Below are 57,671 nucleotides of genomic sequence, written 5' to 3'. Positions count from 1 at the left end.
GGAATAGTAGTGAATATCCAGCACATCCAGCAGACGGGTACCGGCTGCATCGGATGCCTGCTTCATCTGATCCAGGTAGCAGTCCAGATACCAGTGATAGCCTTTCTCTGCCTGGATGGTTTCCCATTCGGTGGAGCTGTCGCCATCCGCCAGGTGATCGTAGGCGGTGTAGCCATACAGGGCAGGACCGAAGATCTCCGCATCGGGATCCAGTGCCTTCACCGCCTTTGCCATTTCCACGGATTTTTCGTGCAGCTCCGCAATGGTCACCGGATTCGGATGCAGCCGGCTGTGACTGGTATGCCACAAAGCAGGCTCATTGTCCAGGCTGTAGCCCTGGATGCCGGAAGCGCTTTGAGAATTTCCCAGCTTTTCGATGATGTAATGCACATACTCATCCATATATACGTTTCCGTCCGTCAGATCCGGCGTATCCGCAAAGGCACTGCCCTTGGTCAGCACAACCTGATTCCACCGGTCGGAGGGAGCAGTCTCCGCTTCGGATACGGAACCGTTCTTGTCCGCTGCCACATAGCCTGCCAGCTGCAAAGTCGCCAGCTTATAGCCAATGCCGTTGGCCGCCGCCTCCCTGGACAGGGTCTGCACACAGTCCGCCGGATCACTGGAATCGGACAAATAATTGTCCGAACAGTGCTGCCAGTCCGCCCCGGCATTGGATGCGTTGGTCTCCCAGTTGTAGCCGGTAAACCGGTTGCCGCCCTGCCGGATGGCGTTGACCGTGAATTTGTTGTAGTTTTCCTGGTTTCCGCTTTGGTTGATGCCGTAGATATAGGGGCTGATCGCCTTGCCTTCGCCGCCAAGGTCAATTGCCACCTGCATCTGATAGCTGGTGTCTGCGCCGCCGGCACCCGGCAGAGCCGCAGACAGGGCAGCAATGGTAAACAGCAGGGCTGCCCCAAAGGATTTGTACCTGTTCATGATAAATTCCCCCTTAAAGTCAGCATGTGCGTACAGGTTGCCCCTGTACAATCCATCTAATTCTCGCATGCTGCTGTATATTATATTGGTATTATAGCACAATACCCGTCCATTTGCAAGGCGTTTGCCCTCTTTTCCCGGCGCACACATGCTGTACAGATTTTATAGGGATTGACAAGACAGGAATTGTCTGATATAATCAGATTGTATTTAAGGAAACGTGCAACAGGGAGGATATGCCCATGAAATCCATGGCTCTTATAGCAGCAAGCGTATTGCTGCTGGGCTGCACCGGATGCAGTCTGTCTTCGGGTGCTTCCCAGGCATCCGGACAGGCAGAATCCATACACTCCCAGGTCAATCCTCCACCGGAGGATTCATCCATCACTCTGGTAAACCGCATGACCAAGGCGGAACGGGAACGCACCGCCCTCACCGTCTTTATCGCCGAGGAATGGGATCATGCCGCCCAGTTCCTGCTGGAGCGCTCCCTGCGGCTGCTTAGGATTTACGATGAAGAACTGGGAATGGAGTTTACAGCCAGAATCATCCTGCCGCCCGGATATGATCCCAGAAAAAAATACCCGGTGATGCTGGATACGGACGGCATCTGGCGAACGGGACTGGTGCCCCAGGCGCCCTTGCAGGAGCATGCACCGACGATCCTCCGGGACGACGGCTCAAACGGGGTCTACTACCATATGGATGACCTGTGGCAATTGACCAGTGCCCTGTCCCTCCGGGAGCTGATGGATGGAACAAACTATGAGCCGGTGATCCTGGTGAGTCTGGGATTTTCCAGGTATCCGGTGGAATGGCAGACGGAACGTGCCAAAATGCAGACCATCCTGGAGAAACGGGAAGCCCTGCTGCATTTCATTACCGACAATCTGATGCCCCGGCTGGGACAGGAATTCCCCCTGTGCTACGAACGCTCCACCCTATGCGGTTACGGCACCGGCGCATTGTTCAGTCACTACGCCCTGTTCCAGGCGGATCAGTACGAAAACCAGCCCTTCGGGGGCTATCTGATCGCAGACCCTACCTTCCAGGTCTATTCCCAGCTAAAGCATGATCCGGCACCGGATGCCTGGAAAAGCGACTTCGGCTGCGCTCAATCCCATATGGACAAATTCGTAATGCTCCGGTACAGTACCCGAATGCCGGAGGATCTTGCTTCCAGTCAGAATGCGGATTCCGATCCCGACCCTATACAGCAGTTGACCCAGCGGCTCGTGGAACTGTCCGCTCCCGGCTCGTTTGAACCCATAGAGGGGCATTACGGCAGCGATGTGTCCGGCGTTCTGCTGGAATTTCTGAAAGAATATTACGCTATATAAACGAAAGCGCACGCAGAACGCATGCGCTTTTTTGTTCAGGTGGCGAGGAGCAGCTTTTCAGACAAAAGAAAAGCGCACCGCAGATGCAGCTACGGTACGCCTGAAACAGGGGTGGAAACATGCGGTAATAGGGAGGATGAATCCATCACAGAGGAATAACAAGGGTTATTCCCCAAAAAATCCACCATGCAACGTGAACCAAACGCTGCCTGCATGTCTCACAAGCTTATTGTATCATATTTTCTTGAATAGTCAATGCACAATTATGCTATGATTCGTGCACATTCTTGCTGCCTTTTTGTTTCGGTATTGCATCCGTTAATCTCCGCAGTGGAAAGGGCTTTGCCGCTTCTGCATCAGCTGTGCCATTCGTTTCAGCATGCAATCCTTGTAGTATATTGCTTATGCCTTTTTAAAGAGCGTAATATCCGACAGGGTGATGTTATAATAATCCGTCCCTCCCAGATTAAATACAATTGCCGCATCCTCCACAGGCTCGGTAATGGTGAAGGTCTTGGCTGCATGCTGCTTGGTGCCGGTGGCATCGATGCTGCCGGAAACGCAGCTTTGCTCCGGATCATCCAGCTGCTGCACCCCATAGGTTACGGTCACATCCACAGTGGAGGTATAGTCAAACGCCAGCTCATAGGTGCCCGGCGTCAGGGTCAGTCCCCCCACATATGCCTGAATATCCTCCGGCTTCGTGCCGCCGCCCACCATATTGATCCAGAAGGACTTGTCGTAGCCCACATAATGGGCGGCATTGGCGCCGGCTTCTGTGTTGATCTTCACATCGTAGATACCGTCCGATGCAGCATCCAGCCCGATCTTGCTCCACTCCCTGCCGATGGCGGTGCAGATCTGATCCGCCAGCACATAGGCGCTCAGCTCATGGGTCAGGGCGGAGGGGTGCCAGTCGGAGCCAAGCCCGTTGGCAGGCTTCTGGGTAGCGGACTGGTAGCTGCGCACCTGGCTGTCCCCGGTTTCCGCCGTGTAATCCGTGATAGCCTGCTGGATCAGAGGATACAAATCCTCGCCCCCCATGGTGCCCATGGTGCAGATGATGACTGCTGCCGGGTTCTTCTCCCGCACCTGCTTGAGAAATGCAGTGTAGGCTGCGGTAAATTCATCCTTGCGCCCATCAAAATCCTGGCTCAGATAGGAGGAATCATTGGTACCCAGGTTGATGACCACCACATCGTTGGTATGGCTGTCGAAATCCCATGCTTCTGCATAATCCGGCAGCTTGCCCACCAGGTCATAGCAATCCGGCACCAGGGACTCCGTATTCCGCTCCCCGGTGGTGTAGCCGGAAACCACCCCGTATCCGCTGTAGGATACGGCGCTGTAGTCTGCGTCCAGCAGCTGGGCAGTGAGATACGCATAGGATTTCATGAAATTCTCCGTATCCGTCCGGAAGGCTTCATACTGATCCTTGCCCTCCACCCCGTAAGCACAGGTGATGGAATCCCCGATAAACTCGATGGACAGGGGTTTTTTCGCCGTAGGAGCGCAGGGGTATGCCAAAGAATCCGGAGCGGCGACATGGAGATTCCTTACACCGATGGCACCGTTGTTCGCCTCCGACAGGTGGATCACCTTCACCGTTGCGTGGCGAACCGTATCACCGGAAAACAGCTGGAGCTTTGTTTCCGTTTCACTCATCAGGCTATCGCAAAGCAGTTCTCCATCCACATATACCGCATACCGGGGACGGTATTTCTCATCTCCTGCTGCGCAGCCGTCCCCTGCCAGCGTCAGCTCCGCCGATGTACCGGTCACGGTAAATTCCGCAGCGGCACCGCTCTGCACCAGCCAGGTGGTGTCCCCCTTCCGCAGGGTCCTGCCCACCAGCTTGGCGGTCTGCTCCGTAATGGCAACGTCCGTTTCCCGGATCTCGCCGGACTGGGATGCCTCCAGCACCTGTCGGCGCAGCCGCACCAGGTCAAAGCCATTGACTGCCCCGTCTTCGTTCAGATCCTGTCCCTGGGCAAGGGCATCCTTCTGAATCAATGCCTTTTGCAGAGTTCGCACATCGGCTGCATCCGATGCAAATCCGGTGATGCCTGCCAAAGGCAGCAGCAATGCGCCTGCCACTCCAAGCGCAGTCCATTTCTGTTTGCGGTTGTTCATGTTTTCATCCTCCCTGTTTTTTAGCAGCGTCTATACCATGTTATCTTAAGGCAACACCGCACAAAGATTGTGTGGTAGATGCTACGCAAAGCCGACAGGCGGGCTTTGTGCGGTATTGCCTTAATTATAGTATAGCAAATGCGTGTGTAACTGTCAACCAGCAATAGCCAAAAGGCTATACCAATTCTGGTACAGCCCCTATGCCCTGTTGTCTATGCATCCGCCCCGGAGACAAAAAGGAGGACGCTGCCGTTCGGCAGCGTCCTCACCAAATGGTAGATGCTATTTTTTCGGGGGCTTCGAGTGGCACATGCCGCTGTTGGGGCAGCAACCACAGTTGCAGCCGCAGGAGGATTTGCCTTTGCGTCGGTCACGGATCATTTTCCGCACCACCAATGCCACCAAAGCACACACGATCAGCAAAACCAGGATCGTTCCGATGTTTGCACTGAACCATTCCATAAAAGCCACTTCCTTTGGATATTTGCCTGTAAATTATACCCGAACCTTTGTACGCAGAGTATTGCTTTCCTTGTAGGGTCGAACCAGCATGTAGATCATGAAGGCTACCAGGGCGAATGCCGCGATGGTGCCCAGAATGTTTGCATTGCCGCTGAACAGCGCACCAAGCTGATATACCACCAGAGATACGGCATACGCAAAGCCGCACTCGTAGCCGACGGCGAACCAGAACCACTTAGCGTTGTTCATCTCACGCTTGATAGCACCCATTGCTGCGAAGCAAGGCGCACACAGCAGGTTGAAGATCAGGAAGGACATGCCTGCAACGCCGGTGAATGCAGCAGCCAGGTTTGCGTAAACCCCGTTGTCACCGCCGTACAGAATACCCATGGTTGCAACGATGTTTTCCTTTGCCACCAGACCGGTAACGGCTGCAACCGTTGCCTGCCAGTTGCCCCAGCCAAGAGGAGCGAACAGCCAGCAGATGCCCTTGCCGATGTATGCCAGGATACTGCAGGACATCTGATCCTCGGTCAGCATGCCAAAGGAACCGTCCACCCAACCGAAGAAGGAAGTGAACCAAACGAAGATGGTGGACAGGGTGATGATGGTGCCTGCCTTCTTGATAAAGGACCAGCCACGCTCCCACATGGAGCGGAGCACATTGCCCACGGTGGGCATATGGTAGGGAGGCAACTCCATAACGAAGGGAGCAGGATCCCCGGCGAACATCTTGGTTTTCTTCAGGATGATACCGGAAATAACGATGGCTGCCATGCCAAGGAAGTATGCGCCGGTGGCGATCCATGCAGAACCGCCGAAGATTGCGCCTGCCATCATGGCGATGAAGGGCTGCTTTGCGCCGCAGGGGATGAAGGTGGTGGTCATGATGGTCATACGACGGTCACGTTCATTCTCAATGGTTCTGGATGCCATGATGCCGGGAATGCCGCAGCCGGTACCGATCAGAATCGGGATGAAGGACTTACCGGACAATCCGAACTTCCGGAAAATACGATCCATGACGAAGGCGATACGAGCCATATAGCCGCAAGCCTCCAGGATTGCCAGCAGAATGAACAGAACCAGCATCTGGGGTACAAAGCCCAGTACTGCGCCCACACCGGCAACCAGACCATCCAGGATCAGTCCCTTCAGCCAGTCCGCACAATTGAGTGCATCCAGTCCCTGTTCGATGAGAACCGGAATACCCGGTACCCACACGCCATACTCAGCCGGATCCGGCTCGCCGCCTGCAAAGGCATCTGCAGCAGTAGTCAGATCCCCCATGGTAGCGGTTTTCGTGGTAACCTCCAGGGTTTCCTCATCCTCAACGTCGTAGGAGAAATCTGCACTGTACTGCTTCTCAAATTCCAGAATTGCATGCTTGGCTGCTTCCCCGTCAAAGGTGTCAGCCTCCGGATCTATGTAGCCCTCCAGTGCAGCAGTGTCTGCGCCCTGTTCACCCAGGTAAGCCACATAGCCGTCAATGATGGCATTGGTGTCGCCGTATTCCTCGGCAGCTTCCTCATAGGCACCGGAGCCGATGCCCAGCAGATGCCAGCCGTCACCGAACAGACCATCGTTTGCCCAGTCTGTTGCGGCACTGCCCACAGTGACCATGGAAATGTAGTAAACCAGGAACATAACCACAGCAAAGATGGGCAGACCCAGCCACCGGTTGGTAACCACCCGGTCAATCTTATCGGAGGTGGTCATGCCGCCCTTGTTTTTTTTCTTGTAGCAGTGCTTGATGACGTTGGCAATGTACACATACCGCTCATTGGTAATCATGCTCTCTGCGTCATCGTCCATTTCCTTTTCCGCTGCGGCAATATCCTGTTCGATATGCTCTATATCACTCTTGGAAATGGACAGTGCCTCCAGAACCTTTTCGTCACGCTCGAAGATCTTGATGGCGTACCAGCGCTGCTGTTCCTCTGGGATATTATGCAGCACCGCTTCTTCAATATGCGCAATGGCATGCTCCACACAGCCGCCGAACTGGTGCTGGGGGATCATGGGAGTACCCTGCTTTGCTGCCTGGATGGCAGCCTCAGCCGCTTCCTTGATGCCGGTACCCTTCAGTGCGGAGATCTCCACTACCTGGCAGCCCAGCTCCTTGGCAAGCTCCTCTGTATTGATCTTGTCCCCGTTCTTCCGGACTACGTCCATCATATTGATGGCTGCCACCACCGGGATGCCCAGCTCTACCAGCTGGGTGGTCAGATACAGGTTCCGCTCCAGGTTGGTGCCGTCGATGATGTTCAGAATCGCATCCGGCCGCTCCTGGATCAGATAATTCCGGGCAACCACTTCCTCCAGGGTGTAGGGGGACAGGGAGTAAATACCCGGCAGGTCTGTGATGGTCACATCGCTGTGGCCCTTCAGCTTACCCTCTTTCTTTTCAACCGTTACGCCGGGCCAGTTACCCACAAACTGGTTGGATCCGGTCAGCGCATTAAACAGGGTGGTTTTGCCTGCGTTCGGATTTCCCGCAAGCGCTATTTTGATTCCCATATCAGCAATCCTTTCTCCTCATTTTAGTTAGCTTCAACTAATTAGTTCCCGCTAACCAGTGTGCAAAACATTATTCCGTTTCGATCATTTCAGCGTCCGCTTTTCTCAGGGACAGCTCATAACCCCGAACTGTAATCTCGATCGGATCCCCCAGGGGTGCTACCTTCCGGATATAAACCTCCGTACCCTTGGTAATGCCCATATCCATGATCCGGCGCTTGACTGCACCCTCCCCGTTGAGCTTCTTGACCCGAACGGTCTGACCGATGCGTGCTTCCTTTAGTGTTGCCATCTTCTCTGCCTCCTTAAACCATGATCTTGCTTGCCATTTCCTTGGAAACAGCCACTCTGGATTCCTTTACGTTCACGATCACATTCCCGCCGATCTGGCTGATAACAGTCACGGCTGCGCCTGCCACGAACCCCAGATTCTCCAGGAACTTCCTTGTTTCTGCTTTGCCGCCGACTTTTTTGATCATGTTTTCCTCGCCGACAGCCGCAAATGTCAGAGGCATCATGCTCACTCCCTCTTTCGTTTATGTTAGCTTTTGCTAACTTCCTTAGTATCATCATAGCGCATTCCCCCTGGATTGTCAAGGGGATTTTCCCCTTCCGGCGTGGTTTTTCAGAAAAATTGGATGTTTATGCATCTTGCAGTTAGCATAAAGCAACCACAATGTGCAACCTGCACAAAAACAAATACCGCCCGGGTATGCCCCGAACGGTATCCTGTTCTATGCTTCTCCGTGATACGCCACCCGGATGATATCGTCAATGTCCGCCTCCTCCAGGCTGATATCCTTGATGGCTGCCTGCTGTCCGATCTCATCAATCAGCTTTGCCGCCGTAATCTCCCGCTTCAGAAACCGGTACACGGTGCGTGCACCCTCCTGCCGGACAATCTGCGCTCTGGGATGCTCCACATGCTGCTCCGTGTAAAAGTCAATGATGAGTTCCCGGTAAGGGGCAATCCGTTCCACCAGTTCATCCAGGGAGCCGTCCTCGATGATGACCCCGTGATTGATGATAATCAGCCGCTTGCACAGCTCCTGGATATCCCCCAGGTCATGGGTGGTGAGAATGACGGTGGTGCCCCGGGTCTGGTTGATCTGCCGGATAAACTTCCGGATGGCATGCTTTGCATCCACGTCCAGCCCGATGGTAGGCTCATCCAGGAACAGCACCCTGGGGGAATGGAGCATGGCTGCTGCCAGGTCTCCCCGCATCCGCTGTCCCAGGGACAACTGCCGCACCGGGGTGTCAATGATGCTGTCGATGTCCAGAATCTCGTTCATCATGTCCATGTTTTCCCGGAACGTCCGGTCATCCACGTCATAGACCCGGCGCAGCAGCTCAAAGCTCTCTCCCAGTCGCAGATCCCAGTACAATTGGGTACGTTGCCCGAATACCACTCCCAACTGCTGCACCACCCGCTTCCGGTCCTTCACCGGAGAAATGCCGTTGATGCGCACCTCCCCCGAGGTAGGAGTCAGAATCCCGGACATCATTTTCACGGTGGTGCTTTTGCCGGCTCCGTTGGGGCCGATATACCCGACGATCTCTCCCGGCTCAATGGAAAAGCTGATATCCTTTACCGCTGTTATGGTACGACGCTCCGGTTTAAACAATGCTTTCACCGAGCCCTTCAGTCCCTTTTCCTTTTTCACGGACTGGAACTGCTTGACCAGGTGCTCCACTTCGATCACTGCCATATGCAAACCTCCTTACGATCCGGCGCTTTCATATTGCTTGAATCCTGCCCGGAATACGGCGCATGCCACAGCGAACAGGGCGATACCCAGCGCCAGGGTCACAAACGCCATGCCATGGGGCAGGGTCAGCATGGATGCTTTGCCCATGAATGCGGACGCCGGATAAAAACAGATCCATCCCATGGGCAGAATAAAGGTGAATATGAACTGTACCGCCCGGGGATACATGGACAGGGGGTACATATTGGTGCGGTTGAACAGCTCCTGAAAAAAGCTGGATACATGGAAGGGGCTTTTTGTCCAGAAGGTCAGAGAGCCAAATCCCAGGTAAAATGCGCCTCGCAGCAGGGTGCCTCCCACCACGGCGCAGAGCATTGCCGCCGTATTGTGCAGCGTCCACTGAAACTGCACGGAAATGCATCCGTACACAAAGAGGATCACGCCAGGCACCAGGTCTGTCAGCCCCACAAAGTTCATTTCCCCGAACAGGAACTGGAACAGGGTGTTCATGGGCCGCAGCCGGAGCATATCCATTTCTCCCCGGAGGATCGTCCAGCCCATGTACCAGGTCTTGGTGAAGAAAATCACGGACAGGCCATGACTCAGCACGGACATGCCGTACAAAAACGCCAGCTCTTTGAAGTTCCAGTCCGCCAGGGCGTCGAACTCCATGACCACAAATTTGATGGTCGCAAAGCCCACCAGAAACTGCATGGGGTTGGAGATGAGCCAGCCCACAAATGCCAGGGGATACTCAAAGCAGGACTGGATGGAAAGCCGGATGGACATGGCTGCCACCGACCAGTAATGTTTTAAGGTTTTCATGCATGCACTCCTTTCTCAGCCGCCCTGTACCAGCACCCGGCGCGTAGCACGGCGCTGGGCGTAATAGAACAAAACTCCCAGTGCCAGCAGCCACAGTGTCTGGATACCCACCATTTCCAGGCAGGTACCCATGTCATACTTTCCGATGTAGATGCTCAGAGGTGTCTGGAAGATATGTACAAAGGGAAGCCATTGCAGAGTCACCTGTAACCAATGGGGGAAGAACCAGATGGGAATGATGGCGCCGGACAGCAGATTTACAAAGTGATATTTTACGGAAAATGCAGGGCCCAGGCTGATGGCAGAGAATGCCAGCATAGCAAAGGTGGCGGAAAACGCCCAGTTGATGCCATAGCCCAGCACAAAGCTCAGCAGGAACAGCCCGAAATGCCCCCCGGATGCGGGAACCGGCAGTCCGAACAGCAGGGCTCCCACCGCAAGGATGGGCAGGGCAGAGCGGAACAGACTGATGACCAGGCTGCCCATATCCTCCGCCAGATACAGGGAAAACAAATTGATGGGTTTGATCATATCCGTTGCAATACTGCCGGATTTCACCGCCTCTGTGATCCGATCCTCCACCCCCATGTAGGACAGGGAGGACACCAGCGCAGAGATCACCGTGTAGGTAGTCATACCCTGTACGGATACATCGTGGCTGATGTCCACGCCGGCATAGACTGCCCTCCAGAAATAACCGATGGCGATCATCATCAGAATCTGTAATACCAGATAAGACCAGACCTCAAACCGGTATGCCAGCATGGTCTGCATCCGCAGACGGGCAATGTACAAATATGTTTTGATACGACTCACTCCTTTCAACTGTGAAAAAGCGCAAAAAGGCGCCGCCGGAATCCATCCGGCGGCGCCTTAGGGTATCCTGCGTCAGAACGCAGGAACCCCTCCGTAAAAGGCAGGCTCCGATGGTTTCCGTATACAATGCATCATGGTATTGCTGCGGCGCAGATGTACAAACATAGTCAGAACCTCCTTTCACAAAATGATGAGTCAATTATATCATATATCTTTCTCACTGTCAACCCATTTTTCAGAAGTTTTTCTGCAAAATAAAAACAGACCGCAAAACTGCGGTCTGTGAGGAGGGGAAACGAACCAAGCTTACTTCAGATCCGACCACTGGGTGGTTTCTCCGGTGTAGATCTTCCGGATCTGGTCGGAGGTCAGCTCCGAGCAGCTGTTGTCCTTGTTGACGATGACGGCAATGCCATCCATGGCGATCTTCGTAGCAGTAACACCCTTGGCGGTCTCACTGTCCTTCAGTTCCCGGGACGCCATGCCGATCTGGCATACTCCCTCAACGGCGGAGGTGATGCCGGCGCTGGAGCCGCTCTGCTGGATCTCGATCTTCACGCCGGAATTCAGCGCCATGTACTTATCCGCCAACACTTCCATCAGCGGTGCCACAGAGGTGGATCCGGCAATGGTCAGGGTACCGGTCTGACCGGATGCCTTGTACGTCTCGCCCTGGGTGATGCTGATGTAGCCCTTTTCATCTACCACTGCCTGCCCGTCCGTGCTGAGGATGTAGCTGATGAAATCCTGTGCCAGAGGGGTCAGATCCTTGCCGGTCACGATGTTGAAGGGACGGGATACTGCGTATTTGCCCGCCTTCACATTTTCTGCGGTGGCTTCTACTCCGTCCACCTTGACCGCCTTTACAGTGTCATTGAGCGAACCCAGGGACACATAGCCAATGGCAGCCTTGTTGCCTGCCACGGTGGTCAGCATAACGGAGGTGCTGTTTGTGACCTCTGCGGTATCCGTGGTGTTGTCCTTGTCATCCTTGACTACGCCCATCAGCTCGCTGAATGCGGAACGGGTACCGGAGCCGTCCTCACGGGACACCACTGTGATTTTTTCGTTCTGACTGCCGCAGCCCACTGCGGTAGCTGCCATCAATACGGCACAGCTTAACAATGCAAGAAACTTTTTCATATGCATACTCCTTCTTCATGTTTATTTGTGTTTTTTGCTGTGACCTTATTCTAGCATGGAGCCTGTAAAATGCACAATCTGTTCCGGTTTAAATCCATGTAAAGCTTTTGCACTGAAATCTTTAGTTTTGTTAAAACCCCGGAAGCGGACGAGCCGCCTCCGGGGCATATTCCATATATGGATCAGGACTGGGCACCGATCACAAAGCTGCGGGTCTGGGGCGCACGGAACAGGGCGAATGCCCCCAGCATGGTGAACGCCATTTCCGGCAGCATATAGGAGCCGTTGTAGCAGATGGAGTACAGCACCACATTCCAGCCATCCGGGCAAAAGACTGCGAAAAAGATGGTACCGGAAATAAAGTGGCTGATAAACCGCAGCACCATGGCAAGCCCGATGCCGGCAGTGATCCCGCCGGCCCCATGCTTGCGGAACAGTCCGGCTACGCCCAGGGAGCCATACGCCAGCAGATAATCAAACAGCAGACAGCCCACCCAGGTGCCGGCGGTCATGCCCCAGCTCATCAATTCACCGAAGCTGAGGGCGATCTGAATCACTCCGTAGAAAAAGGAGCAGGTCAGTCCCCATTTGACCCCATAGCGGATGGACAGCAGGCATACCGGCAGCATACTCAGCAGCGTAATGGAACCGCCCAGCGGCAGCTGATACACCTTAAACAGACTCAATACGGTTGCCAGCGCCAACAGTACAGCACTGAGCACCAGCTTTTTTGTTTTCGTTTCCTTCATTGCAATATCCTCTTTTCTTTGGAACAGCAGAAAAATGCGCCAAGGCTCTCACCTCAGCGCATATCTGTACGCTCCGGAAATTTCTGTTCCAGTATAACACAGTCCCTGCGTTCTGTCAATCATCTCAAGGAATTGCCCACATATTTTTGTTCAAACACGGAAACCGGCACCGCCTTGTCCAGCAGCCAGCCCTGTGCCTTCTTAAAGCCGCAGGCACACAGGAAATCCGCCTGTTTCCGGTTTTCTACGCCCTCGAAAATGATTTCCTTTTCCGTTGCCTGGATCAGCATGCACATACGCTTGATGTACTCCCGGTGCTTTTCGGAAACCTCGATGCTGTCCACGAACGCCTTATCCACCTTCACCACATCAATGGGAGAGCCCATCAGCAGACTCAAGGAGGAGTAGCCCTTGCCAAAATCGTCAATGTCAATGGAGAAGCCAGCCTCCTGCAGGCGACACATATTCCGCTCCATCTGTTGCGCATCGGATGCAAAAGCACTTTCCGTTACCTCTACTTCAATATAGCGGCTGTCGATCTGATACTTTTTGGCAAGGCCAATGACCCGATCCACAAAGTTGGGGTAGTTGTTGTGAAGCCGGGAAAAATTCACGGAAATGGGCACAAGGGGCATCCCGTTGTCCTGCCAATGGCGCAGGCTCCGCAGCACTTCCTCATACATGAAGAAATCCAGCTCTACGATATAGCCCACCTTTTCCAGAATATCGATAAATTCCGAGGGCATCCGGTAGGTGCCGTCCGGATTCCGCCAGCGCACCAGTGCCTCCGCCCCAATGATCCGCAGATCGTCCATCATAAACTTGGGCTGCAGGAACAGCTCCACTGTGTGGGACGCAATGGCACCGTGCAGCTCTGCGGCAATGGTCTTTTCCTTTGCCCGGGCTGTCCGCAGTGCTTCATAGTAAATGCAGCAAAGATCATCTTTCCCGGTCTTTGCCTTCCTCCGTGCCAGATTGGCATTGTCCATTTCCTCCGTCACTTCAAAATGCCGGGGGTCAATAAAGCTGATACCGGTTGCCACCTGGATCTCACTGGCAGGATACTTTTTGCGCTGCCGCTGGACAAACAGGGCATCCCGCTCCCGCACCAGCCGCTCCAGCTCATCCCGGGTATCGGTTTTCATCAGGCACAGAAAGTAGTCCGAGTTGATCCGGCTGCCAAATACCGTTGCCGGAGAGGAACTGATGATGGAGCCGAACTCATACAGCATGGTATTGCCGGAATCGTAGCCGAAATTATCATTTACATAGGAAAAATCGTTGAAATCCGAATATACAAAGGCGTAGCAGGCATTGGTGTCCGCCTCCTCCAGATACAGAGCGCTGCGCTCCTTGAAGGCAACCCGATTCAGCAGGCCGGTAACCGGATCCGTGGTGGACAACCGTTCGATGATGCGCTTATCCTCGCTGACAGTTTTCTTCAGCCGCCGCAGGTTATCCACGCTGGTCTGCCTGCCGAACAGCCGGACGATCTCCCCCTGCTCGTTGGCGGAGCACACGCAGACCAGCCGGTACCATTCGTAATCCTCCGCACCGGGCATGCGCATGCGCACCTCGATGGAGGTCTTTTTCTCCTCCGTCAGACAGGACATCAGTTCCCGGAGAAACCGGGGATAATCCTCCGGATGCACCACCTTTTTGGGAATGCTCCGCTCCAGATAGCCGGGGATGGCTGCCGGGATCTTTCCCTGCCGCACCGGCAGGAAATTCTGCGGCAAATTCATGATATCGTGCTTGACATCATAATCGTAAAACAGCTCGTCCGTATGCTCGGCAATCAACTGGTACCGCTCTGTCTGAAGCCGCAGCTCCTCATCCCGCTGCTTCGCCTTGGTAATATCAAAGGTGGCAAGATAAAACAATGGGTTGCCGTTCTGTATCCGCAAAAACTGCCCGCGCACATCCACCCACATCAGGGACTGATCCTTCCGGATCACACGCACCTGCATGAAAATAGTCTTTTCCCCCCGGGCAATGGCGGCGATATGCTGGTTCAGAATGGGAAGATCCTGTGGATAGAACAGCTTGCCCAGAATGCCCCCGTTGGAGGTCTCCATATATTCCTCCCGGGTGTAGCCGAACTGGTGGAAGTAATCCTCCGTAGCGTGGAGCAGATGCATGGCAGTTTCCTTGATCTCCACGATACTGACGCTGCCCGGCAGGTTCTGGATCAGCGCCTCCAGTTCCATTTCTGTTTCATTGAACTTGGCCTGGAGCCGCTTGATGTGGGAAATATCCGTCAGCGTAATCTCTCCGACGAGCTTGCCGTTCTCATCCTGCCTTTGTTTGCCGAAGCAGAATACATAGGTCACGCTGCCGTCCTTGCGCTGGAGCCGGTGCTCCAGATACGCCGTATCCTGCACTGCCAGAATGGCGCTCAGCTCCTTGGCGTAGATCGGGAAATCCTCCTTGACGAACAGATCCTGAAAGCAAAGCTGCTGCTTTTCCACATCCTGCAGGGTGTAGCCGGTAATGGCGTAAAACCCGGCGTCTGCAAAAATGATCCGATTATGCTCCAGCACGTCTACCAGCAGCGTACCATAATTGACTCTGGCAACAATGTCACTTTTTCTCAAAGTGTTCCCCCCCCATCGGTGAAGTAGGTTTTCATGCACCCGTTGTATCTGTCTGGGGTACGAGAATATGGGGCTGGTTCGCATTCTCCCCACTATACATACATTATAGCTTGTTTTCATAAATAGGTCAACCTAAAAACCGGAATCTCGTGCAAAACATCTAAAATCGGACCGATATAGGTGGAAAAGAAATAAAACTGCCAAAAACGCAACCGAATCAGCAGCACGTTTCCACATGACTTCATCTTTTTTTGCAGAAGGACTTGACAAATCGCCCGCATCGTGCTATAGTGTTCCTGAAAGATACTACTTGAAAGGCGGAGTGAATGATGGATGCGGCGGAAATGCTGATGCAGTTTGCCCTGACCCGGCAGGAGGCGCTGATCTATATGGCGCTGACCACGGACGGAGCCATGACCGGCTATGAGGTTGCCAAACAACTGGGCATCTCCCGTTCCAATTGCTACACCTCCCTGGCAAGTCTGGTGGAAAAGGGCGCCGCTTACCTGCTGGAGGACACAGCGACCCGGTATGTGGCGGTCAAGCCGGAGGAATTCTGTGGCAACCGGATCCGGATGCTGGAGGAGCTGAAGGACAAGCTTGCCCAGCAGCTACTGCCCCGGGCAGCACAGACGGAAGGCTATCTGACCATCGGCGGGCAGGAAAACATGATCGACAAGGCGGTCTTTATGATCGAGCATGGGGCGGAGCGGCTGTATCTGTCGGCGGAGCGGGTCTGTCTCGAACCGCTGATCCCAAGCCTGACGGCAGCCGCAGAACGGGGCATGCAGGTCACAGTGATTACGGACGTCCCCTTCTCCCAGCCGGGGATCCGGTTTTATACGGCGGACTGCCACCCGGGTCAGATCCGGCTGATCGTGGACTCCAACGCAGTGCTGACCGGAGATCTGACCACGGACGGCACCTGTCTGTACTCCCGGAAAAAGAACCTGATCGACCTGTTCAAAGAAGCCATGCGGAATGAAATTCAGCTGATCGAGCTGTATCAAAACGAGAAAGGATCTGTACTATGAAAACAACGTTTGCAACCAAGGAGATCGTGGAGCGCATCGCCGCCCAGTACCCCACCCCCTTCTATCTGTACGATGAAAAGGGCATCCGGGAGAACGCACGGAAGCTGAAGCAGGCGTTTGCCTGGAACAAGGGCTACCGGGAATACTTTGCAGTCAAGGCGACCCCCAATCCCTTTATTCTGAAAATTCTGCAGGAGGAGGGCTGCGGCGTGGACTGCTCCTCTCTGACGGAGCTGATGATGAGCGAGGCATGCGGCTTTTCCGGCAGCGATATCATGTTCTCCTCCAATGTGACCCCGGCGGAGGATTTCAAGCTGGCAAAGAAGCTGGGCGCATACATCAACCTGGATGATATCACCCACATTGACTTTCTGGAACAGGTTGCAGGTCTGCCGGAGACCATCTTCTGCCGGTACAATCCCGGCGGACATTTTGAGATCGAAACCCATGTCATGGACAATCCGGGGGAGGCAAAGTACGGCTTTACCACCCAGCAGCTGATCGATGGGTTCAAGATCCTGATGCAGAAGGGGGTCAAGCACTTCGGTCTGCATGCCTTCCTGGCAAGCAACACCGTCACCAACGCCTACTACCCCAAGCTGGCACGGGTGCTGTTTGAAACTGCTGTCATGCTCAAGAAGGAGACCGGTGCAGACATCCGCTTTGTAAACCTGTCCGGCGGCGTGGGCATCCCCTATCGGCCGGAACAGGAACCCAACGACATTCTCGCCATCGGCGAGGGCGTCCGCCAGGCATTCGAGGAGATCATGGTACCCGCAGGGCTGGGGGATGTAGCCATCTTTACCGAACTGGGCAGATTCATGCTTGGCCCCTACGGCAATCTGATCACCAAGGCAGTACACGAAAAGCACATTTACAAGGAATACATCGGCGTGGATGCCTGCGCTGCAAATCTGATGCGGCCTGCCATCTACGGGGCATACCACCACATTACCGTGCTGGGCAAGGAGAATGCACCCTGCGACCACAAGTATGACGTAACCGGCGGTCTGTGCGAGAACAACGACAAGTTTGCCGTTGACCGGATGCTGCCCAAGATCGACATGGGGGATTATCTTGCCATCCACGACGCCGGGGCACACGGCTTCTCCATGGGCTACAACTACAACGGCAAGCTGCGCTCTGCGGAGATCCTGCTGTGCGAGGACGGCAGCTTCAAGCTGATCCGCCGGGCGGAAACACCGGCTGACTACTTTGCGACCTTCGATTTCACCGGTTTATTCCCCCAAAAATAAGCGTCCGGATTCTGACCGCCTCCGATTTCCCATCGGAGGCGGTTTCCTATTGACAAGGGCAGAAAAATGTCGTATAATAGCATCATAGGATATGCAACAAGCGATGTATAATAAACAGAAAGGACCCAACATGGAACATATCATTGAAATCAAGGGGCTGAACAAGTCCTTCGGAGAGGTGCATGCGGTGCGGGATCTGTCCTTCCATGTGGACGCCGGAGCGCTATTCGCCTTTCTGGGGGTCAACGGTGCCGGAAAATCCACCACCATTTCCATTCTCTGCGGACAGCTTCGCAAGGACAGCGGCACCGTCATTGTCTGTGGCAAGGATACAGACGCTGACATGGGGGACATCAGCCGGATGCTGGGGGTGGTATTCCAGGATTCCGTACTGGACAAAGCCCTCACCGTCCGGGATAATCTGCAAAGCCGGGCAGCCCTGTACGGCATTAAAGGGCAGGCATTCCGGAAGCGGCTGGAGGAGCTTGCAAAGCTGCTGGACTTCGGGGATCTGCTGGGACGCACAGTGGGCAAGCTGTCCGGGGGACAGCGGCGGCGCATTGACATTGCCCGTGCCCTGCTGCATCAGCCCCGGATTCTGATTCTGGACGAGCCCACCACCGGACTGGATCCCCAGACCCGGAAGCTGCTGTGGGATGTGGTGCAGAAGCTGCGTCGGGAGGCGCACATGACCGTGTTTCTGACCACCCACTATATGGAGGAGGCTGCGGATGCGGACTATGTCATCATTCTGGACAACGGTGCCATTGCCGCCCAGGGCACGCCCCTGGAGCTGAAAAATCAATACACCGGGGATTTCATCACCCTGTACGGACTGGATGATGCCCAGAAGCAGACACTGGGGCTGCCCTATGAGCAGCTACGGGATGCCATCCGGGTATCGGTGCCCAATACGGCAGCAGCCACCAGGCTCATTACAGCCCATCCGGCACTGTTTACGGACTATGAGATCACCAAGGGGAAAATGGACGACGTATTCCTTGCGGTGACCGGCAAGAAACTGACGGGAGGGATGGACAAATGACAGGACTGGGCAATCTGATCCGCCGCAACTGCAAGCTGTTTTTCAAGGACAAAGCCATGTTCTTTACGTCCCTGATTACCCCCATGATCCTGCTGGTGCTGTACGCCACATTCCTGGCAAAGGTCTACCGGGACAGCTTTGCCTCCTCCCTGCCCAAGGGTATGGACATCCCCCAGAAGCTCATTGATGCCACTGCCGGAGGAGAACTGCTTTCCTCCCTGCTGGCGGTCAGTTGCGTCACCGTATCCGTCTGCTGCAACGCCCTCATGGTACAGGACAAAGTGACCGGTGCCCGGCGGGATCTGACCATGACTCCGGTGCGCCGCTCCACCCTGGCGCTGAGCTATTACTTTGCCACCATCATCAGCACTCTGATCATCTGCATCCTGGCACTGGGTGCAGGCATGCTCTACCTGGCAAAGGTGGGGTGGTACATGTCCGCCGGGGACGTGTTCCTGCTGCTGTCGGATGTGGTTCTGCTGGTGCTGTTCGGCACAGCGCTCTCCAGCATCATCAACTTCTTCCTGTCCTCCCAGGGTCAGATTTCCGCCGTTGGCACCATCATCAGCGCCGGATATGGCTTTATCTGCGGTGCCTATATGCCCATCTCCCAGTTCGGAGCAGGTCTGCAAAAGGTCATCAGCTTCCTGCCCGGCACCTACGGCACAAGCCTGCTGCGGAATCATGCGCTCCGTGGGGTGTATGCGGAAATGGAGGCGCAGCAGTTCCCGGCGGAAATCATTGAAAGCATCAAGGACTCCATCGACTGTAATCTGTACTTCTTCGGCACCAAGGTGTCCCTGCCTGCCATGTATGGGATCCTGTGCGGCGCCATTGTCCTGCTGATCGGGGGCTATGTGCTGCTGAATCTGCTGCATCGCAAGGCGAAAAAATAAGACAGCACCCTTGCAGAAATTCTGTGGTGCTGTCATAAAAAGCCGCCCCGGAGGATTCCCCGGGGCGGTGTTGGCTTAGAGCTGATTACTTTAAGAAGGAAAACAGGCCCTTTTTCTCATAAGGCTCCGTGCGGATCTCCCCCAGGGTATACCCGGTCTGGGCGATCACTGCCCGGAGCTTTTCCTCATCCAGCGGCTCCTCACTGAGAATGACGGTTTCCTTTTTGGTGTGAGAGGATTCCACCTTCTTCACCGGGAATGCCTGGCGGATGGTGTCGTTCACATGCGCCTCGCAGTGACCGCACATCATCCCATCGATCTGTAATATTGTCCGAATCATGTTTCATACCTCCTGTGATTCTATGGCTGTGACTTTGTATCCAGCCTGTTTGACTGCTTGCTTCAGCGTATCATTTGCCACCGTCTCATTCAGCGTCACCACTGCCGTGCCGGCAGTATGGCTCACCTGAACCGTGCCTACCCCTTGGATGCCCTCCAGGGCGGTGCGCACATGATTCTCGCAGTTACCGCACATCATGCCCTTGATGTGCAGGGTTCGGGTCTGGGTGCTGCCGGATGCTGCCGCCGGTTTCCCCTTGTGATCCCGCCGGGTGTCATACAGCCGGCAGAAATTCAGCCGCAGGGCGTTGGACACCACGCATACGCTGGACAGACTCATGGCAGCCGCCCCGAACATGGGGTTCAGCGTCAGTCCCAGGGGAACGAATACCCCGGCTGCCAGGGGAATGCCGATCAAGTTGTAGAAGAATGCCCAGAACAGGTTTTCGTGGATATTCCGCAGAGCGCCCCGGCTCAGGCGAATGGCGGCAGGCACATCCGAAAGCCGGCTTTTCATCAGCACCACGTCCGCCGCATCGATGGCAACGTCCGCACCGGCACCGATGGCGATGCCCATGTCCGCACTGGTCAGCGCCGGGGCATCGTTGATGCCGTCCCCCACCATAGCCACCCTGCCCTGCTGCCGGAGACGACGGATCTCCGCCTCCTTGCCCTCTGGCAGTACATCGGAGATCACCTGATCCACCCCTGCCTGTGCGCCGATGGCACGGGCGGTACGGGCATTGTCCCCGGTCAGCATCACCACCCGGATCCCCATGGCTTGCAGCTGCCGGATGGCTGCCGGACTGTCCTCCTTGATGGTATCCGCCACGGCGATCATACCCAGGAAGGTATCATCCTCCAGAAACAGCAGAGGGGTTTTCCCCTGCTCCGACCAGGCATTGGCTGCCTGCTCCGTTTCCAGGGACAATGGGCTCCGGGATGCAATAAACCGCAGGCTGCCCCCTGTAAGCCGCTTTCCATCCAGCGTGCCGGACAGACCATTTCCCGCATGGGCAGTGAATGCGGTCACTTCTTCGGGGGTGATGCCCTGCTGCCGGGCATACGCCAGCACCGCCTTCGCAAGGGGATGCTCACTTTTAGCCTCCAAAGCGGCAGCCGCCGCCAGCAGTCGCTGCTCTGATACGCCGGATCCCGGCAGCAGATCCGTCACTACGGGAGCACCCTGGGTAATGGTGCCGGTCTTGTCCAGTGCCACGATCTGCACCTTTCCGGTTTCCTCCAGAGATACGGCGGTCTTGAACAGAATGCCGTTCCGGGCACCTACGCCGCTGCCCACCATGATCGCCACCGGGGTGGCAAGCCCCAATGCACAGGGGCAGCTAATGACCAGCACAGAGATGCCCCGGGCAAGAGCAAAAGCGGTACCGTACCCCAGCAGTAGCCACACCAGCGTGGTGACAGCCGCAATGGAGATCACGATGGGCACGAATACCCCGGACACCCGGTCGGCGATCTTGGCGATGGGGGCTTTGGTGGCTGCCGCATCGCTGACCATGCGGATGATCTGGGACAGGGTGGTATCCTCCCCCACCCGGGACGCCTCACAGCGCAGATAGCCGGAGTGGTTGATGGTGGCGGCGCATACCGGATCTCCCAGTGCCTTGTCCACCGGAATGCTCTCCCCGGTCAGGGCGGATTCATCCACCGCACTTTCCCCCTCCAGGATCACCCCGTCCACCGGGATGCTCTCTCCGGGGCGGACTGCAAACACGTCCCCCTTCTGCACCTGCTCCGCCGGAATGGTTTCTTCCTTCCCGTCCCGGATCACAGTGGCGGTCTTGGGGGCAAGCTGCATCAGACTCCGGATGGCGTCGGTGGTTTTTCCTTTGGAGCGAGCCTCCAGCATTTTTCCCACCGTAATCAGCGTCAGGATCATGGCGGCGGACTCGAAATAAAACTCGTCCATATAGATCATGACCCGATCCATATCCCCATGTACCTGGGCATCGGTCATAGCGAACAGGGCATATACGCTCCACAAAAAGGATGCCCCGGAGCCGAGGGCAACCAGCGTATCCATGTTGGGGGAGCGATGCCACAGGCTCTGAAAGCCGCTGACAAAAAATTTCTGGTTGATGACCAGGATGCTCCCTGCAAGCAACAGTTGCACCAGTCCCATTGCCACATGGTTCCCGTCAAACCAATGGGGCAGCGGCCAGTTCCACATCATATGCCCCATGGAGAAATACATCAGCACCAGCAGCAGTGCCACAGAGGTGATGAGCCGGCGGCGGATCCTGGGGGTTTCCGTATCCCGAAGGGTATCCTTGGGCACAGTATCCTGCTTTGCCCCCTTGAGGGATGCGCCGTAGCCAGCCGCCTGCACTGCTGCGATCACCGCATCCGGGGCGGCAGTGCCCTCCACCCCCATGGAATTGGTCAGCAGATTCACCGCACAGCTTTCCACGCCAGGCACGGCGGATACCGCACGCTCCACCCGGGCGCTGCATGCGGCACAGCTCATGCCCGTTACCTCATATTGCTTCATTTCGGTTCTCCTCACTTCATCAGCTTTTGCAGGGTCGCCACCAACTCGTCGATCACCTCGTCCTGCCCCGCACGGATATCCCGCACCACACAGCCCCGAATGTGACTTGCCAGCAGCTCCCGGTTGAATGCGTTCATGGCTGCATTCACCGCTGCGGACTGGATCAGTACATCATTGCAGTAGGCGTCCTGTTCCAGCATGGTCTGGATGCCCCGTACCTGTCCTTCGATCCGCCGCAGCCGGTTCAGCAGCGCTTTTTTCTGTTCCGCACTGCGCTTTGTGGTTTTCTGACAGCAGCAGGGACAGGCTTTTTTCTCCTCCATCACATGCACCTCGTTGTGTTCGTATACCCCATGGGGGTATTTTTAGTATACACCCATCCACCCTGCTTGTCAAGGGTAGTATGCATCCCTTTTTTCAAATTATCAGACCACACAAAAAACCGCCTGCAAATGCAGACGGTTTTGCATGCTTATTTCAGATCCTCCGCTTTGACGGACAGGGCGACGCTGGAATCCAGCACCGGGGAAAGCGTCTTATCCCCCTCCGCCCACAGGTAACAGCTTTGCGCCGGAGATGGCATGAAATATTCCTCCCCGGATTTTGTCAGAAACAGTACATACTCCTGGTCGGACTGCATGGATACATAATCATTGCAGACCACTGGGTTCTGGGCTGCTTCGTTGGTACCCAACTGCAAGAAGGTCAAGGTATCCCCCTGCTTGGCATCACCCTTGTACGCTTCCTGCACCTGGATCGTCATGCGGGTATAGGGGGAATTCTCAAAGCTGGTTTCCTCCCGTTTCTGGAATTTGCACCGGAGGATCAGATCCGACTTTTCCTGCAATGCCTGGAGGCTGTCGTAAACCGGATAATCCGCATGAATACTGGATTCCGTGTTTCCGGTCTGACTGGAACCGGATGCGGCAGCAGTGGTCTGTGCCGGCTGGGCGGCTGAACTGCCGGTGGAGCTGCTGTCAGCGGTGCATCCGGTCAGCAGCGCTAATGCGGCTGCAAATACAACAAGTTTTTTCATTCTGATCCTCCTTTTTCTGTACCGGGCAGCGGTCTGCCCTGTTCCTGTATGCTTCTATATATAGTATAGCATACCCCCCTGAAATGTCAATAGTTTCTTGTAGAAGAATCAATCTTTTTTCGGTGCTTCCCAGCACGCAGACAAAAAACGCCCCTGCATCCGCAAGGGCGTTCCCGATTACCAGCCGTATCGGCTGCGGATCTCCTCCGCCAGCCTGGTAGCTGCTTTCTCATGGGTCTTGGCGGTGGGGTGCCAATCAGCAGCGTAGCCGTCCGCCTGATTCTGTACGTCAAATTTCATACAGGACACATTGCTGTCCCCGGTTTCCTTGGAGTATGCGGCAACCGCAGCCTCCACGCTGGGGTACAGCCGATCCCCCATGATCCCCAGGGTGCAGAGAATGGGAGCATCCGGATTCTTCTCCCGGACGGTCTTGAGAAATTCCACATAGGCGGCGGCAAAATCCGCCTGCCGCTGGGCGTCCGTCTGGCAGTAGCTGTCGTCGTTGGTGCCCAGGTTGATGACCACCAGATCCGGCTGCCGGGCGAAATCCCACCTGATGGAGGCAGGCTTCTTGTCCCCGAAGCTGCCGTTGGAAAAGCCCAGCTTGGGGTAATACCGGGGCACGATCTGATGAGGCTGGAGCTTGCCGCTGTCCGTATAGCCGGACAGGATCCCGTACCCGCTGATGGATACCATACTGTAATCTGCTTTCAGGGTCTGCGCCGTCCGGTAAGCGTATGCCTTGGTCACATCCTCTGTGGCGGTGGAAAAATGATGCTCCGCCACTTCATCGTCCACGCCGTAGCCGCAGGTGATGGAATCCCCCACAAACTCGATGAGCCGGGACTGGGGCTGCGCCGGGCGGATGCCCTCCTGGGAATCCACCGTGATCTGCTTGATGGCAATGGTGGACATGGCGCATTCCGACAGCTTCACGATCCGCACCGTGACCTCCTGTGCCGCATCGCTCTGGAATACGGTATAGGTCTTTTCCGGCTGATCGATCTGGTCATCCACCACCCGTTCCTCATTCACATACACCGCAATACGGGCATAGTTCGCCTGGTTATCCGGCGCTTCGGCGATCTGATCCCCGGCGATGGTGATCTCCGCCTTGGTGCCGGTAAAGGTAAATGCCGCTCCGGTGCCGGAATAGGCGCACCAGCGCATATCGTCCGCATAATAAGTGCGCCCCAGGGGCAGCACCGCCTCCTCCGAGGGGGCATAGGTTTTGTGCATATCGTTTTCCTCCGTTCTGCATCCGGCAAGCAACCCTGTACAGCTTACCGCAAGACAGACCGCTGTCGCAACCGCTTTGCATGCTCTCATCCGCATTTTCTCCTTTATATGATGTGCAGGGCAACATCGCACAAAGCTTGTACAGTGCTGCCCTACTATTGTACCATACTTCCGGAACGGTGGCAAATGGTTTTCAGTCTATCGAATGGATTACACCGGGACTATATCCGAGTACAACAATTGGGCATAGGGCTTGCCCTGTCCATCGCAAAGAGCGATCCAGCAGCCCTCCGCCGTGGTCAGCCGACGAGGACAGATCAGCGCCCCATGCTTTGCCGGGGTCTTGTAGGCGATCCGCACCCGGCGATAGGCATACCCCTCTGGCAGTGCCTCCTCCCCCAGGTCAAAATACCGGGCATTGTTCACATGGTGATACCGGTCGATCATGCTCCGATCCGCCACTCTGTCAGACAGCTGCTCCCAGGGCTGGGACGCATCCGGCAGAATCAGCTTATGGGGCAGATACTCCATTTCATAGGCAGGCTCCAGCCGTACCTGCTCCAGCAAGATCTGGGGAATCCGGGTGCCCCGGGCGGTGGACAAATCCACAAACACCCCGATGCACCAGCTTGCGGCGCATACTTCCCCGGCCGCGTCCAGCAGCAGCGTATTCCGACAGCCGTAAAACCGATTGCAGTCAAAGATCCAGGTTTTCAAGGTCATCTGCTCCCCATAGGCTGGCATCCGGACAATATCAATCTGTCGGGATGCCAGGTACATACCCAGCCCATGCTCTGCAAAATAGGTGTTCAGCGCCTGCTCCGTATCCAGCTGAAAGCCGGAGCAGTCCTGCATCAGATCCACCATGCCGCTGCACCGCAAAAGTCCTGTTTCGTCCACCCGGCTGGCACCCAGCCGATATTCCATGGAAAACATCAGTCCGATTCCTTTCTCTTGCCGCCCCAGATGCCCAGAGCGACCAGTTCAAATTTCAGATTCCGGTCACAGTCCGCCGGTGCCAGGGTCAGTACATGTTCCCCGGATGTATCTCCTCCGGACAGCAGCACCGTCACCGGATTGCCCCAGCCAAACAGGCTGTATCCCCGGAGGGGCACCGGATCGCCCCCATCCAGGGAAGCATAGAAGGTGGCGTAATTGTGGCTGGCATACTGCCGGTACACCAGCAGCACCCCCCGGCAATACAGGGGAAGCTTCCAGGAACCCCCATGGTCAGCGGTATGCAGCAGCATGGGCAGTCCATCCTCCCCGAACCGGTGTTCATAGGGAGATTCCAAAGCATCTAGGAACAGCAGCTCCAGATCCGTCAGAGGCGCATGATACGCACAAGCCGGAGGGAGAGGCTGGGGCGCATCTGCCGGAGCAGAGAGCCATTCGTGCAGTCCGGCAAACAGGCAATCCCCCAGCCATTGATGCCCGGCAGGGTGGGGATGACAACTGTCCGCCGCATAATCCCACCAGGTCAGCTGTCCTCCCCGGATGGCATCCTCCAGGGCGGCAGCGGCATCCACCACCGGCAGACCATAGTGAGCGGCAATCCGGGTCATATGCGCCCGACAGCAGTACCCGTCCTCCATGCCTACCAGCAGCAGGCATACCGCCGGTTTTTCCGGCAACTGCAAAAGCATCCGGATCAGACTTTCAAAGCAGCCGATGCTTTCCGGCGTCTTGGCGTCGTTGATGCCGTACTCCACCACCACTAGCTGTGGACGGCACAGGGACAGCTCCCGGCGGACGCATACCAGACCGTAGTCCGATCCGGTTCCGGCAATGCTGTAATCATACAGATAAAACCGTTTGCCGGGCATGGCACTGCGCAGACGCTGCACCCCATGCAGGGGGAATGGCTCCGGCACATAGGCATTGTCCAGACAACCGGCAGTGACAGAGCCGCCTAAAAATGCGATCCGCACCTGTCCGGCAGAAAACGCCCGGTGCAGCCGTGCATTGTTCCCGGCAAGGGTCAGAGAGGCGGCGCAAAGCCCCGCATAGGCATCCTGCCCCAGCTTTTCCCGGATGGTCACAGGATCCGCCATGTGCCGATCTCCACCAGCCGCTTTAAGGTCAGACAGTAGGCTGCCGCCGCCTTGGACACATAGCTGCTGCGGCGCATCACCAGGCAGATCTGCCGCTGGGCATGGGCAGGCTCCAGGGCGTAGAACACCGGGTGGGCGGCATAATTCCCGAAATGGATCATGGTATCCGGGATCAGGGTCATGCCAAAGCCGGACACCACAAAGGAAAAGGCAGCGTCAATGGTACGCACCCGGAGGGCAGGCTCCGGCAATCCTCCGAATGCTATAAAGGAGCGCTGCATGACCTCCTCGTTGAATTCCTCCTGCTGGGGCAGGATAAAGGGCACATCCCGGAGTCGGGACAGATCCACCGGCTTTGCCCGGAGAAACCGTTCACTGCGGCTGCGGATATCCTCCCAGGACAGCTGCCAGTCCGCCAGTTTTCCATTGACGGGGGCTGCCGCCGGCACTGCCGCATACAACTGCTCCGTGGCAAGTGGCTCCACATCAAAATATTTGGGATCAAAGCTTCCGGTGCTGATAAGCAGGTCGATCTGCCCTGCCCGGAGCATTTCCTTGAGGTTTTCGGAATTGTTGTCCGCAATGGACACCTCCACCCCTGCATGCTCCCGGCAGAACTGGGAAATACTCCGTGCCAGCATATAGCTTGTCCGGAAGGTGGATGCGCCGATCTTCAATGTGCCTGCCCGGAGGTTCTGCATATCTGCGATCCGGTTCGCCAGGTCATCCTGGGCAGCCTTGATCTGCCGGGCGGTGGCAACGTATGCTTCTCCGGCAGCGGTCAGACTGATGGGGGTGGTGCTCCGGTCAAAAATCTCCGTGCCAAGCTGTCGTTCGATGTTGATGATGTATTTGCTCAGTGAGGGCTGGGTGATGTACAGCTTCTGTGCCGCCTTGGAAAAGCTGCGAAGCTGGGCTACCAGCAATACGTATTCGATCTGTTGGGGTGTCATAAGATTCCTCCTATAACCTTTTGGCTATACCTATTATTTTACCACACCTATTTGACCTTTGCAAGGGATTCATGCTAAAATGGGAGAGATACTTTTTACGAATGCACAAGGGGGAAGCAGATTGAACGGAAAAGCATGTTTCCTTGCCCTGATGGGAGGGATTGTATTGATGACCGGATGCAGCACGGACAGCCAGGCAGCGAGCCGCCCGGTACCGCAATTTGATGCCAACACAAAAGTCATAGCCCTGACCTTTGACGATGGCCCCAGCAGCACCACGCCCCTGGTTCTGGACAAGCTGGATCAGTACGGGGTGGTGGCGTCCTTTTTCGTTTGCGGCAACAACGTGGGGGAGCAGACCACCGACACGGTAAAGCGTGCCTACGACATGGGCTGCGAGATCCACAACCACTCCAAATCCCACCGGGATATGACCAAGCTGACGGAAGAGCAGATCCGCAGGGAGATCACGGAAACCTCCCAGCGGGTGGAGGCCATCACCGGGGAGCCAACCCGGTTTTTCCGCCCGCCCTATATTGCGGTGAATGACCTGATGTATGACACAGTGGGCATGCCCTTTATCTGCGGCTACGGCTCCAACGACTGGGACGACAAGGTGGGGGTGCAGGAACGCTCCGACAAGGTGCTGGCGCAGATTCATGACGGCAGCATCATCCTGCTGCACGATGCAGAGGGCAACACCAAAACAGTGGAGGCACTGGATCTGCTGATTCCGGCATTGCAGCAGGATGGATACACCCTGGTGACTGTATCTCAGTTATTTGAGGCAAAGGGCGTCACGCCGGATACCCACGCCATGTATTCCGATGTGACAAAGGATTGACATTCCCTCTTGGATCTATTATAATAGGTACAGCAAAAGAATGGAGGGACATTCCATGAAACACAGAATGCTTCCGGCGACAGCAGGGATCCTGCTGAGCACCGCCCTTTGTACATGCCTGGTGGGATGCGGCAAGGGCAACAGCAGCAGCCTGCCGGATGCGCCGATCACCACGGCAGTTTCCGCCGTGACAAATGCAGCAGTGTCCACTGCTGTCGGCACCACCCAGCCGGACAAGCCGTCCGATGCAACCGTCACCACCACCGCCGGAGCGGAGAACGAATTGCCCATCCTTGCTCCGGGTACGGGACAGTCCGGCGAGGAGCTGCCGGTTCTGACGATTCCGGCAGAAACGAACCAGCCGGGCACCACAGCAGTCCCCCGGCAAACGGATGCGCCTACCACGTTCACCATGGTGACCATCCCCAGCACCGGCATCGAGCTGCCCTTTGTGCCCTATGAAGAATAACCTGTTCAGTCCGGGAGAATTCGCCCGGACTGCTTTTTTCTGTGGGTTGCATCCGGCTGAAAAGCATGCTATAATGTAGGCAACACTGTGCAAAGCCGCCAGGCGGACTTTGTGCGGTGTTGCCTGTAGCTTGTCAATGTTCCGCAGGGACATTTCAGCAAAGAGAACCAAAGGAGCGTAGATCCATGCATGCACCCAAGCACAGCTTTACCGAAGGCCTCCGGGACGGACTGCCCATCTTTCTGGGATATGTGTCCGTTGCCTTTGCCTTCGGCATTTCCGCCACCGGACAGGGACTTGCCGTCTGGCAGGTGGTTCTGATCTCCATGACCAACGTGACCTCCGCCGGACAGCTCGCAGGCGTTCCCCTGATCGCCGCAAGCGCACCGCTGACAGAAATCGGGCTGACCCAGCTGATCATCAATCTGCGGTACGCCCTCATGTCCGTTTCCCTGTCCCAGAAGCTGGATCCGGATGTACGGCTGGGGGATCGGTTTGCCATCTCCTTTGTGAATACGGACGAGGTATTTGCCGTCGCCAGCGGCAAGGAGGGAAAGGTGGGGAGAGCTTATCTGTATGGTCTGATCCTGCCCCCCTATGTGGGCTGGGCGGTGGGCACTCTGGTGGGGGCAGTTGCAGGGAATATCCTGCCGGCATTTCTCATCAGTGCCCTGGGCATTGCCATTTACGGCATGTTCATCGCCATTATCGTGCCCCCCTCCCGGACAAACCACGCCGTTCTGGGGGCAGTGCTGACTGCCGCCGGGCTCAGCTGTCTGATCTACTACACGCCCCTGCCCATTTCCAGCGGCTTTTCCATCATTCTCTGCACCGTTGTGACCAGTGTGATCCTGGCTCTGATCAAGCCATTGCCGGAGGAGGATGAAACGCATGCCTGATACATCCCGTTTTCTGCTGTGCCTGCTGGTAATGGCAGGCGTCACCTACTTGATCCGGATGCTGCCTCTGGTTTTTTTTCGACAACCCATCCGGAACCGGTTCGCCCGTTCCTTCCTCCACTATGTGCCCTATGCGGCGCTGAGTGCCATGACCTTCCCGGCAATCTTCTATGCCACCTCCAGCCCCCTTTCCGCAGCAGCCGGTCTGCTGGCGGCGCTGTTGCTGGCGTACCGCTCCTGTAGTCTGATCTCCGTTGCCGCCGGCGCATGCGGTACGGTACTGCTGTGCGAATGGGCAGTACACCTGCTTTCTTAAGGCAGCACACCATACAAAAACAGGGCATCGGTTGAAGCCGGTGCCCTGTTTCCGCTTATAGGAGGAGGTTATTGCTGATTGTAGGTGACCCACTGATACCGGGCGGTCAGCGGCGTGTTCCCGTTGAAGGGCTTCAGCCAGTCATCCACCCCGATGCCGGGCCATACATTCATCATGATCTTGCCGGCGGTGGTGGGCATATTGCCGTAAGCGGTGTATACCGCCTTACCGTCCACATACCAGGTGATATGATCCGCCTGCCAGTCAAAGCCGTAGGTGTGGAAGCCCTCGGAGGCATCAAAGCCCAGATCGTACATATACTCGTGATTGCCCACCCCGTTGGTGTAATAGTTGAACTGCACCTTGGTGGTATCCTTTCCGAGCACCTCAATGTCGATCTCGTCCCAGGGGTTATTCTCTGACGGACCAGTATAAGTAAAGAAGGAGGAAACCACCCCGTCGTTCTTGATTGCCTGCATGGAGGTTTCGTAGTAGCCGTACTTGTAGTAGCCGTTGGTACGGTACTCTGCCCCGGAGTAAGCATACTTGCCGGAATGATCCTTATCAATGGTAAGGTTCAGCACACCTCCGTTAAAGGAGGTGTTTTCCTTGTACCAGCCGCAGTTAAAGCAGCTGCCATTCGTCCAGCCGTCGGACGCAAAAAATTCCGCATTTGCGCCCTTCCGGAAATCCGCCTGCATAGTCGCATTCTGATTCATAGGTGTACCATAGTCCTGGATCCCACTGGGATTCCGAGTAGTCTGTATAGCGTCAACGGTTGTGTGCGTGGTGGGTGCTGTGGTCTGGGGCGGCGCAGTGGTGACTGCGGGCTCGCCGGAGAATGCCTTGATTTTTCCAAGCAGATACTGCTGCATCACAACGATATCTGCAACAGTAACCTTGCCATCCTGGTTTACGTCTGCTGCCTGCTCTGCGGACTGGTTGTCAAAGCCAGTGGTCAAGCCCCGTCTTGCCAGTACCAGATCGAAGGCGTTGATGGTCTTGTCGTTGTTCACATCCCCAAGCAGATACTTTTCCACTACGGGTGTGCTGCCACCTTCCCCGGTGAGTGCCACCAGGTAGGTCAGAGGAGAGTTCCAGTAAATTGTGACCTCGTTGGTGGAGTAGCTTTCCGCATTGTCCACATACCGCTTTGCGGCGGGAAGATCCTGGCAATATGCCTTCGCTGCGGAATCCTCCAGATTCTGGTTGACGCCGCCTACCAGCATGCCGGGCATAGCCTTGCCAATTGCCATAGAGGGTCTGTGGTGGGGATTTTCCGGAGAAACAGTACCATAGCCCGTGAAGAAGCACTCGCCCACCGGATTCACACCCAGCAGGTAATCCAGCTGTGCATTGGCAGCATTCAGATAGGAAGCCTGATCGGTCAGCTGATATGCAAGACCCAGAATGATGCCGGCGTTTGCAACGGTCATGTTGCTGCCCCAATCATATTTGGTCAGTGCTACGCCGTACGGAGAACTGCCGGACTTGGAAAGCAGCTGATCCGCCTGTGTCAGCACTACGTTCTTTGCCTTGGTATAGGCAGAGGTGGACTTGCTGATGGAGTCCGAGGTCAGCAGGGCAATATTGCCGTAGTCCCCCACGGTCGCCCAGTCCATGCCGGTGCATACAACCATGCTGTTCAAAGCAGATTCGTACTTGCTGCTGCCGGTTGCCCGATACAGCTGTGCTGCCGCCCAGTATCTTTCGTCCCGGTCGGACTTGTCACCGTATTCACCGGTGGAAATATCAGAGGGATTGGAAAAGTTGAGGTTGGGATTCTGCTCCAGGTAGCTCCATGCCTGCTCCGCACGGCTCAGGCAGTCCTTTGCAAAGTTGCTGTCCACATCCTTATAAAATTCATACGCCAGCGCCATGGATGCGCAGAAGTCAGCAGTTGCAGTGGAGGAAACCGGTGTAACGATCAAGGGAGCGGTCTCCTTTTCCGGTGCCACATAGCCCGGGAAGTTTTCACAGGTCACCTTGTGATAAACAGCGCCGTCCTGCCGCTGCATTTTCTGCATCCACTCCAGCTCATAGCGAACCTCATCCAGAATATCCGGAACCCCGTTGCCGCTTTCCGGAATGCCGCTTGCGTCTCCATACAGCTCCGGATTCTGCTGGTATGCATACAGCAGATCTGCTACTGCCTTTGCCGCCGGTACAATGTATCTGCCATAGTCCCCGGCATCGTGCCAGCCGCCGGAAACATCGATCTGCTGATTGGTGCCATAAATGGTCGCCATGGTGCTGTGGCATGCCGGGTGACCAAAGGTGCTGTCCTGAACCGCAGTGCCGCAGCGCTGCAAATAGAGCATCTTCACGCTGTCATCCAGCAGGCTGCCGTAAACATCGTCCCCGATCTCAAAGGTGTAGGAGGGATCCAGGCTGCCGCAGGTGATGTAGTACTTGCCCGGGGTGGTGACCTGAGAAAAATCACCCACCCGGTTGGTTTCGTTGGCAGAGCTGTTGGTCTTGTCCCCGGACAGCCGCCCGGTGTAAACAGTCTGCTTGGTGACAGCGTTCACAACGGAAAATTCGCTGGCACTGCCCATATTGCGAAATACTGCCGTTTTCTGGCTGTCGCAGCGATAGCCAACCTGGTTGGTCACAATGGGAGGCTCGTAGGGTCTGGATGCGGAGTAGTCCACCTGGCTGTCGTCGATCAGCTCCAGGGACACGTTATCCAGGTAAATGGTATGCTCCGGCAGAGCACCATCCGCTTCCTGAATCCCGCAGTTGAATACAAGCTTGGACATGATGTCGGTATCCTGCTCCATGGTGAAGGTATAGTTCACACTCTGGGGAGAATTGGTCAGATTCAGCCCCTTCCAGGTATATGCCTGGTAGGTGCCGCCGTTCTGCTGGATCATGCATTCTACAAACCGGTTGGTGCTGCAGGAAATGTCATACTTGAGCCGATACACCCCGTTCTTGTACAAAGGAATGATGTCGTAGAATACCTGAACCGCATAATTCACCTTGCCTACGTTGCTGATTTTCAGCGCCAGTCTGCCGTTTTCCGTGGACAGAGAGCAGGCACCGCCGCTTTCCTTGTAGGTACCCCAGCCGGAAGTACCGGACTCAAAAGTCGAATTGGTAATGATGTTGCCTGCTGCCAGAGTGGTCATAGTGGGCAGTGCAGGCAGTGCGGATACCAGCACTGAGCACGCCGCCGCAGCTGCTGCCAGCCTGCGAATCGCAGATTTCTTCATGGTGATGTTCCCCCTCTTTTTTGTCGCCGGGAGTCCCGGCGTTCTTGCCGCATCCGGCAAGCGGTATGTGGAAGCATACCGATTCGTTCATTTTCTTTTTTAATCATAGTGTATCTGCACAAATTTTTCTATAACTTTCACGATAAAAATAGCAAAATCTTGACCAAAACGAAACAGGCCGCTGCAATTCAGCGACCTGCAAAATCCGGAATGTTGTATTGCTTTTTGTACTGCTTTGGAGTGGTGCCCATGTACTTCCGGAACACCTTGATGAAATAGCTCTGGGAGCTGAACGCCAGCAGCGTGCTGATCTGGGTATCGCTGTATTCCGTATACAGCAGCAGAGCAGCTGCCTCCTCGATCTTCTGCTTGTTCACAAAGTCGCTGAAGGTCATGCCGGTTTCCTTTTTGAACAGCCGGGACAGATACGCCGGACTGATGTCCAGATGCTTTGCAGTATCCTCCAGCAGGATCCGGCTGTGCAGGTGGGTGATGATGTAATCCACCCCATGGACGATCTGCCGGGAGTAGGCTCCGTTCAGCTTGATGCGGCGCATTTTCCCGGTGTAATCCTCGATCATTTCCAGGTGCACCCGGCGGATCTCCGCCTCTGTCCGGCACTTGTCAGTTTTCATGATGTAAAAATCACTGAGAGTGTAGGATTCCTCCGGGGGCATGCCCCCTTTGATGCAATACCGGGCGATCAGTGCAGCCAGCACCACCATGTGATACCGGAGGTTCCGGAGGGGATCCTCGCTGAGCACCCCGCAGCCCTCACAGCACAGGGGCTTCATAAATACTCGCACCAGCTTCATATTCCCGGAGCAGATGCTTTCGTAAAAGGCGATCTCCCGGTCAAAGGAGGCGTGAGCAAAGCTCTCCTCCCGTTGGGAGAACAAATGCTCCGCAATCTTTTTCTCCGTGTCCTGCTGCATGCCCACACCCCCTTGCCTTTATCTCTGCTGTGTCCAGAAGCGGCGGAATATCGAACGGAGCAGCCAGTACAGTCCCAGGATCAGTCCGTACAGCAGCGGCTCGTACCGCACATCCAACCAGCACCCTGTTGCCTGCTGTATCAGAAACACCCCTGCCAAAATGACCAGCAGGATCGCCGTCTCAATCCACGCCTGTTTTGCTTTCCACTTTTTCATGTTCATGCTCCTGCAATCGGCGGACGGAATTTTTGATGATCAGTTTGCCGGGAATGATCCGCTTCCCCTCGCTGTAATCCGGATGTTCCAGCTTTTTGAAGATGATATCCACCGTTGCCTGAGCCATGATCTCCAGGTTCACCTCCACTGTGGTGATGGAGGGTACGCACATATCCGACACCATGTAGTTGTCATAGCCCACCACGGACACATCCTCCGGCACCCGGTAGCCGGATTCCTTCAGCGCAGAGATCACCCGGAAGGCAGTCTCGTCGCAATTGCACACAAGGGCAGTGGGCATATCCGGCGGAAAGACCAGATCCGTAATCAAAGGGCCGTTCGGCTCCCGGTCTGCCAGAGTCCAGTCCTTCCGGTAGGGGATCCCGTGCTCCATCAGCGCCTTGATGTAGCCCATGAACCGGTCGTGGATGCTGCTTGTCTCGGTTACATTGCCCATAAAGCCAATGCGCCGGTGTCCCATGCTGATCAGATAATCCGTCAGCAGATAGCCCCCATAGTAGCTGTCGGACACAATGCTGTCCACATGGTAATGTTCATCGTAAAAATCCAGGAACACCACCGGCAGACCCACCTGGAGGATCATATCCAGATAGTCGTGACCGATCTGCCCCAGCATGATGAGGGCATTGACCTTATGACTGGTAACCAGCTCCGGCGGCAGGCAGTTTTTCTCCTGCCGCATGGAGACGCTTTCGCACAGCACATTGGTGCTGCGCTTGAGCAGCCGGGTCACCCGCTGGGTCAGTTCCCAGTAGAAGGTTCCCTTATCGCCGCAGAAGCGCTCCGCAGTCAGGATCCCCACCGTAAGGAACCGGCGGGCAGGCTTGTCCCCGGTTTCCTGCTTTTGCCGGGGTCGCCGTGCCACGGAGGGACGGTAGCCCAGTTCCACTGCCTTGGCTTTGATGGCTGCACAAAGCTCCGGACTGACACCGCCCCGATCCCCCAGTGCATTGGAAACTGTGACTACGCTGACCGAGAACTCCTTAGCAATATCCGACATTTTCACGCCGTACTTCATGGCACTTCCTCCTGTCCGCCGTCCCGAAACGACGTGTATTTGATACCTATTTATATTATATCACATCCAGAGAAAACTGTATCTTGCCAGAGTGTAAATTAAACATGTACGTTGGGTGAATAAATATAACAAATAAATCATCTTTTCATTATTCCCTGCATTCAGGATACAAGGAAAATTGAAAAACATATATTTTTTCTGTATTTCCTATTTACTTTTGCGCTTTCATGTGATAAAATGAAAGGTAACTTATGAAGCGACCAGAAAGGACGGATCATTATGACCATTACAGATATATTGGAACGCAATGCCATTCTGTACGGCAAGGACACAGCCCTGGTGGAGATCAACCCGGATATCCAGGAAGTCCACCGGGTAACCTGGAAGGAGTACGAACTGATCGAGCCGGCACCGGTGTCCTACTACCGGCGGGAGATCACCTGGAGCGTGTTCAACGAAAAGGCAAATCGGTTTGCCAATCTCTTGCTGTCCCGGGGCGTCAAGAAGGGCGACAAAGTGGCGATCCTGCTGATGAACTGCCTGGAGTGGCTGCCCATTTATTTCGGCATTCTCAAGACCGGTGCCCTGGCGGTACCCCTGAACTTCCGCTATGCTTCTGACGAGATCAAGTACTGTGTGGATCTTGCGGAGGTGGATATTCTGGTGTTCGGCCCGGAATTCATCGGCAGAGTGGAGGAAATTGCCCCGGAAATCAGCAAAAAGCGCCTGCTGTTCTACGTGGGGGAAAACTGTCCCTCCTTTGCGGAGCACTATGACCGGCTGGTTGCCAACTGCTCCAGTGCTTCCCCGGATCTGCCCCTGGATCTGACGGATGATGCGGCGATTTACTTCTCCTCCGGTACCACCGGCTTCCCGAAAGCCATCCTGCACAACCACGAAAGCCTGCTGCACGCCTGCAAGGTAGAGCGGGAGCATCACGGGCAGACCCGGGACGATGTGTTCCTGTGCATCCCGCCCCTGTACCACACCGGTGCGAAGATGCACTGGTTCGGCAGCTTTCTGGTAGGCGGCAAGGCAGTCCTGCTGAAGGGTGTAAAGCCGAAATGCATTCTGGAAGCCATTTCCCAGGAACAATGTACCATCGTATGGCTGCTGGTGCCCTGGGCACAGGATATTCTGGACGCCCTGGATCGGGGCGAGCTGAAGCTGGAGGATTACAAGCTGGATCAGTGGCGGCTGATGCACATCGGCGCACAGCCCGTTCCCCCCAGCCTGATCGCCCGGTGGAAGAAATACTTTCCCAACCACCAGTACGACACCAATTATGGGCTGAGCGAGTCCATCGGCCCCGGCTGCGTACACCTGGGCGTGGGTAACATCGACAAGGTAGGCGCCATCGGCAAGGCGGGCTTCGGCTGGGAGGTCAAGATCGTGGACGACAAGGGCAACACGGTACCCCAGGGCACTGTGGGTGAGCTTGCGGTCAAGGGTCCCGGCGTCATGACCTGCTACTACAACGATCCCAAGGCAACGGACGAGGTACTCCGGGACGGCTGGCTCTACACCGGAGACATGGCGCAGGAGGATGCAGACGGCTTTATCTTCCTGGTGGATCGGAAAAAGGACGTGATCATCAGCGGCGGCGAGAATCTGTACCCGGTACAGATCGAGGATTTCCTGCGCAGCAACGACAACATCAAGGACGTGGCAGTCATCGGCCTGCCGGATCAGCGGCTGGGGGAAATCGCAGCAGCCATTGTGGAACTGAAGCCGGATCACCCCTGCACGGAGGCGGAGATCATGGAATTCTGCAATCAGCTGCCCCGGTACAAGCGTCCCCACAAGATCATCTTTGCACAGGTGCCCCGGAATCCCACCGGCAAGATCGAAAAACCCCGGCTGCGGGAAATGTACGGCGGCGCAAGCCTGGTCGCAAAGCAGAATCACAGCTGATTCTGCAAACTGTTTTTTGTTCCAGGCAGCACCATACATGGCATACTGCCTGAATATACCGTTGAAATTTGTGCAGAATGCCGATTGCAGGAACCCGAAAAATTGTGTATGATAAAAAAGCAAGTAAAAAGCCCATGGAGCCACAGCGCATGCTTCATGGAGACTGATGAAAGCTGTTTCTTCCCCTCTCAAGCCGGACAGCATCATGCAAAGCGCCTTTGATAGCTTTCACGATGCGTCCCACGGAAGAACAGCGCTCCTGTACGCTGTCCGTACCGCCGTATGTGCGGCAGGAGAATCGTTACGGCGGAGAAAAGAGGATGTTATGAAATTTACAAAATTTGCCGCTGCCCTTCTGGCATGCACCTTTGTTGGCGCAGCATTCGTAGGCTGCGGTTCTGACAGCAGCGAAGCGCCTGCCACCACAGAAGCAGCCACCACACAGGCTCCCGCAACTACAGTCGCTGCCGATCAGGCTGCTACTCCGGCTGCAACCGCTGCCGCTCCCGTAGAGTTTGAAAAGGCAGTTGTTGCGGAATCCGGCGATGCGATCCTGGCAATGGTGGATGAGCAGTGGTATGTACAGTACTGGGGCAAGGATACCGATCTGCTGACCTATGACGCAGGGGTTGAGAAGATTACCGGTGACGGAGATTACACCGTCAGCGTCAACGCAGGCACCAAGGGCTGTCTGTACGACATTACCGGCGACGCAAACGGCGAATACACCCCTGCCGGCATTTCCTTTGCCGCTGTAAAGGTATTTGACGGCACCACCCTGTTCCCGGATATGTCCATCGACATCACCTCCATCAAGGTTGACGGCAAGGAAATCACGATGACCGCAAAGAACTATACCTCCTCTGACGATGGCAAGGAAATGCGTGCAAACATCTGCAACACCTTTGTAAACAGCCTGCCGGAGGATGCACACAATGCGGACGGCGTCATCGCTGCTGACAACAAGGACTATGCTCCGGTCATCATCGATACCAAGGACTTCAAGTCCTGGACCACAGTTGAGGTCAACTTCACCGTAAGCGGCACCGGCAAGACCAAGGAGGATGCCGGCACAGCTGACGATTCCAGCAAGGCGGAGGATGCAAGCAAGGCAGATACTTCTGCTGACTCCAGCAAGGCTGAATAAGCGCCCATGAAATATACGCCGCCGGTACAGCGATATCGGCGGCGTTTTTCTGTGTATGCAAAGAATCCGGCACAGGATCTCTCCCGTGCCGGATCTTTTACTGGTTGTGCAGAGAAAGGATCTCGCCCATCTTGGTCTTGGCAAGATAGCTCTGACCCTCCCGCATGTGCTCGTACACCCGGTGACTGCAGGAAAACTTGCGGTTGAAAGCGCCGCATTTGCAGACTACCGTGTAGTGTACCACAGTGCCGCCATGCTTCTGGCGGCGGTTCTTTGTGGTATACTTGGATTTGACCAGCACTGTCTGCTTGTGCTCCCTGCCCAGGTACAGCACCACGCCGTAAGCGATAAAGCTGCCCACAAACAGCACCAGGATCACAATGCCGATGATCGCCGTTGCATTCATAGCATCCTACACCTTTCGTCAGAATGATTGCTTTTATTGTATCACTTTTTCGGAAAAAAGTCAAATCCCGTTGGCTTGACAATTTGCCGTTTCTGGAGTAGACTTATAATCATAACACCACAGCGGCACGCTTCTGCACTGCCGGGAAAGGATTTTATATGCTTTGTAGAAACTGCGGCACAGACAATGAACCCGGTGCAGCCTTTTGCCACGGCTGCGGTGCGCCCATGCAGCAAATGCCTCCCATGCAGCACTGTCCCGGCTGCGGACAGGAGATCCCTTCCGGGCTGGCCTTTTGCCCCAACTGCGGAATGCCTCAAGGGCAGAGAATGCCCAACGTAAATGAACAAGCTCCACTCCGGCAACCCCCTCTGCCGCCGCCCATGGGTCAGATTCCACCCATGCAGCAGGCACCTCCCCCGGGCATGTACAATCCCTGGCAGCAGCCCATACTGCCGGAAAGCAACGGCAAGGCGGTGGCAGGCATGGTGCTGGGCATCCTCAGTCTCATGGCGTGGATCCTGCCCCTGGTGGGATACCCCATCTCCATCACCGGCCTGGTGCTGAGCATCAAGGGAAAGCAGGAGACCCGGGGCGGCATCGCCAAAGCCGGGTTCGTCATGTCCATCATCGGTCTGAGCCTGACCGCCTGCAGCTCCCTGTTGGGAATCCTCCTTCGATAAAGCATCACCTGCACAGGGCATTCCACTGCTTTGTGCAGGTTTTGTTATAAGCGGATACAATCGCATATAAAATAATCATAAAATTGCATTGCCACAGTTTAAAAAATATGTTATTATATACATATTCTGTTGCTTTGTGCAGAGAGCAACGATGAAAACAGGCAGCTTCTCGGAAGTACGCTTGAAACAGGGGGAAATTGAATATGAACGTTTCGCACAAGAGCCACCGGCGTCGTGCCGGACTGATGGCGCTGTGCATGCTGGCAACCTGCGGCGCAATGCTGCCGGAAAACAGCGTGCAGCAAACCGTTTCTGCGGACAGCTTCGGGCTGTACGGAGATCTGGACGGCAACGGCATGGTCAACGCCATGGACCTGCAACTGCTGAAATCCTATGTACTGGGCAATATCACCAGTTTTCCTGCAGGCGATGCCTCCTTCGGGGATCTGACAGGAGACGGGCAGGTGAACAAGGCGGATGTACAGATCCTGCAGGATTATCTGATGAGCCGGTGCAACGGCTTTATCCAGCAGGGTACCGTATATGACAACATCTATTTTGCAAAGCATGCGGTGCTGGAGCTTGCCGCAACGGAAACCACCAACGCCGGTTCCCTTACCGGTACCTACGTCAACGTGGACAATGTGCAGGGCAGCGCTGTCACCTGGACGGTGCAAGCACCTGTGGAGGGAAATTACCGGGTTGATCTGCGTTTTGCCAACGGCAGCGGCGCAGTTCGTCCCATGGCACTGCAATGCAGCAATGGTTCTGACACCTGGACTCTGTCCTTTGCCGCTACCAGCGGCTGGACGGACTGGCAGACCTACAGCTTGGTGCTGAAGCTGAACGCCGGAGCGAATACGCTTCGTGTGACATCCACCCAGGACGCAGGCGGGCCCAATCTGGACTACCTGCGGCTGACCCGGACGGATGCAGAAGCGACTGCGCCGGATGCTGTGGATCCGCCGGTAACAGAGGAAGTAACGCTGGCGGATATGCCGGCAGAATACACCACTGCCATGGAGTGGATCTGGACCAACCGGATCCAGGACGAGCAGTCCACCGCACGACGGAACACCATCTTTGACCAGATCGTGGGAGGGAACGGCTCCATCAACTATGTGATCCGTTGGCAGTCCTACAAGCACATTACCCTGGAGCAACGGCAGAAGCTGGAGCAGCTGCTGGAGGATGCCATCAATGGCTGGACGGATTACCTGGTTGGCTATGAAGGCTGGAAGTACCAGCATGTGGACGTAAAGATCGTAGGCTGGGCAGTACTGGACAAAAGCTGCCTGGAGGATCTGCAGCCGGACGAGATCGTCTACGACAATCTGTTGGAGCCCTATGACAGCTCCGGGGACACCTCCAACGGGGTGGAGACCATTCCGAATCTGCTGCCCAGTGCGCCGGATGAGCTGTCCCGGTTCTATCACTTCTCCAACAACATCGGCTTCGATTATCCGGGCGGACTGGATAAGCGGTTTGATATGTACCTGTGGGCAACCCAGGGTTTCCCCTCCATCGGGGGCTGCGGCGGCGACTGGGGACAGCGCCTGTCCGATGATGCCTATCTGAACATTATCAACTCCGGCTTCGGCATTCACGTGCTGGAGCATGAGCTGGGACACGGCTTCGGTCTCACGGACTTCTACGGAGGCGAAGGCGAAAAGGGCGGCTTTCCGCCCGGAGGATTCCCCGGCGGCGAGAACTCTTTGATGATGGCAGGTTCCGCAAGCAAGATCACCGACTTTGACAGCTGGATGCTCCGGTACGTTTGGAGCAAGATCAAGGACGAAAGCGGCAGATTCTCGTAACAGGATCCAAGCCCGGATGCAGGAAATCTGTGTCCGGGCTTTTCTGTGTCCAGACATGATTTTCAGAGGCAGCACCGCAATATATTCCGGAAAAACTGCAACAAGCACCTAGACACATCCAACAAAACATGCTATACTATTTAGTGTATTTTTAAGCATAAATACATGATGCATAATCTATGATGAGGGGGATTTTTATGCTGAAAAAACTATGGGCATACCTGAGCGCTGCTGCCGTCAGCGTGGCAATGCTGGGTTCCATGTCCGCAAACGCCGCTTATGTGAAGGCAAACGACTACACCCGGAACCTGTCCGTAACGGATGTAACCGCAGTGCAGGACTATCTGACCGCAAAGTGCGATACGGTCAATTCTCTGGCAGATCTGAACCAGGACGAAGTCATTGATGCCATGGATCTGGCGCTGCACAAGCGGATTCTGCTGGGAAACCTGGAGCTTCTGGAGCCGCCCACACAGATGCGGGATCTGACCGCAAGCCAGCTGCTGGACGAGATCACCATTGGCTGGAACCTGGGCAACACCCTGGACGCTACCACAACCTCCTGGCTGCCCAATCCCACACCGGCACAGTCGGAAACCGCCTGGGGCTGTCCCATGACCACCAAGGCAATGATCGACAAGGTGAAGGAAGGCGGCTTTAACACTGTCCGTGTTCCAGTTAGCTGGATCGACCATACCGGCAGTGCACCGGAGTACCAGATCGACGAGGCTTGGATGAACCGGGTACAGGAAGTGGTCAACTATGTGATCGACAATGACATGTACTGCATTCTCAACATTCACCACGAAAACGATTGGCTGATTCCCACCAACGCCCAGAAGGACAGCGTCAACGCCCGGCTGGATGCCATCTGGACCCAGATCGCCACCCGGTTCGGCAGCTACGATGAGCATCTGATTTTCGAGGGCATGAACGAGCCTCGGCTTGTGGGAGATCCCAACGAGTGGAACGGCGGCAACCAGGAAGCACGACAGGTCATCAACAGCTACAACCAGACCTTTGTGAACACCGTCCGGGCAACTGGCGGCAACAATGCCATTCGCTGTCTGATGGTACCCACCTATGCGGCATCCTGCTCCTCCACAACGGTGAATGACTTCGTGCTGCCCACGGATACGGTTGCCAACAAGCTGATCGTGGACATCCACAGCTACTCGCCCTATAACTTTGCACTGAATACCAGCGGCACCTCCAGCTTCACCCAGTCTGACATCAGTCAGCTCCAGTGGACCCTCCAGGAGATCTACAACTCCTTCGGCGCAAAGGGCATTCCGGTCATCATCGGAGAATTCGGCGCTCTGAACAAAAACAACATCAATGGCCGGGTACTCTGGGGGGAGAATTATCTCCGCATCGCCAAGAGCTACAACATCCGTTGCATCTGGTGGGATAACAACGCCTTCGACACCAGCGGCGAGAATTTCGGACTGCTGAACCGAGGAACTCTGACCTGGCAGTATCCGGAGCTGCTGGAGGCCATGATGAAGGGATTAAACAGTTAAGGCAACACCGCACAAAACACGCCTGGCGGCTTTGCCTGAAAAGCCATGCCAACCGATATCAAAGAGGGAAGCCAATCGGCTTCCCTTTTTTCTGTATGACACAAGCATCCCGGCGAGTTGCCGGACTTGTCCGCTTTCCTCCCCTTTGCCGAAAAAGGATGGAAAAGCAATCAACCGACTGTACAAATCAGCGAAAAAAAAATTCCCCTGCCTGTTTTTTCTTGTTTTTTCCGAAAAACGTGATACACTAAGAGTAGAAATAAAACCGTTACGGAGAAAGCATACAGACTTTTAGCCAGGGGGGAGCACATGGCGAAAAGCAGAATGGAATTTACAAAGAATCAGACGGAGTGGATCGTTCTGACCCTGCTGGCGCTGCTGTTGCTGCTGTTCCAGCTGATTACCTCCCGCCTTACACGGTACGGCGGAACCTTTGCCATTGGTGAAACGGAGTTAGAATACGGCAGGCTTTGCAGCATCTTCAATGTGCTGCAAATCTTCACCGGCATGCTGATGGTCATCAACACCAAGCGCAAGGGCTGGATCTGCATGTCCATTCTCTCGATTTTGAATCTGATAATGGTAATCTCCACCGTATTTGTTCAGCAGCAGGTCAACAATCTGCCCGGAGTCGCTATGCAGGCGCTGAATCTCATCATTTGCAGCACCATTTATTTTTATGTACGCAAATGTGACATCAACGCCGCCAGGCTGGATGAAGTCGCCAATACGGACGAGCTGACCGGGCTGCCCAACCGGCGTTCCCTGCTGCGGCATGTAAACAGGCGAATCAGCAAGGGAACGCCCTTTGCCTTTGTGCTGCTGGACCTGGACAACTTCAAATCCATCAACGACACCGCCGGTCACGAATACGGAGATGAGATCCTACAGCAGATTGCCCAGCGCTGGAAGGAGCAGGTGCAGAATAAAAACGCCTTTTTTGCCCGGCTGGGCGGAGATGAGTTCGTGCTGATCACGGACTACAACGGGGATCTGGGAAAGCTGGAGCAGATGCTCCACGAAGCCATCAACCGTGCACCCTCGGATAAGCGCACCCGGTTCTCGGTGCGGGACAGCTCCTTTTTCATCACTGCCAGCATGGGGATATCCCTGTTCCCGGAGCATGCGGACAACGTTTCCACCTTGATGAGCTATGCGGATATTGCCATGTACCAGGCAAAGGCACGGGGCAGACAAGGTCTGTGCATGTTCCGGCAGGAAATGGACTCCGCACTGACCGACAATCTGCAAATAGAGCAGATGCTCCGGGATGCATTGCAGGAAAACCGCTTCTTTCTGGCGTTCCAGCCCCAGTACCACATTTCCGATCACAGCCTGCGGGGCTTTGAGACCCTTGTCCGGATGCGGGATGCAAAGGGCAATCAGGTCAGTCCGGGGCGATTTATCCCGGTGGCGGAGGCAAGCGCTCTGATGATTCAATTGGATCAGTGGATCATGGGGAACGCCCTTACCTGCATGCAGCCCGTTGTGGCACAGCACCCGGATATAATCCTGTCTGTGAATGTTTCTGCCCGGAACCTGCTGCATGGAGATTTCTCCACCTATGTGCAGAATCTGCTGCGCAGCACCGGCTTTCCGGCAAGAAATCTGGAGCTTGAGGTGACGGAATCCTTGTTCATCTCCTCTCTGGAGCATGCAAGCAAGATTCTGAACCGGCTGCGTGATATTGGGATCCGCATCGCTCTGGACGATTTCGGCACCGGCTACGCTTCCCTCAGCTATCTGAACCGGCTGCCCATTGATCTGCTGAAAATCGACAAATCCTTCATCGACCAGATCAACAGCGACACAAACGGCAATGCCTTTGTCAAGGCCATCATCACTATGGGGCATGTGCTGGGCTGTGAGGTCATTTCCGAAGGGGTGGAATCCGACAGCCAACTGGACGTGCTGAAGGGCTACGCCTGTGATCTGCTCCAGGGCTTTCTGTGGGGCAAACCCCTTTCCTTTGAGGAGGCAAAGCAATTGGCTCAAAAGGAGCCCATTCCATCATAAAAGCAAGCCCCGTTCCGGATGCATACCATCCAGGACGGGGCTTTTTCGGCAGCACAAAACCGTCTGGCGTACTTGCCTTTATTTGATCTCATGACAGCGCACCGTCATACGCAGCTGACCGTTGTAGGTACAGGTATACAGGGACAACTCCCAGGGGCTTTGGATCATATCTGCCACAGCCCCCGGCTCCAGGATCTCAATCTGATCCACCTGATACCGGTAAGTCACCTGATCCATATCCGTAAACAGCACCGGATCCCCCTGCCGCAGCGCCTTCAGCTTGCCAAAGCCCTTGGCATAATTGTGCCCGGCAATGACCAGATCCCCGGTGTACACAGAGCCGTAATACCTGCCCGGAGCAATTTTCAGCCCCGCCTTGCTCCAGTGATCCATCACCGGCAGTTCCGTATCTAACGTGGGGAAAGTCAGATAACCGATGTAATCATAGCCGTTGATGCTGACCGTCCGCATGGAAGGCACCGTCTCCTCCGGCAGAATCACCGGCGCAGTATGCGTGCTGCCGGATGCGTCCTGCTGCAGCTGGGCAAGCACCTGTTCAGCCTGTTGCTGCGCCCGGGCATCCTCCTGTTGATTCCGGATCCCAAGTCCGGCAGCTCCACCGATGCACAACACCCCAAGAACGATGCACAGTCGGGAAAGCAGCTTACGCCCCTGCATGCTGCTTTTTTCTCCCCAGTGCAACCCCTGTCAGCAGCAGTGCACCACCCAGACATGCAAGCACAGGAACCGGCCATTTCAGCTGCCCGGTCTGCACCAGCTTCGGGGTATTTTCCACAATGAAGGTGTTCCCCTCCCGGCGATAGCTGGGCGTGTAATTGGGCACCTCCACCTCCCGGACAGTCCAGTCATCGCTTTGGGGCACGGCGCTCCACATGTGGCTCCACTGATTCTCCTCCGACAGGGTCACAGTGTCCACCAACTGACCGCCCCGGCTCAGCATGACCTGGATCTGTTCCGGCCGACCGGTGCCGTCATCATTCCACACTTTCTTTACAGTCAGATCGATCAGAATCTCCACGCTGACCTTCGGGGTTGCGTCCACATCGTAGCAGATCTGTCCCCCATCCAGATAGGGGATGCAGGAAAAGAAAGGGGCGGACTTTGAAAAATAGGGCACCTCATTGGTCTGTGCCACCAGATACAGTCCGAATGGCACCTGGGAAAATGCGACCCTGCCCTGGTCATCGGTGGTGCCGGTCATCCCTGTCAGTCCTTTGTCACTGATAAATTGCAGCATCTGCGCTGCCGCATCCGTCTGCCCAAGCGTATCCAGATCCACGCCGCATGCAGCGTAGGCATCCGTGTAGTGGTACAGGGTCTGTTCCTGGTTGAATTCCACATCCGCTACCCGGTACAAGGTGATCTCCGCACTCCGCAGCGGTGCCGCACCGGCGTTGAAGGTGGCAGAGAATGAGCCGTACTCCTTGTCCGATACATCGGCAGCAGCAACCCCGCACCAGGGCAGCAACATACACAACACCAGCAGCAGCGCCGCCGTCCAGCAATATTTACTGCTTTTCATGCACAATCAGTCCTTCCTTGCGTAATTTCTGTTTCAATGCGCTGCGCCGGCTCTTGATCAGCATCACCACTGCGATCCCCAGCAGCATGGGGGCAGCAACTGCCGGCGTCACAATCAGTGGATCGATCCGGTACGCCTCATTGGCAATGTAACGGGGTGCCGCATCCTCCGGCGTTTCGATCCGAACGCCCCGCACCAGCAGTCGATGGCTGTTGATGCCATAGGGAGTGCAGGTAAACAACGTACAGTAATCCTTTCCGGGAATCAGCTGCAGATCTGTAACATCCGTAGGGTCCACGATCTTGACCTGATCCACCCGGTACATCACCACCCGGTTCAGCACGGTGATGGTGAACAGGTCCCCGGGTTCCAGCTTATCCAGATCCGTAAACAGACGGGCACTGGGCAGTCCCCGGTGACCGGACAGCACCGCATGGGTACCCTCGCCTCCGATGGGCAGACTGGTTCCCGGCAGATGCCCTACAGCACTTTGCAGCACGTCCGTTTCCACTGTGTGATACACAGGCAGCTCCACCCCGATTTTATCGATGGTCACATAGCCCATAATGCCGGTTCCGGTAATGTCCAGCGCCTCCAGGTATCCGGATACCCGTTCCGGCTGATAGAATGCCCCCTCCGTCCGGGCAAGGGCATCGTTGTACGCCCGGGCTTCGGCAAAGATCTCATCATAATCCGCTTCCGACATATGGGATGCGATCTCGTCATAGGAGGCAATGGCCTTGGACTGGTGCTTGGCGTTGATATACTCACTGATGACCGGATATAACAGCAAGGAGATGCCAACGAAAAATGCGGCAGCTATCACAGCAGTTGACACATAACGCTTCATTGACATCCCCTCGTTGTTAAAAGGAAAGCAGGGCAGCGGAGAGATCCTCCGCTGCTTGCTTTACATCATTCAGTTCTGATCCGCCTTATCCTCTACGGACAACTTCTTCTTGGTGATTGCCATCACAGCAGCACCGCAAACCAGCAGACCGCCGATGACATAGAAGATGGTGGTACCGATGCCGCCGGTGATGGGCAGAACGGAGCCCTTGTTGTTCTCTACCGTCAGCTTCACCATGTCATCCTCAAAGGTTGCATTGGAGCTTACCGTCCAACCACAGCCGGTTTCGGAAGGTGTTGCAGTAATGGTAACAGTGATGGGAGCAGTCAGCAGGTTATAGCCGCCCAGGGTTTTCAGCTCGGTGATGTAATAGGTACCTGCACCCAGTCCCTCGAAGGTGATCAAGCCGTTTGCATCGGTTGTGCCGCTTGCGGTAACCTTCTGCATCTTTGTCTGCTCGGTGGTATCCGTTACTTTTGCATACTTTACAGAGGTAGAAACATACTTGCTCTCGGTTTCAGCAGTGGGATCGGTTTCAGTAAAGGTGCCGTCCTTCAGCTGATAGTATGTACCAGCCGCATCCTGCTTGAAGTATTCACCCTTGGATACAGCGGTCTTGATGGAAGTACCGGTGATCTGGAACTCAACGCCTTCCAGCTTGACGTTGTGGTCTGCGCCGTCCACCTTAGTCAGCTGCAGCTTGGTGGAGTAGGTCACGGTCACATGCTCCGGTGTTACGCCAACCGGGTCAGTGGTATCCGGCTCATTGTCGCCCTTGTAGTCCACGTTGGGGTTGTTGGAATAGGTCAGTTTTACGGTATTCTTGTTGCCAGCCTGCGTCAGGTCAGCCTTTTCGTTCAGAGTTGCGGAGTAGGTCACTACAATGTCCTTGCCGGCTTCGCTCTTGTACTGGATGAAGTCCTTGATGACGATCTTCATGGTGTTTGCTGTGTCGTCATAAGTCACATCGTAAGCATCCGCAGCCAGGGTAGTGGTGCCGATCTTGATGGCTACGTCCTTGTTGTAGGTCAGACCAGCGGTCATGCTATCGTTCAGTACGAAGAAGTACTTGGTGTAGCCCTGCATCTGGGGAACCTTGGATGCGATCACGAAGGGAACCTTGTCGCCGATGGTTGCTTCATTGGCTGCAACGCCGGTGGAAATGTCCGTACCGATCTTCTTGTCAACGGTGGGGTGATCCGCCTTGGGATTGACTGTTACGTCCTTTACCACCTTGAGGATGTTCAGAGACAGCGCATCGTCTGTTACGGTGGTAACATCCTTCAACAGGTAGTAACCAGCCGGAACAGTGATCTTACCGGAGCTGGAGGTGGCTGTAGCAGTGGTCAGGAACTTGCCTGCCAGCTTTGCAAAAGCCACTGCTTCATCGGAATCATTCGTGAAGGCTGCCAGCTTCTCCGCCACTGTCTTTGCGTCTGTGCAGGATGTAAAGGACGCATTCTTTTTCAGCTCCGTCAGAAATGCAGCCCCGTCAATGCCGGTGCCCCATTCGATATCGGACAGGGTGTTGCCGTCCAGGTTGCCCTGGAAGATCTGATAGGCTTCGTAGGTACGGTCAATGTCGCCTGCCGGCTTGTTGATGGTGATGGTATAGTCAGCCGCTGATGCGGTCAGACCCATCGCAAACGCCATGGTGAATGCCAGTACGCATGTGAGGAATACGCTGAAAATTCTTTTTGTCGCTTTCATAAATCTTACTCCTTTTTGTTGATATTTTGATGGGGATTCCGGGAAGTCCTATGCGCTCGACCTCCTTTTGCTCCGGATCAATTTGTATGAATACAGCCCGCTTGCCAGAATCAAAAGAGATCCGCCCCCCAGAAACGGCACCAATCCTACGCCGCCGGTGGCGGGCAGGGTATATGCAATACTCTGGTTTTTGATGATGATTGGCGTTTGTGCTGTGTTCGACGAAACATACATATCAGAATAGCTGGGCGTGAACCCAGTCATGGGATCCTCCTCCACGAAGTATTGATAGATCCTGTTGGACACCTGCCCCAGCTCTGCACCGGAAAGGGTTTTGATCCAGCCCTCTGCGGCGGTGATCTCGATCTGCTTATTCCAGGCGTCCAGATGCCAGTTATCCGCATTCTGCTGCACGTCTGCGGGAATGGTCTTCCCGGTCACGGTAAAGCTATAAAATTCCGGATTGTTCAGCAGAACCCGACCTGTGTTCTGTTCTACAGAAATATCCATGCCCGCCGGTGCAATGATTACCTCATCCAGGAACAGATCCGAGAACTTATCCGTGCCTTCCTCTCCATTGGCGTCAACCTGGAGCTTCATAACCGTACAGTCCGCAGGAATAGTCAAGCTTGCATTGCGCAGATGAATCCAGGAGCCGGAAGAAGCCGCAGCCACCGCAGCGATGCCCAGATAATTTGGCACACCGGCACTGTCCTCATAGTACAGAGTCAGATTCAAAGGTGCGGTATGGTCTGCGCCGAGATTATGCGTCGTTGTGTTGTCGGACTCTGTATAGACAGCCGCCCGGTTCAGATAAGCACTGAAGCTGTAGGTCTGACCTGGCTTGATGACGCTGGAATCCAGTGTAAAGGAAGCACCCATCCAAGCCTTTGTCCGGTTGTAGATTTTCAATGCATGGTAGCCGGAACCGGTGGCTGCATAGTTGGTACTATAAGCGCTTCCCGGCTTTGCATCCCCCGTGCATGTCCAATCCTCCTGAGTGTCTTCAAAGGTGTGATGCAGCAGCAGCTTGGTGGAATCCATTACATTGTCACACCGCACCTGAACCCGCGCACCCACCTGGATATCCTGCACGGTGAATACCCCATTGGCATAGGCTGCACTGCATTTCTCTGCACTGACTACGGAAACGTTTTCCGCCGTTCCCTCCGTAACCCCCAGTGTAAAGGTGAAGCTGCTGCCCACATAGGCAGGCTGCTTGTACTGCTCCAGCAGCGCACCGGCAGGGGAAACCACCTGGATGGTAACCGGGATCTCCACTTCCTTGCACTGCCGCTGAAGCGATGCGGAAACCGACTGTGCCGTAGGCGTGCCCTGCATGGGCGTACCGTCCGGCGCAAGCCACTGTTTCTGTATGCTGAGGGTAATGGCGTCCTTTGAGGTATTGGTAATGGTATATTCCAGCGTACCGCCATTCTGCCCGGAGGTGTATCCGGCAATATAGCCATCGGGGATATCCACCTCCTCCACCCGGTAAGAATAGGTGCGTCCGGCATACTGCACCGGCAGCTTTGTGTAGCTCCATTTCCAGCCGGATGCATCATTCAGATAGAACTTACTCTTGCCGTCGATGGAAACCAAAGCGTCCGGCTGACCGCTTTCAGTGCGCCAGATCCGGAAACCGATGGCGTCCGCCTTGTGATTCACAGTACTGCTGTCGCTCCAGACCTTCTGTACGCTGATGGGCATGTACCGCTCCGTCACCGCCGTATTGTGGAATACAGGAGCACTGCCGCCGGCGTATGCCATGGATGCGGACAGATTGCCTTGGGCATCCGCAGTCACGGTGACTGTAACCTTTTCCGTGTGACTGTCGTAAAAGATCCCCCTGGAATAGGGCTTGCCGTCAATCTGTACCGCCTCGCTGGGAATACTCTCCCGGATGGTGTAGGTGTAGGTACCGGGCATCAGGAAATACTGGGATTCAAAGGTAACCTTCCCGGTTGTATCGCAGTACTGCCGGTCAATCAGCTTTCCGTCCTTGTCCAGAAGCTCGAACCGGAACTGGTTTGTGCCGATGCTGCCGTTGGTCAGTTGCTTGTGGGCAGTCGGTTCAACGGATGCAGGCTCCACTGTGATAATCTGGTTCACGTTCGCCATCAGATTGAAGTCCAGACCGGAGTGATCCGGACACTTGTTGTTTGCGTCCACCACGCTCCGGTGATTCATATTAAACACGGCGCTAAGAATGGTAACATCGCTTTCGCCGGTGCTGTCGGAGATATCCGTTTCCGTCTGACTGCTCTGCACGCCATCCTTTGTGACGGTCACGATCTGTTTTCTGGGCTTCAGCAGTAGCTGCACATCAAATTGTGCGTGATCCACCTCACTGCGCTTGAACCACTTTTCCTCCTTTTCCATGCACTTATACTTGGAGGTCAGCTCGTACTGAGTCTCCCCAGGCTTGCCGTTTGCCTGATAGTCCGTGGATTCATAGGTCTTAATGAGCGACCCGGCAGCGTTATAAATGTAACAGTGATTTACGCCTGAAATATAGGAGTCAAAGATCTGACGGGTGGTGACCTGATTCCCGTTCTGGTCTGTCACGGTGCGCTTGATCTCGTAATAGCCGCCGTCCGTGATCTCGATATCCGCATGGTCGTAGTGGAAATCCTTCAGTTCCTCTTTGGGAACCGGTACAGAAACGTAGAAGGACGACTGATTGCCAAAATAAATCACACCCGTACCGGCTTTTGCAGTCGAATATGTCTTTTCGATTTTCTTGGTACCGTCCGCCAAAGTTGTGGTGGTTGCTGTTCCCGCAACCAAAACGCCATCAGGACTTGAACTGCTCCAGAATCCATCAGTATTGGAACTGTCCGTGTAGATACAGAGCTCCACCGTATCTCCCACCTGGAGAATATAGGGGCTCTCTTCAGAGTTTAGAATATACTTGCCGTCATTTGTCCCAGGAAGCCCCAAGTTAGCCAGATACTCATGCACCGTATCCTTGCTCCGCTCACCCAAAGCGGTTTTTACATAGATTACATTCTTTTCGTAGGAGGCGGAGGCATCCGCCAGATAATTGGGCAGCTGAACGGTTTCCCGCTCCGGCTCTGTTGCCGGTTCCGTGGGATCCTCCGTGGGGGTCGTGATCTCCACCACCGGCGGCCCATTGTTTGCCGTATCGATCCCGGTGCATGCCACCGTATGTATATGCTCCGGCAGAGTGCAGATCAACTGACTGCCATCGGCTGTATCCGCATAGCATGCAGCACTGTGCTGATGCTCCTCCATGCCGCAAACGGTTTCATTCGCCATGGTAATGCCCACGCCCCGCAGCGTCCATGCCACAGAGCAGGCTACCACAAGCCCCAGGATCAGCAGGAGCCATGCAAGCCGTATATTGCGTTTGTGTCTTGCCCGGATGTCTGTAACGTAGCTGTCAGTCATACTTCTCACCACGCTTTTTGCCAGTGTCTATCCAATTCCCAGTTGATTACTGGGAATTTAGCTGATGCCAAAAGTTAATTCAGCCTCCGATGGGCCAAACCTGAAACAGAACGAATCCAACGATCTGATCCTGATCCACACAGCCGATCTCACTGCTTCGGCTGTCGATGGAGGTGCTCCGATGATCCCCCAGGACAAACACCTTGCCCTCCGGCACCTGGCACGGAAAGGTCACATCGCATTCCCCCAGGGTCTTGTCCGACACATAGGGCTCATCCAACAGGACACCGTTTACTGTCACGTTGCCCTCTGTATCAATGCTCACCACATCCCCGGGCAGTCCGATGACGCGCTTCAAAAGCATCTTGTTCTGCCAGGAAATGCAGCAAAGCTGGGACCGTTCGTAGCTCTTGGATTTCAGGAGAACCAGTACATCTCCATCGCTGAGGGTGGGTTCCATGCTGTTGCCGGAAACCTGGATCACCGGTAAAAACAGGGTGGACACCAGCACCGCCACTGCGGCAATCACCGCCAGCACAGAGAGGGTGCTGATGAAAGCACGTTTGTAGCGCTTGCGGTACTGATCCTGCTGATAGGCGCGGGAAACCTGTTCCGGAGAGGGAAGGGAAACCTGCTGCCTGTTGCGCCTGCTCATGTTGTATCCGCCTTCTTTTCCGGCTCCGGCGGCGGATTGGCCGCCCGGATATGCTCCAGATAAGCGTCCGCCGTTTTCTGCGCCGCTTCAAAGATACCGGTCAGCGCTGCGGTAGCCTCCGCAATACTGCCTGCCTGCTGAATCTTCAGATTTTTTTCATCCAACTGCGCCTGCAATGCCTCTACCCGGCTTTGCAGCGCCTGCTCTCGTTTTTGATACTCATAAATGATTTCAATCAGCTCGCTGCGTTTCAAGCGTTTGAATTCTTTATCAGTCATATGAACACCCCATGGAGTCCCTGTCCAGGCATGCATCCATACTGAAATGTTACATTTGTGCTGCATTCGTTTCACTTCTGTGCTGCACATAACATTGGGACTCCTTATTACATTTCTATCATAGCAACTTTTCAAAGAGGGTTCAATATCATTTTATGCTGTATTTATAGCACTTTTGTGCTATTTCGAGAATGAACGGACTAAAATATACATATCGTATAATAATTTCGTATATTATAATATATAAAACGGAAATAGTTTGAATTTTTCTGCTATGATCGTATCTATTTGAGAAGAATGCGAGGCTTGATTCAGAGGAACCGCCGGAAATCAGCCCTTACGGCGTAAATTTGTTCTGCACCAACTTCTTCCCCGGCAAGCATATAATTACAGAGCGTAAAGGTTTACTACTGAAATACACCCCGTTTCGCCGAATTGCGTTTTTCAGAAAAATGTGATATAATGCAAAAAAACTCATCCGAAAGGAAGGTGCGTCATGCCTTTACAAATCATCCGACAGGACATTACCCAAATGAAAACCGACGCCATTGTCAACGCTGCAAACTCCACCCTGCTGGGAGGCAGAGGCGTGGACGGCTGCATACACCGGGCTGCCGGACCGGAGCTGCTGAACGCCTGCAAGGCGCTGGGCGGCTGTCCCACGGGAGAAGCCCGGATCACGCCCGGCTTCCGGCTGTCCTGCAAGTACATCATCCACACGGTTGGCCCCCTATGGCAGGGTGGACACGCCGGGGAACCGGCACTGCTGAAGTCCTGCTACCGGAATGCACTGACCCTGGCTCTGGAGCATGGATGCCGGAGCATTGCCTTTCCTCTGATCTCTGCCGGTGCATACGGCTATCCGAAGCGCCAGGCACTGCAAATTGCTGAGGATACCATTCTGACGTTTCTGGAGCAGCATGAAATGGCGGTATACCTGGTGCTGCTGGATCCAGGTGCCGTTGTACTGAATGAGCCCTATGCCACGGAGCTGCCTGCATTTGTCCGGCAGATGCTCCGCAAGGGGCAGTCCCCCTCCCGGACTCATGGATTCCCCCTGCGCCGGCGGAAGGCTGCCGCTGTGCCCACGCTGGAAAGCACCCTGGAGGAGGACGCATGCCCCCAGGCGGCATTCTGCATCCCCTCCTCCCTGAACGAACGGCTGGCGCAGATCGATGAGAGCTTTTCCCAGATGCTGCTGCGGAAGATCGATCAGCTGGGCATGACGGATTCTGCATGCTACAAGCGGGCGAACATAGACCGGAAGCTGTTTTCCAAGATCCGCAGTGACATGCACTACAAGCCCAGTAAGTCAACTGCCGTGGCGTTTGCCATCGCCCTGCAGCTAGATGGGCAGGAGACCGGGGAACTGCTGCGAAAGGCGGGCTTTGCCCTGTCCAACAGCAGCAAATTTGACATCATCATCCAGTACTTTATTGCCAAAGGGAACTATAATATCTTTGAGATCAACGAAGCCCTGTTCGCCTTTGACCAACCCCTTTTGGGCAGTCGGTAAAATGTCGCTCTCCATGCGACCTGCCGGAGCGCAGAATCCTCTATACTATGGTTGTAAGGAATCCACACAACACCTATGAGGAGGATGCATTATGGCAAACAACACAACGGAACTGGTTTTCATTCTGGACAGAAGCGGCTCCATGGCAGGGCTGGAAAGCGACACCATCGGCGGCTTCAACGCCATGCTGGACAAGCAGAAGCAGGAACAGGGCGAGGGCTTCGTCACAACGGTGCTGTTCGATGACCGGTGCGAGACCCTGCACGACAGAAGGAAGCTGTCAGAGATGGCGCATATCACCGACCGGGACTACACCGTCCGGGGATGCACAGCACTGCTGGATGCAATGGGCAGCACCATTACCCACATCCGGAGCATTCACCAGTACATCCGACCGGAGGATGTGCCTGCCCACACGGTTTTTGTGATCACCACGGACGGCATGGAAAACGCCAGCCATTCCTATACGCTGGAACAGGTCAGGGGCATGATCCAACAGCAGAAGGAGGCAGGCTGGGAATTTTTGTTCCTGGGCGCAAATATAGACGCCCTGCAAACCGCTGCCAGCATGGGAATCCGGGAGGATCATGCCGCCCAGTATATGTGCGATGCAGCAGGCACCCAACTGAATTTCGACGCAGTGAGCTGTGCCGTATCCTCCGTGCGGGCAAATTGCTCCGTGGGGCGGGAATGGAAGAAACGAATCGAGGAGGATTTCCGCACACGCAGCAAAAAGCATTAAGGCAATGCTGTGCAATCTTTGTGCGGGTTGCCTTAACAAAAAGCAGACAGGTTACCCCTGTCTGCTTTTTTGATTGTGGATGCTCCCGGATCAGTTGAAAGTACCCGCCCAGGGAGGTCAGCGCATATCCCGCTTATTCAGCAGCAGACAGGCAAGAGCAGCCGCCACGCCGGCGTAGCATACAAACAGCACCAGCAGGGACCAGGTGTGCTCCGCACTCCGAATGCTGAACAAATAGGTATCCAGGAAGTACTTTGTTACATTGGGATTCTGTACATGCAGGAACTTGCGTGCCAGGAAATTCAGGGGCATTGCTGCAAGCGCAGCCATATTCATGCTGGCGCACACGCTGTAGGTAACCGCAAGGGCTGTGCCCCGGGCAAATGCTGTGATGAACTGGACGATAAACAGGAAGGTCAGCAGTAGCAGGAAGTGCATCCCCATGTATCCAAGGGTTGTTCCCTGCAAGCCCAGCCCCGTATCCGGATAGAAGCACTTGAACAGGATCGCCACAACAAGAAAGTTGACAAGGCTCACTGCCAGCACATAGATCCCCAGGGACAGGATCCGGGGCAGAAGCACGGAGGAGCGGTTGTTATACTGGGTCACGATATTCTTCACATAGCCGTGCTTTTCGTCAGAATTGTAGAATATGGCAGTAAAGATGCCGAAGATCATCATGGGAAAGCCGTTCTGCACCACACCCAGATATTCGTCCAGGATACTGGTTTCTGTCTCCGGCTGCTCTTCCTCCATAACCACAGAGGTGTCACCGTCCATTGCCATAGAATCCGTCATTTTGTCGATCATATAGTTGACGGAAAGGGTGAAGGCTGTCAGCCCCACCAGGATAATCATGCAGACCCACGCCACCTTGGTGCGGAGCATTCTATATAAGTACAGCTTCGTCAGATTAAGCATTCTGGTTTCCTCCTGTGATCTTGAAGTAATAGTCCTCCAGCTCCGTGGCAACGATTCTGGACTGGACAATGGTGCAGCCGTCCAGGATTAGCTGCCGGTTCATGGCAGCGGTTTCATCCAGCCGCTCGAACACTTGCACGGTTTCCTTGTCCATAACCTTGAACCTGGTATAGCCCATTTTCTCCAGGGATACGCTGACCTGCTCCGGCTGTGGGGTGATGATTTCCACATAGTTGGAACACTTATCCATCAACTGCGCATGGGAGATCTCCTGCAGCAGCTTGCCGTCGTGGATAATGCCAAAGGTATCCGCCAGCTTGGACAGCTCCTCCAGAATGTGACTGGAGATCATGATGGCAAGATGTCTTTCCTCCTTGAGCCGCACGAACAGCTGCCGCATTTCTGCAATGCCTTGAGGATCCAGTCCGTTGATGGGCTCATCCAGCACCAGAATGTCCGGATTTCCCACCAGGGTCATGGCGATGCCAAGCCGCTGCCGCATGCCCAGAGAAAACGCCTTTGCCTTCCGGTTCCGGGCATAGCTGAGTCCCACCAGCTCCAGGATCCCGTCAATGTAGCCCTTCTGGTCAATGCCCGTCATCAGGCACTTGCACTTGAGATTCTCATACGCCGTCATTTCATAGTACAGCCCCGGCTCCTCAATCAGACTGCCGATGCGGCTCCGCAGCTTCCCGGATTCCTGGGCGGATTTCCCAAACAACTGGATGCTGCCGCTGGTGGGGCAGGTCAGTCCGCAGATCATTTTCATGCAGGTGGTTTTCCCGGCACCGTTTCTGCCGATAAAGCCGTAGATCTCTCCTCGCTTTACATGCAGGCTCACAGCATTCGCCGCCAGATGCTGCCCGTACCGTTTGGTCAGATCCTTGGTTTCGATGATATAGTCCATTTGCAACTTCCTTTCTTCCGTTGATGTTCTCATTATAACACGTCCCCATAAAAAATGCGTCAAAAAAGGGTAAAGATTTGATTAAGGCAG

The 57,671-nt window shown here is 55.1% G+C and carries 51 protein-coding genes (1 of these 51 running past the window's edge); 17 read left to right on the top strand and 34 right to left on the bottom strand.

The window, feature by feature from the left end; all coding sequences use genetic code 11:
* Nucleotides 1-939 carry the 5' end (the start) of a glycoside hydrolase family 44 protein gene (locus tag RUM_RS02855; protein ID WP_015557715.1) on the bottom strand. The gene continues 1,335 nt to the left of window position 1, outside the view, so only the first 939 of its 2,274 coding nucleotides appear in the window; its start codon is at nt 937-939; its stop codon lies off the left edge, out of view.
* Between the two features lie 242 nt (nt 940-1,181).
* Between RUM_RS02855 and RUM_RS02850 the strand changes: the two genes are divergently transcribed.
* Nucleotides 1,182-2,279, top strand: coding sequence for an alpha/beta hydrolase-fold protein (locus RUM_RS02850; protein WP_015557714.1), 1,098 nt, complete (start codon nt 1,182-1,184; stop codon nt 2,277-2,279).
* 402 nt (nt 2,280-2,681) lie between these two features.
* On the opposite strand, the gene RUM_RS11920 is transcribed toward RUM_RS02850, so the two are convergent.
* From RUM_RS11920 to RUM_RS02795, 11 genes are all read right to left on the bottom strand, one after another.
* Entirely contained in the window at nt 2,682-4,412 is a 1,731-nt protein-coding gene (locus RUM_RS11920; RefSeq protein ID WP_015557713.1) for a GDSL-type esterase/lipase family protein, read from the bottom strand.
* A gap of 282 nt (nt 4,413-4,694) precedes the next feature.
* Complete coding sequence (locus RUM_RS02840; RefSeq protein ID WP_015557712.1) at nt 4,695-4,874, bottom strand: FeoB-associated Cys-rich membrane protein; 180 nt, start codon at nt 4,872-4,874, stop codon at nt 4,695-4,697.
* Nucleotides 4,875-4,907: 33 nt separating this feature from the next.
* Nucleotides 4,908-7,394 (bottom strand): ferrous iron transporter B, encoded by a 2,487-nt coding sequence (gene feoB, locus RUM_RS02835; protein WP_015557711.1) that lies wholly within the window; start codon nt 7,392-7,394, stop codon nt 4,908-4,910.
* A gap of 70 nt (nt 7,395-7,464) precedes the next feature.
* Nucleotides 7,465-7,686 carry a FeoA family protein gene (locus RUM_RS02830; protein ID WP_015557710.1) on the bottom strand — a complete coding sequence of 74 codons (222 nt, stop codon included), beginning with the start codon at nt 7,684-7,686 and terminating at the stop codon, nt 7,465-7,467.
* Between the two features lie 13 nt (nt 7,687-7,699).
* Complete coding sequence (locus tag RUM_RS02825) at nt 7,700-7,912, bottom strand: FeoA family protein (RefSeq protein WP_015557709.1); 213 nt, start codon at nt 7,910-7,912, stop codon at nt 7,700-7,702.
* Nucleotides 7,913-8,128: 216 nt separating this feature from the next.
* The gene (locus RUM_RS02820) at nt 8,129-9,106 is read right to left on the bottom strand and encodes an ABC transporter ATP-binding protein (protein ID WP_015557708.1); all 978 of its coding nucleotides are present in this window, start codon (nt 9,104-9,106) and stop codon (nt 8,129-8,131) included.
* Nucleotides 9,107-9,118: 12 nt separating this feature from the next.
* Nucleotides 9,119-9,931, bottom strand: a complete 813-nt coding sequence (locus RUM_RS02815; protein WP_015557707.1) for an ABC transporter permease — start codon at nt 9,929-9,931, stop codon at nt 9,119-9,121.
* 15 nt (nt 9,932-9,946) lie between these two features.
* Nucleotides 9,947-10,747, bottom strand: coding sequence for an ABC transporter permease (locus RUM_RS02810; RefSeq protein WP_147645546.1), 801 nt, complete (start codon nt 10,745-10,747; stop codon nt 9,947-9,949).
* Between the two features lie 306 nt (nt 10,748-11,053).
* On the bottom strand, nt 11,054-11,890 hold the full coding sequence (locus RUM_RS02805; RefSeq protein WP_015557706.1) for a substrate-binding domain-containing protein: 837 nt from the start codon (nt 11,888-11,890) through the stop codon (nt 11,054-11,056).
* 182 nt (nt 11,891-12,072) lie between these two features.
* On the bottom strand, nt 12,073-12,639 hold the full coding sequence (locus RUM_RS02800) for an energy-coupled thiamine transporter ThiT (RefSeq protein ID WP_015557705.1): 567 nt from the start codon (nt 12,637-12,639) through the stop codon (nt 12,073-12,075).
* 119 nt (nt 12,640-12,758) lie between these two features.
* Nucleotides 12,759-15,236 carry a sensor domain-containing protein gene (locus RUM_RS02795; protein WP_049775494.1) on the bottom strand — a complete coding sequence of 826 codons (2,478 nt, stop codon included), beginning with the start codon at nt 15,234-15,236 and terminating at the stop codon, nt 12,759-12,761.
* Between the two features lie 326 nt (nt 15,237-15,562).
* Between RUM_RS02795 and RUM_RS02790 the strand changes: the two genes are divergently transcribed.
* The 4 genes from RUM_RS02790 (at nt 15,563) to RUM_RS02775 (ending at nt 19,467) form a co-directional block, all read left to right on the top strand.
* Nucleotides 15,563-16,270, top strand: a complete 708-nt coding sequence (locus RUM_RS02790; RefSeq protein WP_197533018.1) for a TrmB family transcriptional regulator — start codon at nt 15,563-15,565, stop codon at nt 16,268-16,270.
* A complete protein-coding gene (locus tag RUM_RS02785; protein ID WP_015557703.1) occupies nt 16,267-17,526 on the top strand; it encodes a diaminopimelate decarboxylase in 1,260 nt (419 codons plus the stop codon). The genes RUM_RS02790 and RUM_RS02785 overlap by 4 nt, the downstream gene beginning before the upstream one ends.
* 130 nt (nt 17,527-17,656) lie before the next feature.
* On the top strand, nt 17,657-18,571 hold the full coding sequence (locus tag RUM_RS02780; protein WP_041326224.1) for an ABC transporter ATP-binding protein: 915 nt from the start codon (nt 17,657-17,659) through the stop codon (nt 18,569-18,571).
* Nucleotides 18,568-19,467: an ABC transporter permease gene (locus tag RUM_RS02775; RefSeq protein ID WP_015557701.1), complete on the top strand. Its 900-nt coding sequence runs from the start codon at nt 18,568-18,570 to the stop codon at nt 19,465-19,467. Before RUM_RS02780 ends, RUM_RS02775 begins: the two co-directional genes overlap by 4 nt.
* 85 nt (nt 19,468-19,552) lie before the next feature.
* Here the strand turns inward: RUM_RS02775 and RUM_RS02770 are convergent, their stop codons facing one another.
* The 8 genes from RUM_RS02770 to RUM_RS02735 form a co-directional block, all read right to left on the bottom strand.
* Nucleotides 19,553-19,807: a heavy-metal-associated domain-containing protein gene (locus RUM_RS02770; RefSeq protein WP_015557700.1), complete on the bottom strand. Its 255-nt coding sequence runs from the start codon at nt 19,805-19,807 to the stop codon at nt 19,553-19,555.
* Nucleotides 19,808-19,810: 3 nt separating this feature from the next.
* Nucleotides 19,811-22,318: a heavy metal translocating P-type ATPase gene (locus tag RUM_RS02765; RefSeq protein ID WP_015557699.1), complete on the bottom strand. Its 2,508-nt coding sequence runs from the start codon at nt 22,316-22,318 to the stop codon at nt 19,811-19,813.
* An 11-nt stretch (nt 22,319-22,329) separates the two neighbouring features.
* Nucleotides 22,330-22,641: a metal-sensing transcriptional repressor gene (locus tag RUM_RS02760; protein ID WP_015557698.1), complete on the bottom strand. Its 312-nt coding sequence runs from the start codon at nt 22,639-22,641 to the stop codon at nt 22,330-22,332.
* Between the two features lie 149 nt (nt 22,642-22,790).
* Entirely contained in the window at nt 22,791-23,354 is a 564-nt protein-coding gene (locus tag RUM_RS02755) for a hypothetical protein (protein ID WP_015557697.1), read from the bottom strand.
* A gap of 177 nt (nt 23,355-23,531) precedes the next feature.
* Nucleotides 23,532-24,686, bottom strand: coding sequence for an SGNH/GDSL hydrolase family protein (locus RUM_RS02750; RefSeq protein WP_015557696.1), 1,155 nt, complete (start codon nt 24,684-24,686; stop codon nt 23,532-23,534).
* Nucleotides 24,687-24,806: 120 nt separating this feature from the next.
* Nucleotides 24,807-25,532 (bottom strand): acyl-[acyl-carrier-protein] thioesterase, encoded by a 726-nt coding sequence (locus RUM_RS02745; protein WP_015557695.1) that lies wholly within the window; start codon nt 25,530-25,532, stop codon nt 24,807-24,809.
* Nucleotides 25,532-26,650, bottom strand: coding sequence for an SGNH/GDSL hydrolase family protein (locus tag RUM_RS02740; protein WP_015557694.1), 1,119 nt, complete (start codon nt 26,648-26,650; stop codon nt 25,532-25,534). The genes RUM_RS02745 and RUM_RS02740 overlap by 1 nt, the downstream gene beginning before the upstream one ends.
* On the bottom strand, nt 26,635-27,603 hold the full coding sequence (locus tag RUM_RS02735) for a LysR family transcriptional regulator (protein ID WP_015557693.1): 969 nt from the start codon (nt 27,601-27,603) through the stop codon (nt 26,635-26,637). The genes RUM_RS02740 and RUM_RS02735 overlap by 16 nt, the downstream gene beginning before the upstream one ends.
* 121 nt (nt 27,604-27,724) lie before the next feature.
* Between RUM_RS02735 and RUM_RS02730 the strand changes: the two genes are divergently transcribed.
* The 4 genes from RUM_RS02730 to RUM_RS02715 all read left to right on the top strand — a co-directional run bounded on the left by RUM_RS02730 (nt 27,725) and on the right by RUM_RS02715 (nt 30,131).
* Nucleotides 27,725-28,447 (top strand): polysaccharide deacetylase family protein, encoded by a 723-nt coding sequence (locus tag RUM_RS02730; protein ID WP_157864590.1) that lies wholly within the window; start codon nt 27,725-27,727, stop codon nt 28,445-28,447.
* Between the two features lie 55 nt (nt 28,448-28,502).
* Nucleotides 28,503-28,916 (top strand): hypothetical protein, encoded by a 414-nt coding sequence (locus RUM_RS02725; RefSeq protein ID WP_015557692.1) that lies wholly within the window; start codon nt 28,503-28,505, stop codon nt 28,914-28,916.
* A gap of 185 nt (nt 28,917-29,101) precedes the next feature.
* The gene (locus RUM_RS02720; protein ID WP_015557691.1) at nt 29,102-29,815 is read left to right on the top strand and encodes an AzlC family ABC transporter permease; all 714 of its coding nucleotides are present in this window, start codon (nt 29,102-29,104) and stop codon (nt 29,813-29,815) included.
* The gene (locus tag RUM_RS02715; RefSeq protein ID WP_015557690.1) at nt 29,808-30,131 is read left to right on the top strand and encodes an AzlD domain-containing protein; all 324 of its coding nucleotides are present in this window, start codon (nt 29,808-29,810) and stop codon (nt 30,129-30,131) included. The genes RUM_RS02720 and RUM_RS02715 overlap by 8 nt, the downstream gene beginning before the upstream one ends.
* A gap of 68 nt (nt 30,132-30,199) precedes the next feature.
* On the opposite strand, the gene bglS is transcribed toward RUM_RS02715, so the two are convergent.
* From bglS to RUM_RS02695, 4 genes are all read right to left on the bottom strand, one after another.
* A complete protein-coding gene (gene bglS / locus RUM_RS02710) occupies nt 30,200-33,349 on the bottom strand; it encodes a beta-glucanase (RefSeq protein ID WP_015557689.1) in 3,150 nt (1,049 codons plus the stop codon).
* A 188-nt stretch (nt 33,350-33,537) separates the two neighbouring features.
* Nucleotides 33,538-34,284: a helix-turn-helix transcriptional regulator gene (locus RUM_RS02705; protein ID WP_015557688.1), complete on the bottom strand. Its 747-nt coding sequence runs from the start codon at nt 34,282-34,284 to the stop codon at nt 33,538-33,540.
* 18 nt (nt 34,285-34,302) lie between these two features.
* A complete protein-coding gene (locus RUM_RS02700) occupies nt 34,303-34,500 on the bottom strand; it encodes a hypothetical protein (RefSeq protein ID WP_015557687.1) in 198 nt (65 codons plus the stop codon).
* Nucleotides 34,466-35,539, bottom strand: a complete 1,074-nt coding sequence (locus RUM_RS02695; RefSeq protein WP_015557686.1) for a LacI family DNA-binding transcriptional regulator — start codon at nt 35,537-35,539, stop codon at nt 34,466-34,468. Before RUM_RS02695 ends, RUM_RS02700 begins: the two co-directional genes overlap by 35 nt.
* 279 nt (nt 35,540-35,818) lie before the next feature.
* On the opposite strand from RUM_RS02695, the gene RUM_RS02690 reads away from it, so the two are divergent.
* Together RUM_RS02690 and RUM_RS02685 are read left to right on the top strand one after the other, a co-directional pair.
* Complete coding sequence (locus RUM_RS02690; protein WP_015557685.1) at nt 35,819-37,453, top strand: class I adenylate-forming enzyme family protein; 1,635 nt, start codon at nt 35,819-35,821, stop codon at nt 37,451-37,453.
* 325 nt (nt 37,454-37,778) lie between these two features.
* Nucleotides 37,779-38,600, top strand: coding sequence for a hypothetical protein (locus RUM_RS02685; protein WP_015557684.1), 822 nt, complete (start codon nt 37,779-37,781; stop codon nt 38,598-38,600).
* Nucleotides 38,601-38,697: 97 nt separating this feature from the next.
* Here the strand turns inward: RUM_RS02685 and RUM_RS02680 are convergent, their stop codons facing one another.
* The gene (locus RUM_RS02680) at nt 38,698-39,006 is read right to left on the bottom strand and encodes a hypothetical protein (protein WP_015557683.1); all 309 of its coding nucleotides are present in this window, start codon (nt 39,004-39,006) and stop codon (nt 38,698-38,700) included.
* 158 nt (nt 39,007-39,164) lie between these two features.
* Here RUM_RS02680 and RUM_RS11915 point away from each other — a divergent pair, with 158 nt between their 5' ends.
* The 4 genes from RUM_RS11915 (at nt 39,165) to RUM_RS02660 (ending at nt 45,045) form a co-directional block, all read left to right on the top strand.
* The gene (locus tag RUM_RS11915) at nt 39,165-39,689 is read left to right on the top strand and encodes a double zinc ribbon domain-containing protein (RefSeq protein ID WP_015557682.1); all 525 of its coding nucleotides are present in this window, start codon (nt 39,165-39,167) and stop codon (nt 39,687-39,689) included.
* Between the two features lie 203 nt (nt 39,690-39,892).
* Nucleotides 39,893-41,506 carry a dockerin type I domain-containing protein gene (locus RUM_RS11910; protein ID WP_015557681.1) on the top strand — a complete coding sequence of 538 codons (1,614 nt, stop codon included), beginning with the start codon at nt 39,893-39,895 and terminating at the stop codon, nt 41,504-41,506.
* A 197-nt stretch (nt 41,507-41,703) separates the two neighbouring features.
* Nucleotides 41,704-43,029 (top strand): cellulase family glycosylhydrolase, encoded by a 1,326-nt coding sequence (locus RUM_RS02665; protein ID WP_015557679.1) that lies wholly within the window; start codon nt 41,704-41,706, stop codon nt 43,027-43,029.
* Nucleotides 43,030-43,338: 309 nt separating this feature from the next.
* A complete protein-coding gene (locus tag RUM_RS02660) occupies nt 43,339-45,045 on the top strand; it encodes a putative bifunctional diguanylate cyclase/phosphodiesterase (protein WP_015557678.1) in 1,707 nt (568 codons plus the stop codon).
* 78 nt (nt 45,046-45,123) lie between these two features.
* On the opposite strand, the gene RUM_RS11905 is transcribed toward RUM_RS02660, so the two are convergent.
* The 7 genes from RUM_RS11905 to RUM_RS02625 all read right to left on the bottom strand — a co-directional run bounded on the left by RUM_RS11905 (nt 45,124) and on the right by RUM_RS02625 (nt 53,495).
* A complete protein-coding gene (locus tag RUM_RS11905; RefSeq protein ID WP_015557677.1) occupies nt 45,124-45,723 on the bottom strand; it encodes a sortase in 600 nt (199 codons plus the stop codon).
* The gene (locus RUM_RS02650) at nt 45,710-46,588 is read right to left on the bottom strand and encodes a Cna B-type domain-containing protein (protein ID WP_015557676.1); all 879 of its coding nucleotides are present in this window, start codon (nt 46,586-46,588) and stop codon (nt 45,710-45,712) included. The genes RUM_RS11905 and RUM_RS02650 overlap by 14 nt, the downstream gene beginning before the upstream one ends.
* Nucleotides 46,575-47,438: a class C sortase gene (locus RUM_RS02645; RefSeq protein ID WP_015557675.1), complete on the bottom strand. Its 864-nt coding sequence runs from the start codon at nt 47,436-47,438 to the stop codon at nt 46,575-46,577. The genes RUM_RS02650 and RUM_RS02645 overlap by 14 nt, the downstream gene beginning before the upstream one ends.
* Before the next feature lie 69 nt (nt 47,439-47,507).
* Nucleotides 47,508-49,148: an isopeptide-forming domain-containing fimbrial protein gene (locus RUM_RS02640; RefSeq protein WP_015557674.1), complete on the bottom strand. Its 1,641-nt coding sequence runs from the start codon at nt 49,146-49,148 to the stop codon at nt 47,508-47,510.
* 48 nt (nt 49,149-49,196) lie between these two features.
* Entirely contained in the window at nt 49,197-52,562 is a 3,366-nt protein-coding gene (locus RUM_RS02635; RefSeq protein ID WP_015557673.1) for a Spy0128 family protein, read from the bottom strand.
* Between the two features lie 79 nt (nt 52,563-52,641).
* The gene (lepB, locus tag RUM_RS02630) at nt 52,642-53,217 is read right to left on the bottom strand and encodes a signal peptidase I (RefSeq protein ID WP_015557672.1); all 576 of its coding nucleotides are present in this window, start codon (nt 53,215-53,217) and stop codon (nt 52,642-52,644) included.
* Nucleotides 53,214-53,495 carry a hypothetical protein gene (locus RUM_RS02625; protein WP_015557671.1) on the bottom strand — a complete coding sequence of 94 codons (282 nt, stop codon included), beginning with the start codon at nt 53,493-53,495 and terminating at the stop codon, nt 53,214-53,216. Before RUM_RS02625 ends, lepB begins: the two co-directional genes overlap by 4 nt.
* Before the next feature lie 496 nt (nt 53,496-53,991).
* Here RUM_RS02625 and RUM_RS02620 point away from each other — a divergent pair, with 496 nt between their 5' ends.
* Together RUM_RS02620 and RUM_RS02615 are read left to right on the top strand one after the other, a co-directional pair.
* Nucleotides 53,992-55,011, top strand: a complete 1,020-nt coding sequence (locus tag RUM_RS02620) for a macro domain-containing protein (RefSeq protein WP_015557670.1) — start codon at nt 53,992-53,994, stop codon at nt 55,009-55,011.
* A gap of 91 nt (nt 55,012-55,102) precedes the next feature.
* A complete protein-coding gene (locus RUM_RS02615) occupies nt 55,103-55,753 on the top strand; it encodes a vWA domain-containing protein (RefSeq protein ID WP_015557669.1) in 651 nt (216 codons plus the stop codon).
* Between the two features lie 117 nt (nt 55,754-55,870).
* On the opposite strand, the gene RUM_RS02610 is transcribed toward RUM_RS02615, so the two are convergent.
* Both RUM_RS02610 and RUM_RS02605 read right to left on the bottom strand, forming a co-directional pair.
* Nucleotides 55,871-56,674 carry an ABC transporter permease gene (locus RUM_RS02610; protein ID WP_015557668.1) on the bottom strand — a complete coding sequence of 268 codons (804 nt, stop codon included), beginning with the start codon at nt 56,672-56,674 and terminating at the stop codon, nt 55,871-55,873.
* On the bottom strand, nt 56,667-57,581 hold the full coding sequence (locus RUM_RS02605; RefSeq protein ID WP_015557667.1) for an ABC transporter ATP-binding protein: 915 nt from the start codon (nt 57,579-57,581) through the stop codon (nt 56,667-56,669). Before RUM_RS02605 ends, RUM_RS02610 begins: the two co-directional genes overlap by 8 nt.
* Nucleotides 57,582-57,671: the final 90 nt, after the last annotated feature.

The sequence above is a fragment of the Ruminococcus champanellensis 18P13 = JCM 17042 genome, from assembly GCF_000210095.1.
Lineage (GTDB): Bacteria > Bacillota > Clostridia > Oscillospirales > Ruminococcaceae > Ruminococcus_F > Ruminococcus_F champanellensis.
Note: the sequence above shows the minus strand (reverse complement) of the source record. Positions and strands in the feature narration are given on the sequence as shown.

What these genes read in the sequence shown, in the direction of transcription:
- RUM_RS02850 (WP_015557714.1), top strand. Translation starts at nt 1,182, where the DNA reads ATGAAATCCATGGCTCTTATAGCAGCAAGCGTATTGCTGCTGGGCTGC.
- RUM_RS11920 (WP_015557713.1), bottom strand. Translation starts at nt 4,412, where the DNA reads ATGAACAACCGCAAACAGAAATGGACTGCGCTTGGAGTGGCAGGCGCA.
- RUM_RS02840 (WP_015557712.1), bottom strand. Translation starts at nt 4,874, where the DNA reads ATGGAATGGTTCAGTGCAAACATCGGAACGATCCTGGTTTTGCTGATC.
- feoB (WP_015557711.1), bottom strand. Translation starts at nt 7,394, where the DNA reads ATGGGAATCAAAATAGCGCTTGCGGGAAATCCGAACGCAGGCAAAACC.
- RUM_RS02830 (WP_015557710.1), bottom strand. Translation starts at nt 7,686, where the DNA reads ATGGCAACACTAAAGGAAGCACGCATCGGTCAGACCGTTCGGGTCAAG.
- RUM_RS02825 (WP_015557709.1), bottom strand. Translation starts at nt 7,912, where the DNA reads ATGATGCCTCTGACATTTGCGGCTGTCGGCGAGGAAAACATGATCAAA.
- RUM_RS02820 (WP_015557708.1), bottom strand. Translation starts at nt 9,106, where the DNA reads ATGGCAGTGATCGAAGTGGAGCACCTGGTCAAGCAGTTCCAGTCCGTG.
- RUM_RS02815 (WP_015557707.1), bottom strand. Translation starts at nt 9,931, where the DNA reads ATGAAAACCTTAAAACATTACTGGTCGGTGGCAGCCATGTCCATCCGG.
- RUM_RS02805 (WP_015557706.1), bottom strand. Translation starts at nt 11,890, where the DNA reads ATGAAAAAGTTTCTTGCATTGTTAAGCTGTGCCGTATTGATGGCAGCT.
- RUM_RS02800 (WP_015557705.1), bottom strand. Translation starts at nt 12,639, where the DNA reads ATGAAGGAAACGAAAACAAAAAAGCTGGTGCTCAGTGCTGTACTGTTG.
- RUM_RS02790 (WP_197533018.1), top strand. Translation starts at nt 15,563, where the DNA reads ATGATGGATGCGGCGGAAATGCTGATGCAGTTTGCCCTGACCCGGCAG.
- RUM_RS02785 (WP_015557703.1), top strand. Translation starts at nt 16,267, where the DNA reads ATGAAAACAACGTTTGCAACCAAGGAGATCGTGGAGCGCATCGCCGCC.
- RUM_RS02780 (WP_041326224.1), top strand. Translation starts at nt 17,657, where the DNA reads ATGGAACATATCATTGAAATCAAGGGGCTGAACAAGTCCTTCGGAGAG.
- RUM_RS02775 (WP_015557701.1), top strand. Translation starts at nt 18,568, where the DNA reads ATGACAGGACTGGGCAATCTGATCCGCCGCAACTGCAAGCTGTTTTTC.
- RUM_RS02770 (WP_015557700.1), bottom strand. Translation starts at nt 19,807, where the DNA reads ATGATTCGGACAATATTACAGATCGATGGGATGATGTGCGGTCACTGC.
- RUM_RS02765 (WP_015557699.1), bottom strand. Translation starts at nt 22,318, where the DNA reads ATGAAGCAATATGAGGTAACGGGCATGAGCTGTGCCGCATGCAGCGCC.
- RUM_RS02760 (WP_015557698.1), bottom strand. Translation starts at nt 22,641, where the DNA reads ATGGAGGAGAAAAAAGCCTGTCCCTGCTGCTGTCAGAAAACCACAAAG.
- RUM_RS02755 (WP_015557697.1), bottom strand. Translation starts at nt 23,354, where the DNA reads ATGAAAAAACTTGTTGTATTTGCAGCCGCATTAGCGCTGCTGACCGGA.
- RUM_RS02750 (WP_015557696.1), bottom strand. Translation starts at nt 24,686, where the DNA reads ATGAGAGCATGCAAAGCGGTTGCGACAGCGGTCTGTCTTGCGGTAAGC.
- RUM_RS02745 (WP_015557695.1), bottom strand. Translation starts at nt 25,532, where the DNA reads ATGTTTTCCATGGAATATCGGCTGGGTGCCAGCCGGGTGGACGAAACA.
- RUM_RS02740 (WP_015557694.1), bottom strand. Translation starts at nt 26,650, where the DNA reads ATGGCGGATCCTGTGACCATCCGGGAAAAGCTGGGGCAGGATGCCTAT.
- RUM_RS02735 (WP_015557693.1), bottom strand. Translation starts at nt 27,603, where the DNA reads ATGACACCCCAACAGATCGAATACGTATTGCTGGTAGCCCAGCTTCGC.
- RUM_RS02725 (WP_015557692.1), top strand. Translation starts at nt 28,503, where the DNA reads ATGAAACACAGAATGCTTCCGGCGACAGCAGGGATCCTGCTGAGCACC.
- RUM_RS02720 (WP_015557691.1), top strand. Translation starts at nt 29,102, where the DNA reads ATGCATGCACCCAAGCACAGCTTTACCGAAGGCCTCCGGGACGGACTG.
- RUM_RS02715 (WP_015557690.1), top strand. Translation starts at nt 29,808, where the DNA reads ATGCCTGATACATCCCGTTTTCTGCTGTGCCTGCTGGTAATGGCAGGC.
- bglS (WP_015557689.1), bottom strand. Translation starts at nt 33,349, where the DNA reads ATGAAGAAATCTGCGATTCGCAGGCTGGCAGCAGCTGCGGCGGCGTGC.
- RUM_RS02705 (WP_015557688.1), bottom strand. Translation starts at nt 34,284, where the DNA reads ATGCAGCAGGACACGGAGAAAAAGATTGCGGAGCATTTGTTCTCCCAA.
- RUM_RS02700 (WP_015557687.1), bottom strand. Translation starts at nt 34,500, where the DNA reads ATGAAAAAGTGGAAAGCAAAACAGGCGTGGATTGAGACGGCGATCCTG.
- RUM_RS02695 (WP_015557686.1), bottom strand. Translation starts at nt 35,539, where the DNA reads ATGAAGTACGGCGTGAAAATGTCGGATATTGCTAAGGAGTTCTCGGTC.
- RUM_RS02690 (WP_015557685.1), top strand. Translation starts at nt 35,819, where the DNA reads ATGACCATTACAGATATATTGGAACGCAATGCCATTCTGTACGGCAAG.
- RUM_RS02685 (WP_015557684.1), top strand. Translation starts at nt 37,779, where the DNA reads ATGAAATTTACAAAATTTGCCGCTGCCCTTCTGGCATGCACCTTTGTT.
- RUM_RS02680 (WP_015557683.1), bottom strand. Translation starts at nt 39,006, where the DNA reads ATGAATGCAACGGCGATCATCGGCATTGTGATCCTGGTGCTGTTTGTG.
- RUM_RS11915 (WP_015557682.1), top strand. Translation starts at nt 39,165, where the DNA reads ATGCTTTGTAGAAACTGCGGCACAGACAATGAACCCGGTGCAGCCTTT.
- RUM_RS11910 (WP_015557681.1), top strand. Translation starts at nt 39,893, where the DNA reads ATGAACGTTTCGCACAAGAGCCACCGGCGTCGTGCCGGACTGATGGCG.
- RUM_RS02665 (WP_015557679.1), top strand. Translation starts at nt 41,704, where the DNA reads ATGCTGAAAAAACTATGGGCATACCTGAGCGCTGCTGCCGTCAGCGTG.
- RUM_RS02660 (WP_015557678.1), top strand. Translation starts at nt 43,339, where the DNA reads ATGGCGAAAAGCAGAATGGAATTTACAAAGAATCAGACGGAGTGGATC.
- RUM_RS11905 (WP_015557677.1), bottom strand. Translation starts at nt 45,723, where the DNA reads ATGCAGGGGCGTAAGCTGCTTTCCCGACTGTGCATCGTTCTTGGGGTG.
- RUM_RS02650 (WP_015557676.1), bottom strand. Translation starts at nt 46,588, where the DNA reads ATGAAAAGCAGTAAATATTGCTGGACGGCGGCGCTGCTGCTGGTGTTG.
- RUM_RS02645 (WP_015557675.1), bottom strand. Translation starts at nt 47,438, where the DNA reads ATGAAGCGTTATGTGTCAACTGCTGTGATAGCTGCCGCATTTTTCGTT.
- RUM_RS02640 (WP_015557674.1), bottom strand. Translation starts at nt 49,148, where the DNA reads ATGAAAGCGACAAAAAGAATTTTCAGCGTATTCCTCACATGCGTACTG.
- RUM_RS02635 (WP_015557673.1), bottom strand. Translation starts at nt 52,562, where the DNA reads ATGACTGACAGCTACGTTACAGACATCCGGGCAAGACACAAACGCAAT.
- lepB (WP_015557672.1), bottom strand. Translation starts at nt 53,217, where the DNA reads ATGAGCAGGCGCAACAGGCAGCAGGTTTCCCTTCCCTCTCCGGAACAG.
- RUM_RS02625 (WP_015557671.1), bottom strand. Translation starts at nt 53,495, where the DNA reads ATGACTGATAAAGAATTCAAACGCTTGAAACGCAGCGAGCTGATTGAA.
- RUM_RS02620 (WP_015557670.1), top strand. Translation starts at nt 53,992, where the DNA reads ATGCCTTTACAAATCATCCGACAGGACATTACCCAAATGAAAACCGAC.
- RUM_RS02615 (WP_015557669.1), top strand. Translation starts at nt 55,103, where the DNA reads ATGGCAAACAACACAACGGAACTGGTTTTCATTCTGGACAGAAGCGGC.
- RUM_RS02610 (WP_015557668.1), bottom strand. Translation starts at nt 56,674, where the DNA reads ATGCTTAATCTGACGAAGCTGTACTTATATAGAATGCTCCGCACCAAG.
- RUM_RS02605 (WP_015557667.1), bottom strand. Translation starts at nt 57,581, where the DNA reads ATGGACTATATCATCGAAACCAAGGATCTGACCAAACGGTACGGGCAG.